Source organism: Tsuneonella sp. HG222 (assembly GCF_053819185.1).
Map to the genome: position 1 here is coordinate 660,001 of NZ_JBSOQZ010000001.1, position 56,197 is coordinate 716,197.

The window sequence follows — 56,197 nt, forward strand, 5'->3', positions numbered from 1 at the left end:
GACAGATCTGCACCGGCACACCGGCTGCGCGGCAGGCGGCGAGTTCCTCGCCTGCTCGGCCGAAAATAGTCGGATCTCCGCCCTTGAGCCGGACGACCCTTTCTCCTGCCAGCGCGGCGTCAACGATCATGCGGTCGATCGTGGGCTGAGTTTTGGAATGCCGCCCCGAACGCTTGCCGACTGGGACGAGGCGCGCGCTTCGCGGAGCCAGTCCAAGCACACCCGATCCGACAAGCGCGTCGTAAAAGATGATGCTTGCCTCGAGTATGAGGCGCTCGGCTTTGCGAGTGAGCAAGTCGGGATTGCCGGGACCCGCACCGACCAGCCATACCGTGCCTCTTTCGAAACTCTCAGCCATTTGCCGCTTCCCCGGGGGCGCCTAGCAGGCGTTGAATCGCTGGCCTGCAAGAGCCGCAGTTGGAGCCCGCGCTCAGCGCTTCGCCGACAGCTTCAACACTCAACAGGCGTTCGCTGGCGATAGCCTGAAGGATCGTGTTCATTCCTACGTTGAAGCAAGCGCAGATGATCGAACCGAGGTCCGGTTGCGCAGCCGCCGAGCGGCCCGCGAGCAATTCGACGGATGAACATTGCGCTGCAGTGAGCTGGTTGATCAGCCACTCGCGGTCGGGCAGTTTCCCGCTGCGAGTTACGTATAAAGCAGCGCTCAGCCGACCCTCCTCCAGCACCGCGATACGCATTCCGCCGCGCGACTTATCCAGGATTTCCACCCGCTTGCCTGTGGGCAGCAGGAGGTTGGCCAGATCGGCCGGATTGCGCGTTCCGGCCAGCTCGACAAGCCACCCCTGTCCGACGCGGACCTTGGCGAAGTAGGCTGCGGGAATGCGCCGGGGCACCTCACGCGAAATCAAGAAGCCGCGCCATTCTACCGCCAGCTTCTCGACGCGTGCGGGGGTCGCCTTGAAGCCGGGCTGGCCGGAGTGTGGATCGACCAATGGCTGCGGCAGCAGGCCAGTGCGTCCGCCGTTCGAATGACTGTCGGTCCAGTGGATCGGCACAAAAACTTCACCCCGGCGTTGGCCACTACTGACCTGAGCGCGAAAAACGCTTTCGCCTTGCGGCGTGATTACGCGGATTAAATCGCGCTCTTCAATGCCATGCATCCCGGCGTCCAGCGGGTGGAGCTCGGCCATCGGCTCCCGACAATGTTGTGACAGCTTCGGCGAAAGGCCGGTGCGGGTCATCGTGTGCCAGTGATCGCGGTACCGCCCCGTGTTGAGGGTCATCGGCCATTTGGCCAACGCCGAGCTCATTTCCCGCTGCGCCACCGGAACCAGCCGGGCCTTGCCATCAGGCGTGGGAAAGCGGCCGTCGGCAAACGGTTGGCCGCCCCAGCGCACCGGCTGCAGCGCATCGTACTGTGCGTTGCTCAACGCCGCATGGCTGCCGATGTCGAACAGGCGCTTTCCCTCATTACGGTAGGCCGATAGCCGGGCGTGCTCGCGATAGATGTCAGCCGGGCGGTCATAGCAGAAGGCGTCGCGCCAGCCCATTGCACGGGCAACTTGGGTCACGATCCACCAGTCGGGCTTGGCCTCGGCGGGCGGCGGCAGTAGTGCGCGCTGGCGGCTGATCGTGCGCTCGGAATTGGTGACCGTGCCGTCCTTCTCGCCCCAGCCAAGTGCGGGCAACTTGACGTGCGCAATACGTGAGGTGTCGGTCTCTGCAATGCAGTCGGAGACGACAACGAAGGGGCATGCGGCAAGAGCCTCGCGCACTCGCGACGCATCGGGCAATGAGACCGCCGGATTGGTCGCCATGATCCAGAGAGCCTTGACGCGCCCCTCGCCGATCGAGCGGAACAGATCAACGGCCTTCAGGCCAGGCTTCTCGGCCATTCGCGGCGCGGCCCAGAAACGCTTAATCTCGGCGATGTCGTCCGGCGTGAAGCCTCGATGCGCGGCGAGTGTGGTCGCAAGTCCGCCGACTTCACGCCCGCCCATTGCGTTGGGCTGTCCCGTGATCGAGAACGGCGCCGCACCGGGCTTGCCAATGCGCCCGGTCGCGAGATGGACGTTGAGAATGGCATTGACCTGGTCGGTGCCGCGGATCGACTGGTTGATCCCTTGGCTGAACAGCGTGATCGTGCGCGGAGTACGCGCGAAAAGTTCATAGAAGGCGCGCAAATCGGCTGGTGGGAGGTCGCAAGTCGCGGCCGTGGTCCAGAGGTCGGTGCCCTCGGCAAGCGCGTCCCAAAGGCCCGCGGGCGTATGAACGTGTTCGTCGAGGAACGCTTTATCGAGCGCCCCTGCCTCGCGGCAATGCGCCAGCAGGCCGTTCATTAGCGCCACGTCGCTCCCCGGGCGCAGTGCGAGGTGTATGTCGGCCTCGTCGCAGGTCTCGGTCCGGCGCGGGTCGATGACCACCACCTTCGTGCCGCGTTCCGCTCTGGCGGCCATGATCCGCTGATAGACGACAGGGTGACACCAAGCGGTGTTCGAGCCGACAAGGACTATGAGGTCGGCCGCCTCCAAGTCGTCGTAGGCTGCCGGGACAACGTCCTCGCCGAACGCCCGCATATTCCCGGCAACTGCGCTCGACATGCACAGGCGCGAGTTGGTGTCGATATTGCCGCTGCCGATGAAGCCCTTCATCAGCTTGTTGGCGACGTAATAGTCTTCGGTAAGCAGCTGACCCGAAACGTAGAACGCCACGCTGTCAGGCCCGTGGCGGCGAATCGTGTCGGAGAACTTGCGCGCGACGTGGCGGATCGCCTCGTCCCAGCTTGCCCGCTTGCCCTCAACTTCCGGATGAAGGAGCCGTCCTTCGAGCCCAAGTGTCTCGCCCAAATGAGTGCCCTTCGAGCAAAGCCGACCGCGGTTGGCCGGGTGCTCCGGATCACCGGCGATCGCGACCGACCGCTCGTGTATTACGGTCGCGGAAATGCCGCAGCCGACGCCGCAGTAGGCGCAGGTCGTGCGTACCGCCGCCATTAGGCCGCCTTCGGCCTCTGCGCGGGCTGGGGCACGACCGCCTCGCGCAGGAGGTAGATGCGCCCGGCATCGATCTTGAGGGGGATAGTCGGAACGCACGCTCCCCGTTCATCCGGGTCATCGCCCAGCGCTTGTCCGCTGCGCAGCGAGATGCGCCAGTTGTGCAGCGGGCAGGTGACGCTGTCGCCGTGGACGATGCCCTGGCTGAGCGGCCCGGCCTTGTGCGGGCACTTGTTGACCAGCGCGTAAAACTCACCGCGCATGGTATGGAAAACGGCGATCTCGTCACTTCCTTCGACTGGAAGCGTCGCCGCCATGCCAGGCTCGATCTGGGTGATCGGGCCGATGTCGAGCCATTTGGCTTCCCTCATCACACGTACTCCGGCGCCGGTCGGACGGTTCCGATGTGGCGGTGCAGGTCTGCCCGATCGCCTGCCACGCGCTGAGCCCAGGGATCGTCTTGCATGAAAGCCTGCGAGTGGCGGAACCGCGCGGCCAGACGCCGCACCGCATCGGGATCTCCGAACAGCTGCGCTTTCAGCCAGTCGAGTCCCTTGCGCTCGACCCACCGCGCGGTGCGTTCGAGGTACCACGCATCCTCGCGGTAGAGCTGGATGAAGGCGACGCAGTGCTCCATCGCCTCTTCCTCGGTGGCGACTTTGCACAGCAGGTCGGTGACGCGGACCTTGATCCCGCCGTTGCCCCCGACGTGCAGCTCGTAGCCGCTGTCGACGCAGATCACGCCGAAGTCCTTGATAGTCGCCTCGGCGCAATTTCGTGGGCAACCGCTGACGGCGATCTTGAACTTGTGCGGCATCCAGCTGCCCCAGGTCATCCGCTCGATCTTGACGCCGAGCCCCGTCGAATCCTGCGTGCCGAAGCGGCACCATTCGCTACCTACGCAGGTTTTTACCGTGCGAAGGCTCTTGCCGTAAGCATGGCCGGAGACCATCCCAGCGGCATTGAGATCGGCCCAGACCGCGGGGAGGTCCTCCTTCTTGATCCCGAAGATGTCGAGCCGCTGCCCGCCGGTTACCTTGACCATCGGCGCGTCGTATTTCTCAACCACGTCGGCAATGGCGCGAAGCTCGCGCGGGTTGGTCAGTCCGCCCCACATCCGCGGCACGACCGAATAGGTGCCGTCCTTCTGAATATTGGCGTGGAGCCGCTCGTTGACGAAGCGACTTTTCTGATCGTCCTGGTACTCGCCGGGCCAAGCGCACAGCAGGTAGTAGTTGAGCGCGGGACGGCAAGACGCACAGCCGTCCGGGGTGGTCCAGTGCAGCTCCTGCATAACCTGCGGGATTGCGCGCAACTCCTTCTCGAGGATCAGGCGGCGCACGTCGTCGTGGCCGAAGCTGGTGCACTTACAGAGCGTCTTCACCCCCGCCTGGACGTCGTCGCCGAGGGTTAGCGCGAGCAGGCTCTCGACCAGTCCGGTGCAACTGCCGCAGCTGGCGCTGGCCTTGCACTGCGAACGAACCGCATCGAGGCTGCAGGCCCCGGCCTGGACGGTCGCTACCACCTTGCCCTTGGACACGCCGTTGCAGCCGCAGATCTCTGCGTCGTCCGAAAGTGCTGCAACGGCGGCGTTAGGGTCCGCGAAAGCGTCTCCCCCGAGGGCGAATGCCTGGCCGAAGATCAGCCCGTCGCGGAATTCGGCGACGTCCTCCTCCTTTCGCAAGAGGTCGAAATACCACGAGCCGTCGGAGGTATCGCCGTAGAGCACCGCACCGACGAGCTTGTCGCCGCGAATGACCAGCCGCTTGTAAATCCCGCGCGCAGCGTCGCGCATGACGATGTCCTCGGCATCGTCGCCGCCAGTAAAGTCGCCGGCAGAAAACACATCAATCCCCGAAACCTTCAGCTTGGTCGACGTGACGGAACCGGTGTAGCCCGTCGGGGCGTTGACCAAGTGGTCGGCCAGCGACCTGCACATATCCCACAACGGAGCTACCAGCCCGTAGCATTCGCCGCGATGCTGGACGCATTCACCGACAGCGACGATTGAGGGATCCGAGGTCACCATGTGGTCGTCGACCACGATCCCGCGCTCGCACTCGAGTCCCGCGGCTTTGGCCAGCATCACCGATGGCCGGATGCCGACCGCCATGACGACAATGTCAGCGGGAATTTCGGTCCCGTCCTTGAGCCGGACGCCCCCGACATGGCCGTCCTTCTCGACGATCTCCTGCGTATCAGCGCCGGTAAGGATCGTCTGCCCCCGCCGCTCGAGCTCGCTCTTGAGCAGCCATCCGGCCGCTTCGTCGAGCTGGCGCTCCATCAGCGTCGGCATGAGGTGAACGACGGTTACCTTCATGCCTCGAAGCGAGAGGCCATGCGCTGCCTCCAGCCCGAGAAGGCCCCCGCCGATCACCACCGCCTCGCCCCCGCCGGCCGCAGCGGCGAGCATCTTGTCGACATCGTCGAGGTCGCGAAAGGTCACGACGCCGGGCAGGTCGCGTCCCGGCACCGGGATGATGAACGGGTCCGAACCGGTGGCAATCAGCAGCCGATCGTACGGCTCGACGCGGCCCGAACGGGCGACCACCGTCCGCCGCTCGCGATCGATGTGGTCGACGGGGTCGCCGGCGACCAGTTCGATGCCGGCCTCGGCGTACCATTCGGCGGTGTTGAGGACGATCTCGTCGAAGCTCTTCTCGCCCGCCAAGACCGGGGAGAGCATGATCCGGTTGTAATTAACTCGCGGCTCAGCGCCGAAGATCGTGATCGAGTAGCGCGCCGGATCGCGCGCGAGTAGCTCCTCGACCGCGCGGCAGCCGGCCATGCCGTTGCCGATCACGACCAGTTTGTTAGGCAGAGCCTTGGCTTGCTTGAAGCTTGTCGGTGCGTTCACGTCGTCACGACCCTTTCGGAACGCGCACGCAAAAAAGCCGCCAAGTCGAAAGACTGGCGGCGCCATTGCCACGCTGGAATGCTGTCAGGGCGGGTCGGGCCTTGCTCGTCCGCCATTGGACGGGCCCTTGCGCTTGCCGCTTGGTAACCGATTCGGGCGTGATGATGCAAGCAATATTGCAGTGCAGCATGGACCTTAGAACCCGAATTCGGCCTGGAGCCAGAATTTCTCCGTATCGACCGCGAAGCCATCTGCCTCGTAATCGGCATATTTCGCCAAAAGCGTCACCCGCCCGAGCTTCAGACCAAGCGAGGCGTCCCACTCGGTGCCGTAGTCAAGGCCGCCGAAATCGCTGTCGAATTCGTGGTATGTCACGTCCGCTTTGAGGCCGGGCAGGAATGGCACCCGGATCGAACGGCCGACAGTGGCGTAATAATCACGCAGTCCGTTAGCCGGGGTGGTAAGGAACAGGTCGGCCCAACCGTTGAACGCGTGCAGCGTGGCGAGCGGCGTCTGGAATGCGGCCACCCCCCGGTCGCTGCCGAGTTCTTCGTAGCCGGCGGCCAGCGTGAAACCGAACAGGCCGAGGCCGAACTGGGCGTTTAGATACTCTGCATCGTAGGAAACGGGGTTCTCCCCGTAATCGCTCTGCCGGGCATAGCTCGCCAACGCATTCAACTTGCCGATCGCAGGCAGGTCGAACGCGGCCGTCGCAAGCACGCCGTAGGTCTGGCTCGAAAAGGCCGGGCGCGTGTCGTAATCTATCAGGTAAGCAAAGGCTTTGGCGTCGATTACCGACCCGTCGATCCCGCCGTTCAGCAGGATCAGGTCGCCGTCGAAATGCTCGTTCGGGCTGTCGACACCGAACACCGTGCGCTGCGAGATCGAATAGGTCGCGTCGAGCGCCACCGCGCCGAACGTCGCCTGGCCGCGCACGGCGTCGAAAGTCTGTTCGTTCTGCCGCCAGCCGACGTTGCCGACGAAGCGTGCGTTGTCGAGCACGATGCGCTGGCGGCCGAGCGTCACGCCGGTGCCATCCTTTAAGTACGACACCTGCAGGCGGTTGAGTTCGATATTATCCGGGTCGGCGACGACAGGGAACGGCTCGACGCCGTTGCCTGGAAGCGTGTCATTGTAGTCGCTCGCGAAGGCCCGGGTCATCTCGGCCTCACCGAGGAACGAGAGGCCCGAAACCTTGATCTCGCTGCCGAGGCGCAGGCGCAGCGTCCAGGCCTCGGCGTCGTCCGGCAGGTTGGCCTGTTCGACCGCCTCGTGCCGCAGCCGGGCATTGAGGGTGTGGTCGAGCGTCACCTCCTCGCCGATCGCGACCGGGTCGCTGTCGTTGGCAAGGGCAGGACTGACGGCGAACGCCGCGGGCATAGCGAACCACGCGACAGCGAAACGACCTATTCTCATGGGTGTCCTCCGGTTGTGCGATGAACCCCCGGACATCCTCCGCGCCCCGCTATTGCGGCGACGTTGGGGAAGCGCGGCTGGCGCGCTTCCCCGTTCAATCAGATACGAGCGCCGCTATCCCCGGCCCAAGTCGAGCGCCAGCGCCCCTTGACCACGTTGAGCCCGAGCAAGGCGACTACCGCGAGCCCAGAGAAGATCAGGAACCCCGCTGACGAGCTACCGGTGTACTTCTGAGCAAAGCCGAGCGAGGACGCGAGATAGAACCCGCCAACCCCACCGGCAAAGCCCACCAGCCCGGTCATCACCCCGATCTCGCTTCGGAAGCGCTGCGGTACCAGCTGGAAGACCGCGCCATTGCCGATACCCAGCGTGCCCATCACGACGATGAAAAGCGCGAGTGCTATCGGCAGGGCGGCCGGGCCCATGCTGATGGCCGCGAGTACGACTGCGGCGACGAGGTAGACCACGGTCAGCGTGCGCGTGCCGCCGAACCTGTCGGCCAGTGCGCCGCCGATCGGGCGGACCAGCGAGCCAATGAAGACACAGGCGGCCGTGCAGTAACCGGCAATTACCGGACTTAACGCGAAGTTGTCTGTGAACCAGATCGACAGAGAGCTCGACAGGCCGACGAAGCCGCCGAATGTGACGCCGTAGAACAGCATGAACCACCAGGCGTCTTCGACCTTGAGCACATCGGCATAGGCCGAGATCGACTTGGACGCGGGCTGGTCGGGGCTGTCCTTGGCAAGGATCTGGTAGGCAACGAATACCGCGGCGAGCGGAATAACGGCGAGTCCGAGGACCGCGTTCCATCCGAATATCTTGGCGAGGACTGGCGCAAACAGCGCGGCGAAAACCGTGCCCGAGTTGCCCATTCCGGCAAGGCCCATCGCCTTGCCCTGGTGCTCCGCCGGATACCAGCGGCTGGCGAGGGGCAGCGCAACCGCGAAGCTTGCCCCGGCGAAGCCAAGAACCACTCCCAGCGCAATTGTGCCCTCGAAGCTGTCGACCCTGAACCACCAGCCAGATAGCAGGCCAGCCATGACGATGACCTGGTTGAGCGAGCCGGTCAGCTTGGGACCGATGCTGTCGACCAGCACCCCGTTCACCAGCCTCAGCAGCGCCCCGGCGAGCGTGGGTACCGCGACCATCAGTCCTCTTTGGGCAGGATCGAGCCCGAGTTCGGCTGAGATGATCGGGGCGAGCGGCCCGAGCATGACCCAGACCATGAACGAGACGTCGAAATAGAGAAACGCCGCGAGCAGGGTCGGGTTGTTGCCCGCTTGCCAGAAGCTCTTCGCTCCCGTTCCGGCGGCTGGCGAAGCTGTCAGGGGCTGGGTCATAGGCGCGTTACCTCTTCGCTGGCGGACAACGCAAAAAAGCCGCCTCGACTTGGCCAAAAGGCCAGATCGGGCGGCGTCGTTGCCACGCATGATTTCGGTTAGTGGAGGCTGTACCGCTCCCTCCAGTGGGAGCGCCTCGTGAGCTACGACTAACCGATTCGCGGGCGGCGGGTAAAGCGTTTTTTGCAGTGCAGCACGAGTTGTGCTCAATCGAAGGAGGCAAGATAGCCTTCGATGTCGTCCGGATCGAACGAGCGACCATCGAAGAAGGTGTTGTTTTCCAACACCATCGATCCCTGCTGCGTTGAGATACCGGTGGTAAAGGCCAGGCTTCCCTCAACCTTCGAACTTGCCCCGGGCAACGGAGCCAGGGTTCCGGCTAGCGCACTTCGGTAAACGTCAGGCCGGAATACCCGCGCCGCCGCTGCCGCATCTGTCGGTGAGTAGTCGAGCCGTTCCCATCGCAAGAGCTGCGTGTAGAGCCATTCAGCCTGACTGACCCACGGGAAATTGGCCGCCTCGCGGTATTGGAACATGAAGTCGGGATAGGGCACAGGCTCTGCGCCTCGCACAAGCACGAGCCGATCGGAAATCGCGCCGAGGATCAGCTGGCGATCGGCGCCGATGTATTGCGGCCGCGAGAGAATTTCGGCGTTGGCGTCCCAGTTGGCCGGATCGACGAACTGCGCCCCCGCCTTCCTCATGGCGCGGATCAGCGCCTCGACTGCCGGGCGCCGCGCTTCCAGCACAGGGGTCCGCAGGGCGAGCACCTTCTCCACGCCGCGGCGCCAGATCTGCGCGGTCGCGAGCACGATGACCCCGACACCGCGCGCCACCGCCGCGCTGTTCCACGGCTCACCGACGCAGGCGCCGTCGATTTCGCCCGATTCCATTGCGTCAGCGACGAAAGGCGGCGCCACAGTCGCGATCTCGACGTCCTCGTCTGGCCTGATTCCGCAACCGGCCAGCCAGTAACGCAGCATGTAGTTGTGACTCGAATGGCGATGCACCACGCCGAAGCGAAGTTTCCTGCCGGCAGCCTTCCTTGCCCAAGCCTCTTCCGCCAGGGCCGCACCCAGCCTGATCGGATCAGACAGCTTTCCAGGCTCGGCCACCTTGGCGGCCAGGTCGAGGCTCATCGTGATGGCGTTGCCGTTGAGGCCGAGCACGAACGGGCACGACAGGGGCTGCGCCGGACGGCCGCGGCCCAGCGTCGTGGCAATCGCCAGCGGGGCGATAAGATGCGCGGCGTCGCTATGGCCATAGAGCAACCGGTCGAGCACTGTTGCCCAGCTGACGTCGCGCTGGAAAGTAAGGGCGAGCCCCTCCTCCTCGGCGAATCCATGCTCGTGGGCAAGGATCGGCAGGCACGCGTCGACCAGTGGCAGAAAGCCGATTGCCAGGTGCTCGGTCATGATCCCTCCAACAGCTCGTGCGCCGTGACAAGCGCCTCGGCAATTTCGGCAATACGCCGGCTCGAGCTCATCGCCTTGCGGCGCAGCTCGGCGTAAGCCTCCGGCTCGCCCACGCCCCTTTTTTGCATTAGAATACGCTTTGCCTTGTCGACGATCTCGCGCTCGGCCAGCTTGCCCCTGGCCTCGACCAAATCGGCTTGCAGCCGGTTGAAGGCAGCGAAACGGCGCACCGTCAGATCGAGCAGCGGCCGTATCCTCTGTGCGGACAGGCCATTGACCACATACGCTGAAACCCCCGCATCGATAGAGGCTGCGATCGCCTCCTCGTCGGAGTCGTCGACAAACATGGCGATCGGCCGCGCCAGCGCCCGGCTCACGACGAAGTATTCCTCAAGCACGTCGCGCGAGGGATTGCCGAGATCAATCAGAACGATGTCGGGGCCGATTTCCTCGATGCGGGCGATGAGACCCTGCCGCTCTGTCAGTACGAACAACTCGCTGTCGGGAAGTGCTGCCAACCCTTCACGGATGATCGTTGCCCGGCTGGCGCTTTCATCGACGATGGCGATCTTCATGCAAAGGCATATTGCACTGCAGCAAGGGAAATTCGCAAGTGCGGCGAGGGAGAAAAATGGCCCGCATCTTCGGCTTCGGCAAGATCGTGGGTTGCACAACGGCTCTGAGCGTTCGCGTCAAGGGTGTGTATCCTGACAGCGGCCGGTCCTTGAAAGTCCCAATACGTCTGGTCGGCTAAGCGGCAACCTTCGGCCGTTCGCAGCATCGGGTTGGTTGCGTAATAGCTGCTATCCGACCGAGCTATGCAATTTAGCCGCAGGTTCCGATTTCGCGATTGCGAATTTGAAGATTAGAGCCCGCGCCTCGTATTCGACTGGATGATCGCAACGATAATGAGGCTGAAGGCCAGCAAGCGAATCAAGAATAGGGGACTCCGCTCCTCTGCAGGAATGTTTGTTAGCGCCAGCCATGTGTAATTGATCGCAAGCAGGAAGAAGCTTGCAGAGAAGATCAGAAACAACCTTTGCCGTGTGCGCCGCCAGTATGACAGAAACAACAGCGCGGCGACGGCGAATCCCATGACGATCGCGCCGGATAGAAATTGGTCGAGCATTACTGTTCGCCTTCCGCTTCCCAGATGAACCCAAACAACAACACCGCAACAGCAATCAGGGTCAGGAGCAGGCGAGGCGTGCGAAATGTCGTCTCGGTCAGGACGAGCTGATCTACCACCACGATCAGGTTGGACAGCGCCAGGAACACGAAACAGACCGCGCTCCACAATAGCACCGGAGTCCGCGATTTTGCGTAGCGACGTACGAGCAGGATCGCGCACAGTGCGCTGGCGAGAAAGCAGAGCAAGTAAACGAGATCGGGCAAGGTCATGCTCAGTCCTTTCTCCAGCGAAAAGCGTCGGCAAAGGCATCGAGCGCAGGGTTTAGCCGCGCCACGATTAGGCGCCGTGTACGCCCTGGAAATCGCGCGTAGAATTCGCACGCAGCGCGGGCGAGCTCGCCAATCGCCTCGTCGCTCGGCTGGTACCGGATGCGGTTGCCGTCTTCGATGACCGCAATCCCTGCCGCGTTCAGCGCCGCAGAACCATGCATGACCACAAGTTCGCTCGCTCGCATCCGCTCGACAAGTTCAGTGGCCGCGAACGATATCGACGGCTCCGCGAGCAATTCTCGAAGCAATTCCAGATCCCAGATCGACGCGAAGCAATCGCGAATAAAGTCTTCGATTTCCCGGTCGGTTGCCATGCCGCCGCCTTGATCCCCGAGCCATTGTTGAGTTCCGCGGACTAGGACGCGCTGCCCCCAAAGGCAAATGACTACGGTGCGGAACTTTCTCGGTGCGAACGAATTTGTCCCTTGGGGTCGTCTGCTTGCCGAAACCGTTACAGATTCTGTTCGCAACGGATCCTCGCCGGATGGAGCGGCCGATCACTCCAGGGAGATTGGGAAGTGGGGTCATCGCAAGAAGTCGATAGTTGTGCGCATTTGCGTAAGAACCTCATCGCGGCTTTAACACGGTTGCGCGAAGGCGATTTCACTGTCCGTCTCGGGCTGGACTCTAACGATCCGCGCGATGCCGAAATCGCTGTCCTTTTCAATGAGGTCGTGGGCCTGAACGAGACAATAGCCGACGAGTTCAATCGCGTCGCCAAGGTTGTCGGCAAAGAGGGTGAGATCACTCAACGCGCCAAGGTCAAAGGCGCGGCCGGCGGTTGGCAGATGAAGCTCAACGCCATGAACGAACTCGTCGACGACATGGTACAACCCACTACCGAAGTCGCCCGCGTAATCGGCGCGGTGGCCGAAGGCGATCTGTCGCAGCACATGTCGGTCGAGATAGACGGCCGCGGCCTCAAGGGAGAATTCCTGCGCATCGGCAAGGTCGTGAACACCATGGTCGATCAGCTCGGCTCCTTTGCCTCGGAAGTGACCCGCGTGGCGCGCGAGGTGGGTACCGAAGGCAAGCTCGGCGGGCAGGCACGAGTGAAGGGCGTGGCCGGTACCTGGCGCGACTTGACCGAAAATGTGAACCTAATGGCCGAGAACCTCACGGGTCAGGTTCGCAATATTGCGGAAGTCACCACCGCGGTGGCTCGCGGCGATCTTTCAAAGAAGATCACTGTCGACGTGAAGGGCGAAATCCTCGAGTTGAAAGTGACCGTCAATACGATGGTCGACCAGCTTAACGCCTTTGCCAGCGAGGTGACGCGAGTTGCGCGCGAAGTGGGTACCGAGGGCAAGCTGGGTGGCCAGGCCGAAGTGCCCGGTGTCGCGGGCACCTGGGCCGATTTGACCGACAACGTAAACCTGATGGCGGCGAACCTGACCGGACAGGTGCGCAACATCGCTGAAGTGACGACCGCTGTGGCACGTGGCGACCTGTCCAAAAAGATCACCGTGGAGGTGCGGGGCGAAATCGCCGAGCTCAAGAACACGATCAACACCATGGTCGACCAGCTCAACTCGTTCGCGTCCGAAGTTACTCGCGTTGCGCGCGAAGTCGGCACCGAAGGCAGGCTGGGCGGTCAGGCACGAGTGGAGGGCGTCGGCGGTACGTGGAAGGATCTTACCGACAACGTGAACGAACTCGCCGCAAACCTGACCGGCCAGGTGCGCAACATCGCCGAAGTTACCACCGCGGTGGCGCTGGGAGACCTGTCTAAGAAAATCACCGTCGATGTGAAGGGCGAAATCGCAGAGCTCAAGAACACGATCAACACGATGGTCGACCAGCTCAATTCGTTTGCCTCCGAAGTGACCCGCGTGGCGCGCGAAGTTGGCTCGGAAGGCAAGCTCGGCGGGCAGGCGGAAGTGCCGGGTGTTGCGGGCACTTGGGCTGACTTGACCAACAATGTGAACGAACTCGCCGCGAACCTGACCGGCCAAGTCCGCAACATCGCCGAGGTAACCACTGCGGTTGCGCGCGGCGACTTGTCAAAGAAGATCACGGTCGACGTGAAGGGCGAGATCCTCGAGCTGAAGGGCACCATCAACACAATGGTGGACCAGCTAAACTCGTTCGCTTCCGAAGTGACCCGCGTGGCGCGCGAGGTCGGCACAGAGGGCAAGCTCGGCGGACAGGCGGCTGTGCCTGGCGTCGGCGGCACCTGGAAAGATCTCACCGAGAACGTCAACCTGATGGCTGATAACCTGACCGGCCAGGTCCGTAACATCGCCGAAGTGACGACCGCCGTGGCGCGCGGTGACCTGTCAAAGAAGATCACCGTTGACGTGAAGGGCGAGATCCTTGAGCTCAAGAACACCGTCAACGTGATGGTGGATCAGCTGAATTCGTTCGCGTCCGAAGTGACCCGCGTGGCGCGCGAGGTCGGTACCGAGGGCAAGCTCGGTGGTCAGGCCGAAGTGCCGGGTGTCGGAGGTACATGGAAGGACCTGACCGACAACGTAAACCTGATGGCGACCAACCTGACCAACCAGGTGCGCGGTATCGCCGACGTCGTGACCGCGGTGGCGCAGGGCAACCTAAAGCGCAAGTTGACCGTCGACGCGAAAGGCGAGATCGCTGCGCTCGCCGAGACCATCAACGGCATGATCGAGACGCTTTCTACCTTCGGCGACCAGGTAACCAACATGGCGCGCGAGGTGGGTGTAGAAGGCCGCCTTGGTGGGCAGGCACGCGTACCTGGTGCCGCGGGTTTGTGGCGCGACCTCACAGATAACGTGAACCAACTTGCGGCCAACCTTACCAACCAGGTCCGGTCGATCGCCGAGGTGGCGACTGCCGTGACCAAGGGCGACCTTACGCGCTCGATCTCGGTGGAGGCATCGGGCGAGATGGCGTCGCTCAAGGACACGATCAACGAGATGATCGTAAACCTCAAGGACCAGACGCTCAAAAACGCCGAGCAGGACTGGCTCAAGACCAACCTCGCTCGATTCAGCCGCATGCTGCAGGGCGAGCGCGACCTTGCGACGATTTCCAATCTTATCATGAGCGAGCTCGCGCCACTCGTGAACGCACAATACGGCGTATTCTACGTAGCCAAGGACACCGATGGCCCGAGTGGTTCGCTGGATCTTGTCGCCAGTTACGGCGCTGGCGATCCGGAAAAAATGAAGCCACGATTTTCCCTACGGGAAGGTCTGATAGGACAGGCGGCGGCAGACAAGCGGCCTATGCGCCTCGATAACGTGCCAGGCGATTACATCCGCATCGGTTCTGGCCTTGGCGAGGGCCGCCCGGCCCACGTCAACATCCTGCCCGCCCTGTTCGAGGACGAGGTCAAAGCGGTGATCGAGCTCGCCAGCTTCGAGAAGTTCAACGAGACCCACCACAGTTTTCTGACTCAGCTCATGGAAACCGTCGGCATCGTGCTCAACACGATTGCGGCAACCATGCGGACCGAGGAACTGCTCAAGGAGTCGCAGCTGCTCACCACGGAACTGCAGACCCGCCAATCGGAACTCACGATCAAGCAGGAAGAACTGCACAACACCAACGAGGAGCTACAGGAAAAGGCGCAACTGCTCGAGAACGAGAAGAAGCAGGTCGAAGCGAAGAATTTTGAGATCGAGATGGCGCGCCGCGCGGTCGAGGAAAAGGCCGAGCAGCTTGCGCTGACCTCCAAATACAAGAGCGAATTCCTCGCCAACATGAGTCACGAATTGCGTACGCCGCTCAATTCGCTCCTCATCCTGTCAAAGCTGCTGGCCGACAACCAAGGGGGAAACCTCAACGAAAAGCAAACCGAGTTCGCGCGCACGATCCACGGCGCGGGTACCGATCTGCTCAACCTCATCAACGACATCCTCGACTTGTCGAAGATCGAATCCGGCACCGTTTCAATCGAACTCGGCGACATGCCGCTTGCCGCGCTGCAACAGCACATGGAGCGCACGTTCCGTCAGTTGGCCTCGGAAAAGGGCCTGGCCTTCGACGTCAACTTCTCGACCGAATTGCCCCAATCGATCCACACGGATGAAAAGCGGCTTCAGCAGGTCGTACTCAACCTCCTGTCCAATGCGTTCAAGTTCACAGCGCATGGAAAGGTTGAACTCGATGTCGGGATCGCCGCGTCGGGCTGGAACACCACTCATCCCGTCCTTCGTGACGTGACTGAAGCACTGGCAATTTCCGTGAGCGACACCGGGATTGGCATTCCATCCGACAAGCAGAAGCTCATTTTCGAAGCATTCCAGCAGGCCGACGGCACCACCAGCCGCAAGTACGGCGGCACCGGGCTCGGCTTGTCGATAAGTCGTGAGATTGCCGGCCTTCTGGGCGGAGAGCTTCAGGTCCGCTCGACACCTGGCGAAGGGTCGACGTTCACGCTGTTCCTGCCCTTGCGCGCCGCCAGTGCACCAGCACTATCGCATCCGGTGGCGAGTGACGCTTCGGCAATACTTCCCGTCGCGGAACCGACCGACGACCGCGGCAACCTTGGCAAAGACCCCGTTGTCCTGATCGTGGAGGACGACCCCACCTTCGCATCGATCTTGCTCGACATGGTTCATGAAGAAGGCCTCAAGGGTGTGATTTCACCCACCGGTAGCGGCACGATGGCGCTCGCCCGCAAGATCAAGCCTGCCGCCATTACGCTCGATTTGGGTCTGAGCGACATGGACGGTTTCGTCCTTCTCGACCTTCTGCGTGACGATGCCGAGACCGCCGCGATACCGGTCTATGTCATTTCTGGCGGGGAACTGGCTGAGGACGCGCGCAGCTTGGGCGCGACCGACGTAATCGAAAAGCCCGTCGAGCGAGAACGACTGACCCAGCTATTCAAAGGCGTGGCACAGCGCAAACCGCGCAAGGCTGGTGTGTCCAAGTCTCGCAGGAGGGCCGCCGCTCCGGCAAACGACCTTGTCGGCAAGCAGATACTCATCGTCGACGACGACATCCGCAACATCTATTCGTTGACCAGTGTGCTTGAAGCACATGGTGCGGCGGTCTTGCACGCGGAGCGCGGGCAGGAAGCGATCGATCTGCTTGAAAGCCATCCCGGCATCGATGTCGCCTTGGTCGACATCATGATGCCCGAAATGGACGGGTACGAAACGATTCGGCGCATCAGAGCCAAACCGCGCATCGCCGAAATTCCACTCGTCGCGGTAACTGCCAAGGCCATGGTCGGCGACCGCCAAAAATGTCTGGACGCCGGCGCCGACGACTATGTCGCCAAACCGGTCGATGTCGACGTGCTGATGGCACTCTTGCGGGTGACGTTCGAGAGAGCTGCGCTCGAGCGACCTGATGGTCGCCGCGCGAAAAAGGCAGCTGCATGAACCAAGCCGTGATCAGCGACAGCCCTGCGAAGATCCTGATCGTTGACGATGACGACCGCAACCTGCTCGCCCTGTCGGAAGTCCTCGCGCCGATTGCCGAAGTTGTCTGCACCAGCTCCGGCCGTGATGCCCTGCGCCAATTGCTGCGCGAGGAATTCGCGGTCATCCTTCTTGATGTTTTCATGCCAGATCTCGACGGGTACGAGACTGCCGCGCTGATCCGCCAGCGCGACCAGACCGCGCGGACACCGATCATCTTCTTGTCAGCCGTGAATAAGGAAACCGAGCACCTGATGCGCGGTTACGAGATGGGCGCTGTCGACTACGTGTTTAAACCGGTGGATCCGGTGGTCATTAAATCGAAGGTCGCCGTATTCGTTGACCTGTTTCGCACTCGGCGCCAGCTCGAAACCAGCGAAAAGCGGCAAGCATCGATCCTGCGCGCGCTGCCCATGGCGATCTACGAGATCACCGACCGCAACGGCGAAATGGTCCGCCAGTTTCGCGGCGGCGACCTTGCCCACTTCCTCGGCGATGAAGCGGAGTCGGTGCTGCGTGGGGATCGTGAATGGCAGGAATGGGTCCATCCTGATGATCGCCTGCGCTTGTTGCAGGAGACTGACCTCAGCGACAGCGTGGTGGTCGAATACCGCTGGATCAGTCCCCAAGGATCGCGCCACCATATCCTCGACCAGCGGGTGCGCACAGGCAGTGGGGCTGCACGTGGTTGGGCAGGGTCGATGCTCGACATCACCGAGCGCAAGGAACTGGAGGCCCGGCTGGTCCATGCCGGGAAGCTCGATGCGTTGGGCCAACTCACCGGAGGGGTCGCTCACGATTTCAACAACCTCCTCGCCGCCATGCTCGGTGGGATCAACATCCTCGAGCGAAGACTAAAACTGGGCGATCGTGAACAGCTCGTCGTCGATCAGATGCGCCACGCGGCAACGCAAGGGACCGAATTGGTTCGGCGCATGATGGCCTTCGCCCGCCAGCAGGAATTGACCCCCACAAGTGTCGACCCGACGAGCCTGTGCGAAGCGGTGGCCGGGCTCGTGAAACATACTCTCGGCGGCAAGGTCGAGGTCGTCTGGGACTGCGCCGACGCAGGCCACAACCTGTTTGTCGATCGCGGCCAACTGGAACTGGCGGTGATGAATCTCATCATCAACGCTCGCGATGCGATGCCCGACGGCGGCACCATCCATGTCTCGATTTCCGAGGGAAAAACAGGCGACCCCAACAAGCCGATGCTGAGCATCATCGTCGCGGACACCGGGTCGGGCATACCCGACGACATCCTCGCCAAGGTCATCGAACCGTTCTTTACCACCAAGGAAGTGGGCAAGGGGACCGGCCTCGGACTGTCGATGGTGTCGGGCTTCGCGCACCAGTCCGGCGGGGAAATCCGAATCAACAGCAAAGTCGGCAAGGGCACTCGGATCGAGCTTATCCTGCCCGCGACTCGGTCCGAAGCAAGCGAAGTCAGTCTTGCCCTCGATCCCGACGAAGACTTGGACTGGATTAGGGGTAAGACGTTCGTTCTGGTCGACGATGACGATGCGGTCCGTGTCGTACTCGGCGAACAGTTACGCGATGCTGGCGGTACCGTGCGCGATTTTGCCAGCGGCAATGCGGCTATAGCGGGCATCGAACGCGATAGGGATTTTGTCGACTTCGTACTGAGTGACTTCGCGATGCCCGGCCTTGATGGGATCAAGACGTTACAGAAAATCGGCGAACTCATCCCAAAGGCTCGGCGCGTCCTGATGACAGGGAATGCCGACGATCCACGTCTGACAACCGTCAAAAATATACCGGTCCTCCGCAAGCCGCTGACCCTCCAGCAGATATCGGAAATCATGACCGTGTAATCAGTAGAGCGTATTCCGACCCTGACCAACTGGCCAAAGAGTGCTGTGCGCTTCGACCACCAAAAGCCAGCAGTCGGAAATTCGCTCAATAGCTGGCGATTGGCCGGCTAACCGTGCACGACGGATCCAAATTTTCCGCGGGATCATGAGCCGGCCACTTTTTATGAATGGCATTATCGTCCTGAGTGGCTGATTTGTGCCCTAATCTGGGCCATTTTATAAGCTGCGCACTGTCGCGCTGATCAACGCAATCGCAATCCCGAAGAAAGCAACCGCGACGGGCACGATTAGTACCTGGCCGTACACTTCACGGCGGGTGAGGGATCCGAACGCGGTCTGGAGAACGGATCCGGTGCGCTCCAGCGGACTGTCGGATTGAGCCGGCCCTTGGCGCAGCAGCGCGCGCGCAGCTGCGAAGAAGATCGTTACGTAGAATGCGGAGATGGCGATTGCGAAGGAGGCATTTGCTCCGCCCGTCGCACCGAGAAGGGCAAGCAGGAAGACCACTTAGGAACCGACCATCGTGATCCACACCGCAGACGGCAACTCGAAGAGCCGCGCTTCCGGTGCAAGCAATCGAACGTTGTTGTTGGCTTCACTCTCGATGACCAACGAGGGACGCCGCGTGGCGACGCGTTGGTCTTGAACCGAGGCAGGTTGCGGCTGGCGAAGTGCTTCAGGCATGGGGCAGGTCCTTTCCTGCGCGCCCGGCGATCAATCCATCGCGGCGCATTGCGATTGCCGTCAAAAGACTGTCGGCGATCATCCGGGCGCGCCCGCCGACGAACTGGGTCGCCTCGCAACCACCTTCCGCCTGGCGTAGCGTCTCATAGAAGAGCTCTAGCCAGCGGGCGAAGTGGTGGAGTTCGAGGCCGGGGATCGCGAGGTGCTTGAGCATCGGATTGCCCGAGAACTCCCCGCTGTTGTGCAGGACCGAACGCCAGAAGGCCTTCATGCGCGCCAGATGCGGCGGCCAATCGACGATCCGCTCTGCGAAGATCGGACCGAGCAGGTCGTCCTCGCGGATCTTCTCGTAGAAATCCTCCACTAGATTATCGACGAAATCAGCATCAACTCCGACGGATTCGGCGGCTGCACGTTTTTCGGCACGCTTCACCAGGGCAATTGTGCGAGTGTCGGGCCGCTCATCTTCCGGAATCGCAGTTCGGATGGTCATGCGCCACTCCTTTCTTGGCTGGCGCCGGGTTCCCGAAGGAACCGAACGTGAAACCGCACCTCGCCCAGGGGTTCGACACGGTGCAGGATCGTGGGCTCGACAACACCGGCCTCGCCGTCGGCCACCAGGGTCTGCTCGCAGTTGGGCTGGCGGGGGTCGGTCACGAGGTAGCGGAGCTTGCCGCTCTCGACTTCGATCAGCCCCCAAACCCCGTCCTTGGTCGAGTGATCGCCCAGCAAGCCGGCGGGAACGGTCGTTTCGGTGAAGGTTGCGGTCTGCTTGTAGACCTCGAGGCCGGGGGGAAGCGCCGGTTTCATGTCATGCTGCTTTCTGACGCCCGAGCAGGGCCGATATCGCGTTGCTGAGCTCGTCGCCGAGTAAGGGTTTCTCGATTACAACTGCGCCAAGTGATGCGGCGCGTGTTCGGAACTGCGTGGCGGGGTTCGTCACGAGTACGATAGCCATGGCCGCGCATCCCGTTTCCCGCAGTCCCGCGAGGAAGCCGAGGCCGTCCCCCCGGTAGTTCTGATCGATCACCAGAATCCGCGCTGCGGAGTTACCCCTGGCGGGCCCGCCCGCGATGGTCGTCAACCCTTCGATGGCGAGCGAGAACTGCAGGGAGGAAAGGACCGGGACGTCGTCGATGAACAAGCCAATCACGTTCGAGCGATCCATGTCCGTTCCTCCTTCCTTGCGGCCCTCGATCAGGCCGCGTTCTTCCAGTTGGGTTCCAGAGCGGCGTGCGGCGGGCATTCGGCCACCTGACCAACCGGCAGGCCGGCGAGTTCGTTGGCGAAGCCGTGGTTCACGTCGCGGTGGTGAGCCTCATCGGCCCGTACCACTAGGACGACGTCGCGCAGCGTCGCATCGTCGGGCAGGCCCCAGTACCGCCTAGCGATTTCGGGAGCTGGCACGTTCGCGCTGCGACCCTCGTCGATTTCGGCGAGGTAGTGGGTATAGCTGATCACCGCTTCTTCCTCGAAGTAGCCGACCACGCGGTGCGCGGTCTTGCTGCTGACCATATAGAGTCCGAAGAAGAACACGTAGAACACCCATTGAACGCCAATGATCACCGCCCGCTCGAACAACGTAGGCTTGGAGATCTCGATGAAGGTCATCAGGTGCATGCGCTCATTTTCGGCTTCGTCCATGAGCGTCTTGATCCAGCCCTTGTCGTCGCACATGCGGCGTAGGCAGGCGAGATGGTTGATTGTCGCCCCGACCATTCCGGGTACGGCAGCTACGGTCTCCAGCACGACGGCACGGTGGCCGTAACGCTCGGCAAAGAAGGTGTCGGCGCACCAGCGAAGTGCCTTGGTGAAGCCGAACGCGATCCGGTCCGACAACCCGCGAGGGTTGTGGTGAACGCCTAGATCGATGAAGGGTGCAGTCATTGAAACTTCTCCGCTTGGCGGCACGCTGAACTGGAAGCGCCGCTGCTGGAGACGATCTAGGCTCATGGACGGAAACGCGAAATTTGGATGATCACCCTACGGAGAGCGCCCTAAGGGCCTTACCGGAGGCAGTGCCGGCCAGCTTCATGAGCCGGTTCCTGCCCCGTCTGTCGTTTGCCGCCGCGCTGTTGCTGGCGCTTGCCGCAATCTGCGCAGGTGCGGGGATGCGGCTGCTTTTTGCCGAGGAACTGGCGCAGCGCGCCACGTTCATCTTCTTCGTGCCGGGGGTGGTGGTTGCCAGCGCCTTGTCGGGGCTCCGCGCGGGTGCGGTCGCAGTGGTTGCCGGCGCCGCCGCAGGCCTGTGGTGCGACGCCATGGCAGGACCGGTGACCCAAGGCAGTTACATTGCGGCGGTCGCGTTCGTGGTCATCGGCGTTTCGGTCGCTTTCGGGGGCGAGTGGTTCCAGAGGGCAAGGGTCGAGACCGAGGCATCAGCGATGATCCTCGCACGCCGGGAAGCGCACTTGCAGTCGATCCTCGATACCGTGCCCGATGCCATGGTCGTGATCGATGAGGCGGGCGCGATCCGGGAGTTCAGCCCGACTGCCGAGCGCATGTTCGGCTGGACGGCGACCGAAGTGGCCGGTCGCAATGTCAACCTGCTGATGCCGGATCCCTATCGCAGCGCGCACGACGGCTATCTCGCACGGTACTACCGGACTGGCGTGAAAAGGATCATCGGCCAGGGCAGGGTGGTGGTGGGCTCCCGACGGGATGGTTCCACCTTTCCGATCGAACTCGCGGTCGGCGAAATGGTCGCGGACGGACAGCGCTTTTTCACCGGCTTCATCCGCGATCTGACCGAGCGGCAGCAGGCCGAGGCAAGGTTGCAGGAACTACAGACCGAGCTGGTCCATATCTCGCGGTTGACCGCCTTGGGCGAGATGGCCTCTGCGCTTGCACACGAAATCAATCAGCCGCTCTCCGCGATCGCAAACTACTTGAAAGGTACGCGAATCCTGCTGGGACGCGACGAGGTTCCGCATGAGCGCGTGGCGGAGGCGGTGGAAAGGGCGGCCACCGAAGCCTTGCGTGCCGGGGAGATTATCCGCCGGTTGCGGGATTTCGTGGCGCGCGGCGAGACCGAGCGGACCATCGAAAGCCTGCCTACGCTGGTCGAAGAAGCGAGCGCGCTCGCCCTTGTAGGGGCCAAGGAGCACGGCATTCGCGTGCGATACGATTTCAGTCCGGGGATCGATCTCGTTCTTGCCGACAGGGTGCAGATCCAGCAAGTCGTGCTCAACCTCGTGCGAAACGCGGTCGACGCGATCTCGGAATCGGACACGGATCGCCGCGACCTGACCATTGCGATCGAACCGGCTGATGAAGCGATGGCTCTTGTCAGGGTGACCGACACGGGACCGGGTATCGACCCGGAGGTGGCCGAGAAGCTTTTCCAGCCCTTCGTCACGACCAAGCGAACTGGCATGGGCGTGGGGCTCTCCATTTCCCGCACGATCGTAGAGGCGCACGGCGGGCGAATATGGGGACAGGAAGCGCCGGGTGGCGGCGCCGAATTCGGCTTTACTTTGCAGGCAGTTGCAGACGAGGAACTCTACGATGGAGAATGACGAGGCGAGGGACGCGATCGTTTACGTGATCGACGATGACGAGAGCGCGCGTCAATCGCTGGAATTCCTACTGGACGTCGCTGGAATTCGGGTTCGCTCGTTCTCGTCCGCGGACGCTTTCGTGAAATCCGACCCTCCGCTCGGAGGGGCCTGCATCGTCACCGACGTGCGGATGCCCGGCATTAGCGGGATCGAACTCGCCGCCAGGATGTCAGAGGGAGGCGGCGGTGCCCCGGTGATCGTCATCACGGGCCACGCCGATGTTCCGCTGGCGATACAGGCGATGAAGGCCGGTGCCGCCGACTTCATCGAAAAGCCCTTCGACGATGAAACGATCGTTTCGGCAATCCGCACCGCGCTGGCGCGACGGGGAGAAGAGGAGGAGGGGCAGTCGCAGCGACGCGAGGTCGTTGCCCGCATCGAAACGCTGTCTCGCAGGGAGCGCGAAGTCGTCCAAGGTCTGGTCGAAGGCAAGGCCAATAAGGTCATCGCGATCGACCTGGACATCAGTCCGCGAACGGTCGAGGTCTACCGGGCCAACGCGATGATGAAAATGCAGGCGAAGACGCTGTCTGACCTGGTGAGAATGATGACCATCGCAACGATCACCTGACGGAATGCGGATATCAGGACTCGCGTTCGGCCCTGTGCTGCCCAAAAGCGGACAGTCTGCAATCGGCCCAAACGCTGCCGCGTCGCGACTGGTGCTAAGTCCCCCAGTCCCAATTGTTCGCGGGACCGCTGGGAAAGCCGATTTTCGCATAATCGCCGTTATCATCGCGCGGCTGGCAACGGTGATTATTGATAGGTCTTCTCGACCATCAGTAACCATCAACTGTAAGCTGCTCAGGCCAAACTTCCGTATCTTAATTTCAATGCCCCGGCGGTCCCTTTGAAAAGATGGGACCGCTGGGCTTTTCGATCGCTGCCGAACTTCGTATCGATTTGGTGCGAAAGTTCTGCATCGGCCGACCGAGATCGAGCGGGTGGGTCCGTCGATTTGAATTCGCCGCCAGCCTGCTGGCTCTAAGGGTCGATTGCTCCTGCTGAGAGGTCGCCGGCGAACGCCGTGTCACGCGCACGCTTGAAGGCCACGGACGGCAAGGCCGCTGAATGCCTCGTGATGCTGAGACGCTAGTCGCCTGCCCGCGCCGGCCCCTTGTCGCCGGTCTTGTCCGGCGGTGCGAGTTGGTCGGGCGGAAGCTTGGCCATCCGCGCCGCTTCGGTCAGCACGTAGCCGCGGATCGCCTCGACCTGCGCGGCGTCGAGCCACGGCTTGAAGGCGATCATCCCGTTGTCTGCCAGAGCGCCGTCGAGCACGATCGCTCGCCAAGCCTCCGCGTCCGTTGTGACTGCGGAGCGGAAGAGGTTCGGATTGACCGGTCCCCCGTGGCAGATGTTGCAGAAGGCAAGGTACTGCGTTGCGCCCTCGGCCAACTGCCCGGCGGTGAATTTCTCGCTCGAAGTCGCAAAGGGCGGCGGGGTGAAGGCGGGCAGTGGAGGCAACTTGGCCGTGCCGCCTAGCTTGAACGCCAACAGCACGCCGTTGGGCGCCGGACGGCGCATCCACGGGCTCGGCGTCGCAACGCCCATCGATCCGCCATACCCGGCGAGCACCGCGACGTATTGCTCCCCGCGCACACGGTAGGCAATTGGTCCCGCCACGATGCCGCGCCCCCCGTTGAACTTCCACAATTCCTTCCCCGTATCGGCGGCATAGGCATGGAACCAGCCATAGGGATCGCCCTGGAACACAAGGTTGCCCCCGGTCGCCAGCGTGCCGCCGTTCCACGGCCATTCCTTCTCGATCGTCCAGGCGGCCTTCTGCTTGACCGGATCCCACGCGACGAGCGCACCGCGGTTCATTGCCGCCAGCGCTGCTCGGCGCTGCAAGGGCGTGGCGCCGGGCACAGTCCCCTCGGGCGGGGCCATGAAGGCGACCCCGGTATTCCAGCGGCCGATGTGGCGGGTGTAGTTCGCGTCGTCGGCCATCGCCATCGGCACGTGCATCATCGGCAGGTAGACCAGGCCCGTCTTGGGCGAGAAGCTCATCGGGTGCCAGGCATGCGCGCCGATGCCGGAGGGCCAGATGAGATACGGCGCGTCCTTGTACCGCACGCCGGCCTTCTCGACCGGGCGGCCCGTTGCCAGATCGATCCGTTCGGCCCAGTTCTGCGGCGCGTAAGGCTCTGCGCTGATCAGTTTGCCGTTGCTCCGGTCGATCAGGTAGAAGAACCCGTTCTTGGGCGCCTGCATCACGACCTTGCGCGGCTTGCCGTCGATTTCGAGGTCGGCCAGCGTCATCTGCTGGGTCGCAGTATAGTCCCAGCTTTCTCCCGGATTGAGCTGGTAGTGCCACTTGTACGCGCCGGTGTCCGGATCGAGCGCGAGGATCGAGGACAGGAACAGGTTGTCGCCCTTGCCGGCGCTACGCGCGCGGTGGTTCCACGGACTGCCGTTGCCCACCCCGACGAGCAGCTGGTCGAACTCCGCATCGTAGACGACCGAGTCCCACACCGTGCCGCCTCCGCCCATCTCCCACCACTTTCCCGCCCAGGTCTTGCCGGCTACCCCAGCCCACACCTCGTCCGAGGCGGCACCGTCAGGTCCGTCGGCGGGGTTGGGCGGCACGGTATAGAACCGCCAGGCGAGAGCGCCGCTGTCCGCATCGTAGGCCGAGAGGTATCCGCGCACGCCAAGCTCGGCGCCGCTGTTGCCGATGATGACCTTGCCGCGCACCACGCGCGGAGCCATCGTGATCGTGTAGGGCTTGTCCTGGTCGACCGTGACGACATCCCACAGCTTGGCCCCGGTGCCGGCATCCAGCGCGATCAGTCGCCCGTCGATCGTGCCGACGAAAACCTTGCCGCCCCACACCGCAACGCCGCGGTTGACCACGTCGCAGCAGGCATGCGCGCCCTTGTCGCCTCGCACCTGCGGATCGAACCGCCAGAGCTCCGCGCCAGTCGCGGCGTCCACGGCCATGACCTTCGACCAGGCGGTCGAAAAATACATCGTGCCGTCGACCACGATCGGCGTCGCCTCCTGCCCGCGGGCAGTATCGAGCGGCACCGAAAAGGCGAGGGCCAAGTCGCCGACATTGCCGTCGTTCACGTCCTCGAGCGGCGAGTAGCGCTGTTCGGCATAGGTCCGCCCGTGGCTCAGCCAGTTGTCGGGATCGTCTTCCGCCGCCTCTAGCCGCGCCTGGTCGATCCGCCCGAACTGGGCCTCGCTCGCGCCCGTGCCGAGATCGCCTGCCGGCATGTCGCACCCGCCGAGCAAGAGGGCCGTGGCCGCCAGAAATCGGAAATGCATGCGATCCCTCCCAGAACCTTTGGCCGGGAGTGTGCCGTGCCCGGCGGCGAAGGCAAGCGCTACGTCTTCCGGCGCACCCAGGGTTCGGCGGTCCGATCCGTCGCCATCACGTCGGGATAGGGGCGGCACAGGATGGCCGCGTCATCGGGCGCGCCGTCGAGCCAGTCGGCCCAGTCGCCAGGGCGCAGGATCACCGGCATCCTTGTATGGACGTCGGCCACGTGCTGGCACGCTTCGGTCATGACCATCGAAAAGGCCGGGCCCCATTCGGGCGTGTCGCGCCAGATCCCGGCCACGGCGAAGACGGGTTGGTCGGGCAGGGAAAACCACGTCCGAGTCATCGACCCCTTCGGTCCTTCGGCCTCGGCGAACTCGGTGACGGGGATCAGGCAGCGGCGTTCCTCGAACGAATAGCGCCACATGAAGCTGTTTAGCTTGTCGGCGCGGGTGTTGTTGACCGGCTTGGGCTTGAGCGGCTGTCCGTTCTTTCCCTTCAGCACCAGCGGGAAACCCCAGGTCATCGAACGCAGCGTGCCCTGCGCGACGACCAGACCCGGATATCCCGGATAGACCTCTGCCCCGGCATTCCCCACGCTGCCCAGTTTCGCATCGAACAGGTGCGCCACTTCGTCGGCGTTCTTCGTCATGCGATAAAGATTGCACATGATCCGGGCATAGGACGCGGAACCGCGCGCCGACAAGCGAGTCGACTCAGCAGTCGGGTTGATTGAACAGGAGGTTTGCATGGCCGCACGCGCATATTGGCAGGGCCAGATACGGCTCGCCCTCGTCTCGATCCCGGTCGAAATTTACGCCGCCGCGAAGTCGGGCGCATCGATCAGCTTCCGCCAGATCCACGAGCCGAGCGGAAAACCGATCAATTACGAGAAGGTCGTGCAGGGCATCGGCCCGATCGACACAGACGACATCGTCAAGGGGTACGAAGTGTCGAAGGGCAACTTCGTTCTACTGCAGGACGAGGAGATCGAGGCGGTGAAGATCGAAAGCCGCAAGACGCTCGACCTGGTGCAGTTCGTCGGCGTCGACGAGATCGACCCGCTCTATTTCGAGAAACCCTATTACGTGGTGCCGCAGGACGACCTGGCCGAGGAAGCCTTCATCGTCCTGCGCGAGGCGTTGCGCCAGGCCAAAAAGGTGGCGTTGGGCCAGCTTTCGGTGCGCGGGCGCGAGCAACTGGTCGCGCTCAAGCCGTGCGGCAAGGGCATTCTGATGGAAACGCTGCGCTATGCCGACGAGGTCCGCAAGGGCCAGTCGTTCTTCAACGAGATCCCCGCCAGCAAGCCGTCGAAGGACCTGCTGCAACTGGCGACCACGCTCATCGACCAGAAGACCGCCCCGTTCGATGCGAGCGAATTCCACGATCGCTACGTAGATGCGCTCAAGCAGCTCGTTGCCAAGAAGGCCAAGTCCAAGGGCAAGATGGTGCTCGAGGATGTCGACGAGCCCGCGCAGCGCGGTTCGAACGTGATCGACCTGATGGCGGCGCTGAAGAAATCGGTCGGCTCCGACGAGAAGAAGGCCGCGCCCGCCAAGAAGCCGGCGGCGAAGAAGGCCCCCGCGAAGAAGCGGGCCTGATGGAATCCTGCAATCCCCTCCGGCCACCCGCAATGAGCAAGGTGACGCCGGCGCGACTGGCCGGGCAGGGCTGTAACGTAGAAAGGGAGGTCGAATCTTGAGCAAGACCGATCCTCTTGCCGAATACAATCGCAAGCGCGATTTCAAAAAGACCGCCGAGCCTGCGGGCAAGCGCGCGAAGAGCGATGGTGGCAACCGGTTCATCGTCCAGAAGCACGATGCGACGCGCCTCCACTGGGATCTGCGGCTGGAGGCGGACGGCGTTCTGAAATCATGGGCGGTCACGAAGGGGCCGAGCCCCGACCCCGACATCAAGCGGCTGGCCGTGCGGACCGAAGACCATCCGATGGCCTACGCGGACTTCGAAGGCTCGATCCCCAAGGGCGAATATGGCGGCGGCACGGTCATGCTGTGGGACCGCGGGACCTGGACGCCGGTCGAAGGGAAGAGCTGGAAGGACATCGACAAGGGCCATCTGCACTTCACGCTCGAAGGCGAGCGCATGAACGGCGAGTGGCTGTTGATAAGGCTGAAGAAAAAGCCGGGAGAAAAGCGGGAGAACTGGCTCCTGCGCAAACTCGACGATGCGCACGCCGAGGCGGGCGACGGGTTGGTGCAGCGCGAACTGACCAGCGTATTGACCGGCCGCACGATGGCCGAGATCGCGGCCGACGAGGACGGCGAGTTCTCGCTCAAGGGCAAGAAGGGCGACGACTTCGCCGCGGTCATGACCAAGGCGGCGAAGCGCAATGCCAAGGCAAGCAAACCCGCGAAAGCAGCGCCGATGCCCAAGTTCCGCGCGCCGCAACTGGCCACGCTGGTCAGCGACGTGCCGGCCGGCAACGGCTGGCTGCACGAAATCAAATTCGACGGATATCGCGCGATCGTCGGCTGCAAGGGCGGGCAGGTGAAGGTCTGGACCCGCAGTGGCAAGGATTGGACCGACAAGTTCGGCCCGCTGGTCGAGGCGCTGGCAGCGCTCGACCTGCCGCCCTGCCTGATCGACGGCGAGATCGTGGCGCACGACAAAGCCGGCAATCCCGACTTCTCCACCCTGCAGCAGGTCCTCAAGCGCGGGCACGGCAGCCAGGGGGAGGACGACAGCCTGGCATTCCATGCCTTCGATCTGCTGGAGGTAAACGGCGAGGATCTTTCCTCGCATACCAACATCGAGCGCAAGGAACGGCTCGAGGGACTGCTGGCGCAGGCGGGGCCGCCGGTGTTCGTAGCGGATCATGTGATCGGATCGGGCGAGAAGCTGTTTCGCGCGATGTGCGATGCCGGGCAGGAAGGCATCATCTCGAAGAAGATCGAGGCGGCCTATTCCGGCCGGCGGAGCAAGGCCTGGGTCAAGGTGAAGTGCACCCGGCGGCAGGAATTCGTCCTCATTGGCTGGAAGAAGTCGACCGCCAAGGGCCGCCCGTTCTCGTCGCTTCTGCTCGCCCAGCACGAAGGCAAGAAGCTGATCTACAAGGGCAATATCGGCACCGGCTTCACGCAGGACGGGATGGCCGAGCTGACCCGCAAGATGAAGCCGCTGGAGCGTGCCACGCCCCCGGCCGAGGTGGACAAGACATCCAGCAGGGGCGTCACCTGGCTCTCCCCCAAGCTTGTCGCGGAAGTGGCCTTTGCCGAATTCACCGCCGACGGGAACGTGCGCCACGGCAGCTTCCTGGGCCTGCGCAGCGACAAGGATGCCGCCGAGGTGGTGCCCGAACGGGCAAATCAAGCGCTCGACGAGGGGGCCGAACGACCCGAATCGGTGCGGATCACCAACCGCGACCGGGTGATCTTCCCCGAAAGCGGGCAGACCAAGGGCGAGCTTGCGGATTATTACCAGGAAATCGCTGCCCTGATGCTGCCCTGGGCCGCGCGGCGCCCGATCAGCCTGGTGCGCTGCCCCCAGGGCCGGGCCAAGAAATGCTTCTTCCAGAAGCACGACAGCGGATCCTTCGGCGAACACGTCCACCACGTTCCGATCCGCGAGAAGGACGGCCAGACCGAGGACTATCTCTATGTCGAGGAAGCTGCTGGGCTGGTCGCCTGCGTGCAGATGGGCACGATCGAGTTCCACGGCTGGGGCGCGCGGTCCGACGACGTCGAGGCGCCCGACCGCATGGTGTTCGATCTCGATCCCGACGAAGGGCTCGACTTCGGCGCGGTAAAGCAGGCGGCAAAGGACATTCACGACCGGCTGGCCGATCTCGGTCTGGCGAGCTTCGCGATGCTGTCGGGCGGCAAGGGGGTCCACGTCGTGGTTCCCTTTGCCCGTGGCCATAGCTGGGAAGCGCACAAGGATTTTTCCCGCCGTTTCGCCGAGGCGCTGAGCATGGCCGAGCCCGACCGGTTCGTCGCCACGATGAGCAAGGCGAAGCGCAAGGGGAAGATCTTCATCGACTGGTTGCGCAACCAGCGCGGCAGCACCGCCGTCTTGCCGTACAGCGCAAGGGCGCGCCCCGGGGCTCCGGTCGCGGTGCCGATCGCTTGGGGCGAGTTGAAGGACATGGCCGATGCGCACCCGTTCTCGATCGCCGACACGGCACGGCTGCTCGCCCGCGCCCGGGGAAAAGGTCTCGCCGGCTGGGGGTTCTCCGAACAGAAATTGCCCGGGTTTTGATGGGTCGCTCTCTCGGAAGGGGCTCGTCAATTGCGGCGAAAAAGCGTCCGGTTGCAGGTGAAACCGTGGCAATTATGATACACTCGACTTTTCTGACGTTGCCGTGGGCACCAAATACGGTTTAGAGCGTCTTCGGTTTGTTGCTGCAGCGTTCGCTTTTCAAGGGCGGGTCGCGGGCGGCCACACCGAACCTGGCGTGGTGCACCGTCACGCCCTGTAGTGAGGGAACTGCAAAAATGAGTTTTGGACTTTCCAACCTGAGCAAGGTTGCTCTCGGCCTTTCGGTCGCGGCAGCTGCTCTCGCCACCCCGGCGCAGGCGCGGGACGGCGAGGGGTATTTCGGCGCCGATCTGGGCGTCGTGTTCCCGAAGGACACCGACATCGACATCCAGACGATCGTCGATGCCGCTTCCGTCGATAACGATCGCGGTTACGAGTACGCGTTCCAGGCCGGTTACGACTGGGGCCTGATCCGTACCGAACTCGAATTCTCGCAGAAGCGCTGGGATTTCGACACGGTCACCGCCGGCGCTCCGGGCATTCCGCCCTACACCGCGCCCGGCAACTTCCAGACCGGCTCCTACGCCGATCCTTCGGGTCGCACGCAGCTGCTCGGCGGCTGGGCCAACGCCCTGCTCGACTTCGGCGGTAACGACGGTGTCGGCTTCGCCGTCGGCGTCGGCGCCGGCCGCGCGCAGGCCAACATGGTCCTGACCCCGGGCACTGTTCCCTGGATCGACGATCATGACGCCGCCTGGGCCTGGCAGGGTATCGCGGAACTGCGCGTTCCGCTGAGCGAAGCGTTCGAGCTCGCGGCCAAGTACAAGTACATGGACACGCACGAGTTCAAGCTGACCGATTCTTACAACCGTTCGGTCAACTTCGATCAGAAGACTCACTCGTTCCTGATCGGCGTCCGCGCGAACTTCGGTGGTGCGGATGCTCCGCCGCCGCCGCCGCCTCCGCCGCCCCCGCCGCCGCCCCCGCCGCCGCCGCCGCCGCCGCCTCCGCCGGTTGCTGCTCCGGTCTGCAACAAGGGCCCGTACATCGTGTTCTTCGACTGGGATAAGTCGGACATCACGCCTGCCGCGGCGACGATCCTCGACAGCGCGGTCACGGCCTATGGCAACTGCGCCAACGTGCCGATCATGCTGGCCGGTCACACCGACCGTTCGGGTTCGACCGCCTACAACGAAGGGCTGGCCAACCGCCGCAACGCGAGCGTGACCAGCTACCTGACCGGGCGTGGCATTCCTGCCGCGCGCATCACCAGCCAGGGCTTCGGCGAGACGATGCCGCGTGTGCCCACCGCCGACGGTGTGCGCGAGCTGCAGAACCGCCGTGTGGAAATCACTTACGGTCCGGGTTCGGGCATGTAAGCGAGAGCCATCGGCTCAAACAGATCGGGGGCCGCAGGAGCAATCCTGCGGCCCCTTTTCTTTGCGCGGCAAACGTTTGCGCGCCATCCGGCATCACCTGAAATGGTAACGTCATCTCCGCACGGCATCGGGCGACCCAGGTCGATTACCGGAGTCGCAAACGATGCATGTGGGCCGCCGACAGTTCCTCGGCGCAACTGGCGCGGCATTCGCCGCACTTGCGGCGGCGCCGGGCGGAGCCGCCCGTAAAGCGGAGAGAGCGCCCGGCTACGGCGAACTGGTCGCCGATCCGGCCGGCCTTGCCGCCTTGCCTGCCGGTTTCTCCTATCGAGTGATCGCCGCGCTGGGCGATGCGATGAGCGACGGCGGCACCGTGCCCGACCGGGCCGACGGCATGGGTTGCTTCGATCTCGGCCAAGGCAAATGGGCGCTGGTCTGCAACCACGAGATCTGGCCCCAGCACGGCCCCGGCGTGGAAGCCGCGCGAGGCTTCGTCCGCCATCCTGACGGCAACTGGCTTGCCGGCGGCACGACGACGCTGGTGCTCGACGCGCGAAGCCTGACGGTCGAGCGCCAGGTGCGCACGTTGGCAGGGACGCTCGGCAACTGCGCCGGCGGGATCACGCCGTGGGGCTCCTGGCTGTCTTGCGAGGAGGCGGGCGTACAGGGGAGCAAGCTGGTTGACGGGCACGGTTGGGTGTTCGAGGTTCCTGCTACGGCCACAGGCCCCATCGAGGCCCTGCCGCTGAAGGCAATGGGGCGTTTCAATCACGAAGCGGCCTGCGTCGATCCTGCGACCGGCGTTGTCTACATGACCGAGGACCGCCCCGACGGGCTGCTCTACCGCTTTCTGCCACGCGAACCCGGTCGGCTGGTGCAGGGCGGCAGGTTGCAGGCCCTCTCAATCCGCGGGCCCGGCGACACTCGCAACTGGCAGGGGGAGGTCATGCGCCCGGGTGCCTGGCACCCATGCCGGTGGGTCGACCTCAGCGATGTCGAGGCGCCCGAGGACGACCTGCGCCAGCGCGGCGCAGCGGCAGGCGGGGCGCTGTTCGCGCGGGGCGAGGGCATCTGGATGGGCGAGGGCGAGCTCTACTTCACCTGCACCAACGGCGGGGCGGCGCAGCTTGGTCAGGTGTTCCGGCTGCGGATCGGGCGCGGCAGAGCGGACCGGCTGCAGTTGTTCTACGAAAGCCGCGATGCGGCGGTGCTGCAGAAGTGCGACAACCTGACGATTTCGCCCAAGGGCCACCTGATCGTGTGCGAGGATGGCGATTTCGCCACCGGCAATCACCTGCGCGGCATCACGCCTGCCGGGGAGGCATATACGCTGGCAAGGCTGGGGATGGATACCGAGTGGGCGGGCGCCTGCTTCTCGCCCGATGGCCGGTGGCTGTTCGTCAACGCCCAGCATCCCACGCGGACGCTGGCGATCACCGGCCCCTGGTAGGATTCAGGCGTCCGGAAAGGGCGTCCACTCCGCGCCGTCGGCGAGCGGCGCGAAGATGGCATCGAGCATCGCCGGGGTGATGCCTTCGGGCGTAGGCGGGTCCCATTGCGGTGCGTTGTCCTTGTCGACCAGCACGGCGCGGACGCCTTCCACGAAATCGGACCGCAGCATCATCCGCGCGGCGATGCGGTATTCGGCCTGCATCTCGTCGGCGAAGGTCTCGCGGTTGGCCCCTTCGGCGAATTGGCGCAGGGCCACCTTGGCGGTGGCCGGGCACTTGGCGGACACCGCCTTCAGTTCCTTCACAGCCCACTCCGACGGATCGTCGCGCAGCGCCTGGACGATCGTTTCGAGGTCGCTCGAGGCGAACAGGCGGTTGATCGCCTCCTCGTTCTTCACCACGCGCGCCGTCGGCGTTTCGGCCGGGGCGAGCGAGGCGAGGATCGCATCGATCTTGGCGGGCGCCTGGGCGATCTGCGCCTTGGCTTCGGCCAGGCGGTCGCTCGTCAGGTAATGCGTCGCGAGGCCGGCCCACAGGCATTCGGCCCCGTCGAACCGCGCGCCGGTGAGCGCGAGGAACACGCCGATCCGGCCGGGCAGGCGCGGCAGGTACCAGCCCGCGCCCACGTCGGGGAACAGACCGATCGCGCCCTCGGGCATGGCGAACAGCGAGTTCTCGGTCGCGACGCGGTATTGCGCAGGCTGCGAAATGCCCACGCCGCCGCCCATCGTGACCCCATCCATGCAGGCGACGATCGGCTTGGGGTAGGTGAACATCAGGTGGTTGAGGCGGTATTCGGCATGGAAGAATGCGCGGCCCGCAGCGCCGCCGTCCTCCAGTGCGGAATTGCGCACCAGCTGCACATCGCCCCCGGCGCAGAACCCTCGGCCCTCGGCATGATCGAGGATGATCGCCTCGATAGCATCGTTGCCGCGCCAGGCGAGCAGTTGCCGGGCCATGGCCTCGCACATGCCCTGCGTCAGCGCGTGCAGCGCCCTGGGCCGGTTGAGCGAGATATGGCCGACCGCGCCGTGGGTGTGGAAATGGACCTCGTCGCTCATTGCCGCAGCAGGTCCCGGCCAACGATCATCCGCATGACCTGGTTGGTGCCTTCGAGGATCGAGTGGACGCGCAGATCGCGCCAGAAGCGTTCGATCGGATAGTCCTGCAGGTAGCCGTAGCCGCCATGCAGTTGCAGCGCGCGGTCGACGATCGCGCTGCCGTTGTCGGTTGCGAGGCGCTTGGCCATCGCGGCGAAGCGGGTCTTGTCGGGCGCGTTCTCGCTCACCTTGGCAGCCGCCAGATAGAGCAGGGCGCGCGCTGCCTCGAGATCGGTCGCCATGTCGGCCAGGGTGAACTGGGTGTTCTGGAAATCGGCGATCGGGCGGCCGAACTGCTGGCGCTCCTTGGTGTAGCGCACCGCCTCGTCGAGACAGCGCTGCGCGCCGCCGAGCGAGCAGGCGCCGATGTTGAGGCGCCCGCCGTCGAGACCCATCATCGCGATGCGGAAACCTTCGCCCTCGCCGCCGACCAAATTCTCCGCCGGGACGCGGACCTGGTCGAGGTTCAGCGCGGCGGTGGGCTGCGAGTGCCAGCCGAGCTTGCGCTCCTGCGCACCGAAGCTGACGCCGGGCATGTCCTTCTCGATTACCAGGCACGAGATGCCGCCGGGGCCGTCCTCGCCGGTGCGGACCATGGTGACGTAGACCTCGTTCTCGCCGCCGCCGGAGATGAATTGCTTCGTTCCGGAGACGACGAATTCATCGCCATCGCGTGTCGCCTTCGTCTTCAGCGCGGCGGCGTCGGACCCGCTGCTCGGCTCGGTCAGGCAGTAGCTGGCGATGCGCTCCATCCCGACGAGGCTGGGCAGGTATTTGTCCTTGACCGCCTGGCCGCCGAACCGGTCGATCATCCAGCTGGCCATGTTGTGGATCGAAATGAACGCGCTGGTCGACGGACAGCCGTAGGCCATCGCCTCCATGATCAGCGCCGCCTCGAGCCGGCCGAGGCCGATCCCGCCGCTCTCTTCGCTGACATAGATCGATCCGAAGCCGAGTTCGGCCGCCTGGCGGATCGTGTCGCGCGGGAAGATGTGCTTCTCGTCCCACTCGGCGGCGTGGGGCGTGATCGCGTCGGCGGTGAAACGCTGCGCCATCTCCTGGATGGCGAGCTGGTCGTCGGTAAGCGCGAACTGTCCGGTCATGCCGGCGCCTTGGCGCGGTTTGGTTGCAGATGCAACCGGCCCGAGCGCAGCCGCTGCCTCAGCCGCACTTCACGGCGGTCACGACCATGGCGTCGTCGTATTCGACGTTCAGGCGGTTGGCGTTGAAATCCATCGTCACCGCGGAACGCGGCGGAACCCAGCGCAGCGTCTGCGCCCCGGCTGCGGCCTGGATCTTCCAGCCCAGCTCGGCCGTGGCGGTCTGGCCGATGAAGCGCGAGGCCGGCTCCACCCGGCACGCGCCGCGTTCGCCGTAATCGCCGGTCGTGGCGCAGGCGCCGAGGGTGAGGGCGGGGACCAGGGCAACGAGGGGAAACAGGCGCATCAATCGTCTCCTATCACGGCTTCGGCCTCGATCTCGACCTTCCAGCCCGGTTGGTAGAGCGCGGCAACCGCCACCAGGGTTCCCGTCGGCCGCACATGGCCGATCGCGCGGGTAAAAGCGGCGGTGATCGCATCGGCATCGGCGATGTCGGTGGCGAACATCCGCACCCGCACCAGGTCCTCCATCCGCCCGCCGAGCCGCTCGACGTTCTGCGCGATCAGGGCGAAGCAGCGGTCGGCCTGCGCCCCGGCATCAGGGGCGACCGAGCCATCGTCCTCCACCCCAACCGTGCCGGACAGGATTATCCGGTTGCCGGTGCGCAGGCCGCGGGTGAACCCGGCCTGTTCCTCGAACGGCGACAGGGGCGGGATGCGGGTGCGTTCGCTCATGCGCAGCGGGTATAGGTGAAAGCTTCGGGCGATGCACCCTCGCCGAATTCGCGCCGCACCAGGACCTTGCCGTTGTCGCGCAGGTCCATCACGACCTGGCGCTCCCACTCCATGCCCTCCCCGGTGAAGGCGAAGTCGCCCTTGATGCGGCCCACGGTGGCATCCGTCAGCGCCGTCAGGGTGCCGACCGATTCGTAGAACTTGAGCTTGTCGCCGCTCACTTCGAGCAGGCCCTTGGCATCGCCCATCGTGCTGGTGCAGTCGGCCGCGACGAGGCCGAAGCGGCCCTGGAAGGCAGTCGGAATGGTGGTCGGCAGGGCAGTCTCGCTCGCGCTGGGCACGGGGGTGGGGGAAGCCGCATCGCCGGTCTCGGCGGCGACCACCGCGGTCTCGGTGGCGGCAGGCTCCGGCGCGGAGGAATCGCAGGCGGCAAGGGTCATGGCAGCGGCACCGGCAAGCAAAAGGGTAAGACGCATTTGAAACTCCGTGGATGTTTCGCATCCCAACACGCGAATTCGGAAAACTTTCCGCCTCGCCCAAAAAATCGCTAGGGCACCGGCCGAAGGAGACGATGCATGGCCGGACTGTGGCTCGACGAGTTTTCGGTGGGGCAGGTGTTCGATCACCCGCTGCGCCGCACGGTGACCGAAACCGACAATCTGCTGATGAGCGCCCTGACCCACAACCCGGCGCCGCTGCATCTCGATGCCGAGTATATGAAGGGCACCGAGTACGGGAAAATCCTCGTCAACTCGTGCTTCACGCTGGGGCTGATGGTCGGCATTTCGGTCAACGACACCACGCAAGGCACGGCGGTCGCCAACCTGGGGTGGGACGAGGTGCGCTTCCCCGTGCCGATCTTCGTTGGCGACACCCTGCGGATCGAGACCGAGGTGACCGACGTGCGCGAAAGCAGGTCGCGGCCCGATCAGGGGATCGTCAGCTTCATCCATCGCGCCTACAATCATGACGGCGTCCTCGTGGCGCATTGCCGCCGGGCAAGCTTGCAAAGGAAGCGCCCGGCTGGTAAATAATTAGCAAGCTAATAAACTCCGGAGAGATCGCCGTGGCCACCCTGACCGTCGAACCCATCCTGCCGCGCTTCGGTGCCTACTGTTCGGGTCTGGACCTGACGCGCAAACTTTCGCCCGAGGAGGTGAAGCAGGTCACCGACGCGATGGACCAGTGGGGCGTGACCGTTTGGCGCGACACGCACATGTCCGACGAGAACCATGTCGAGTTCAGCCGCAACTTCGGGTATCTCGAGCAGGTTCCAGCGCGCGAAGGCATGAAATATCGCCTGCCGTTCCGTGAGCTGTTCGACGCGAGCAACCTCAATCCCGAAGGCGAGATCACGACCGATCCGGCGGCGATCCAGTACCGCAAGGGCGACCGGCTGTGGCACACCGACAGCGCCTTCATGTCGAAGCGCACCAGCTATTCGCTGCTGCTCGCCCACTCGGTCCCGCCCGAGGGCGGCGAGACGTGGTTCGCCGACACGCGCAGCGCCTATGACGACCTGCCGCAGGACATGAAGGACTTCCTCGCCGACAAGGTCGGCGTGAACTCCCTGTGGTGGAGCCGCAAGCTGGCCGGCGCGGACATTCCGGACGAGGAAATCGAGGCGCGGTTCAAGGCCCGTCACCCGCTGGTCCATGTCCACAAGGGTTCGGGCCGGAAGGCGCTGTTCATCGCCGCCCACACGATGGACGTCGAAGGAATGCCGCCGGAAGAAGGCCGCAAGCTCATCCGCGACCTGATCGAGCACTGCACCCAGCCGCAGTACGTGTTCAGCCACAGCTGGCAGGTCGGAGACATGGTCATCTGGGACAACCTGTGCTCGATGCATCGCGGCGGCGAATACGCCTACGACACCTACAAGCGCGACATGCGCCGCACGACCGTGCGCGAAGGTACCGAGCCCCACACCCAGGGCCTCGACGACCAGTTCAGCGTGCTGTTTGCCGACAGCCCCAAGGTGGTTGACATCCAGGCTTCGCGCGCGGCGGGCAGGTAGGCAGCGTAGGTTCGCAGTAATCGTGGGCGAGGCCTGTTGCATATCGCCCTTCGACAAGCTCAGGACGACCGGCGCTTAGCAGAAGCCGGGCTGAACTACCGTTCGCGGTGAGCTTGTCGAACCGCGGATTCGAGCGACGTCAGCGCCCTTGGCGGTTTCGCGCCAGCAAGGACAGCAGCACCCAGTCATTTGCGATCAATGCCTCCTTCTTCGCACGGCTCCAGCCTTTGATCTGGCGCTCGGCCGAGAGGGCTTCGTAGCGCGAAGGGAAATTCGCTTCCCAGACCAGCGAAACTGGGCGGCGACTGAAGGTGTATCCGCGAAAGCGACCGGCATTGTGATCGGCGATCCGCACGGCCAAGTCTTCGGTGTGGCCGCAGTAGTAAGAGCCGTCGGCGCAGCGCACGAGGTAAGTGTGAAACGCCATTGTCCCAGCGTAACGCCAATTCGCCCTTCGACAAGCTCAGGGCGAACGGATTTTCGATCAACGCGTACCGCGAAACTCCGTTCGTGGTGAGCTTGTCGAACCACGAATTCGCGGCGTCGGCTACCGCCTTGCGCCATTCGACTGGCTCAGAAAGAGCGCGGCCAAGAGGCCCCTTTCTTCCAATCGCTAGAACGCCTCCACCGGCAGGTCCATCGTGCTCGCCTTGCCGCGCTTGATCACCAGCACCAGCGCGCTGACGGGCGGGAGCAGGCGGTCGAAGAAGAAGCGGCCGGTCACGATCTTGGCCTTGTAGAAGTCGGCCTCGCCGGTGCCTTCGGCCAATCTGCCGTGGGCCAGGACCATCGCCTTGCCGAAGGTGTAGCCCATCGCCACGAAACCCAGCAGGCGCAGGTATTCGGTGGCGGCCGCGCCGGCTTCCTCGGGATCGGCCAGGCCCTTCTGGGCGATCGTGCCGGTGGCGAGCTGCAGCGCCTGGAAGGCCTTTTCCAGCGCCTCGCCCTGCTTGGCGAACTCCTCGTGCGCCTTCAGTTCGTCTACGAAACGGGCGACCGGATGGAAGAAGCTGCGCAGGTAGCGCCCGTTGTGCGCGCCCATCTTGCGCCCGACCAGGTCGAGCGCCTGGATGCCGTTCGTCCCTTCGTAGATCTGCGCGATGCGCGCGTCGCGCACGTATTGCTCCACGCCGCTTTCGCGGATGTAGCCGTGCCCGCCATAGACCTGCACTGCCAGGTTCGCGGTCTCGAAGCCGAGGTCGGTGAACAACGCCTTCACCACCGGGGTCATAAGGGCGATGAAATCCTCGGCGCGCCGCTTGGCCTCCGGCTCGGTGCCCTTTTCCGCGGTCTCGATCGCCCGGGCGACCCAGCCGCAGACCGCGCGGCACCCTTCGTTGTAGGCGCGCATCGTCATCAGCATGCGCCGCACGTCGGGATGGACGATGATCGGATCGGCCGGCTTGTCGGGATACTTGGCGCCCGACAGGCTGCGTCCCTGCAGCCGGTCCTTGGCGTACCAGACGGCGGCCTGGTAGGCGGCTTCGCCGAGGCCCAGGCCTTGGACGCCCACGGCCACGCGCTCGTTGTTCATCATGCGGAACATGGCCTGCATGCCGCGGTGCTTTTCGCCCACGAGCCAGCCGGTGCTCTCGTCGAAGTTGAGCTGGCACGTGGCCGACGCCTTGAGCCCCATCTTGTGCTCGATCGCGGCGACCGAGACGGCGTTGGGCCGGCTCGGCTGGCCGCTGTCGTCGAGCAGCAGCTTGGGGACGAGGAACATCGAGATGCCCTTGATCCCCGGGGGTGCATCGGGCAGCCGCGCGAGCACGAGGTGGACGATGTTCTCCGACAGGTCGTGGTCGCCGGCCGAGATGAAGATCTTGCCGCCGGTCACCTTGTAGCTGCCGTCGTCCTGCGGGACCGCCTTGGTGCGCAGCAGGCCCAGGTCGGTGCCGCAATGCGCTTCGGTCAGGCACATCGTGCCGGTCCAGGTGCCGGCCACCATGTTCGGCAGCCAGGTGTTCTTCAGGTCCTCGCTGGCGAAATCGACCATCGCGGTGGTTGCACCGTGGGTCAGGCCGGGATAGAGCCCGAAGCTGACGTTGGAGGCGCTGATCATCTCCTCGACCAGCTTGTTGACGGTTTCCGGCAGGCCCTGGCCGCCCCAGGCGGGATCGGCGGCGAGCGACGTCCAGCCGCCTTCGCGGAACTGGTCGTAAGCGTCCTTGAAGCCCTTCGGCGTGCGGACGACTCCGTTTTCGAGATGACAGCCTTCCTCGTCGCCGCTGCGGTTGAGCGGCAGCAGCACGCCCGTGGCCAGCTTGTTGGCTTCCTCGAGGATCGCGTCGAGCAGGTCGGCGTCGAACTCGTCGTTCGCCTCCACCTTGCCGAACGGTTCCTCGGCATAGAGTTCGTGCAGGACGAAGCGCATGTCGCGCAGCGGGGCTTCATAGACTTGCATGTCGCGTCTCCTCGGGTGCGCGCTTAGTTTCGCAGGGGCTTGCCGGTTTCGAGCATGTGCTCGATCCGGGCGAGAGTGCGATCATCGTGCAGGCGGGCCATGAATTCCCTGCGCTCGATCGCCAGGAGTTCGTTCTCGGTCACCGGCTGGACGGGATCGCCGTCGTCGCCGCCGGTCAGCACCGTGGTGAGCGCTTCGGACACGACGACGTCGTAGTCGGTCGCCAGGCCGCGGTTGTGGAAGCCGTCCACCGCGAGCATCAGTGCCGCCTTGCCGCCGGGGCCGGGCAGAGTGAACTCGGGCGGCTGGGGCGCGGCGTAGCCGTCGACCATGGCCAGCGCCTTCTCCTTGGCGTCGTGCAGCAGGCGGTCGAAGTTCATCGTCACGCCGTCGGACGGGCGCAGGTAGCCCAGCTCTTTGGCGTTGGCGGCGGACTTCGAGACGGTCGCGGTGCTGACGGTCTCGAATACCTTGGCGACCGCGGGCATCGGGCCCTTGGGCATTTTCGGCATCGAGCGCCAGCGGTCGAGCATCTCGCCGTTGCCGCCCCAGCCGGGGATCAGCCCCACGCCGACCTCGACCAGGCCGGTGTAGAGTTCGGCATGGGTCTGGATCGCGTCGCAATGGAGCAGGATCTCGCACCCACCGCCCAGCGCCATGCCGTGCGGCGCGCCGACGACGGGGAAGGGGGCGTACTTGAGACCCTTGAGCGCCATCTGCCCGCCGGCGACCAGTTGCTCGATCTGGCTGAAGGCGCCGATGTTGTAGGCGAACAGCGCGAGGCCAAGGTTGGCACCGGCCGAGAAGTGCGCACCTTCGTTATAGATCACCAGCGCCTTCATGGTCTTGGCGACATGGCCGATCGCCTGGCCGACCAGGGTCATGACCTGGTCGTCGAGCGCGTTCATCTTGCCGGTGAATTCGAGGCAGGCGACCCCGTCGCCCAGGTCCCACAGCGCGGCGCTGCCGTTCTTCATGATCGGCTTGCCGGCCAGCTTGACGTCCGCCAGCAGCAGCACGCCTTCGGGGCGCACGATGTCGTGGTATTCGCCGTCGGTGCCGAGGTACTGCCGCTTGCCGCCCTCGACACGGTAGAAGGTGCGGCCCGAGGCCAGCCTGAGCAGTTCGGGGACGGGCTTGCCGTCCTTCTCCAGCCGCTGCGCGACGTAGTCGGCGCCGAGCTGGTCGATCCACTCGAAGGGCCCGTACTTCCAGTTGTAGCCCAGCTTCATCGCGTCATCGACGCCCACGATGCTGTCGGCGATCTCGGGCACCAGTCCGGCGGCATAGGCCACCGTGTTGCCCAGCACCGCCCAGGCGTATTCGCCCAGCTTGCCGGGCATCTCGACCAGTTGCTTCAGGTTGCCCCGGGGCAGCGAGACCGACTTGGCGACATCGTAGTGGCCGGTGGTCAGGTTAATGGCCTCGAGCGTGCGCTTGCCGCCGTCCTTGGTCATGCGGAAGAACCCGCCCTTGCCCTTGCGGCCGGTCAGCCCGTCGGCGATCATCTTCTCGATCAACGGCTCGCTGCGGGCGATCGCCTGGTACGGGTCGTCCTTGGGCAGGGTGGACTGCAGGCTGGCCATCAGGTGAGGCTGGAGATCGATGCCGACGAGGTCGACCAGGCCGAAGATGCCGGTCTTGGGAACGCCCATCGGCTTGCCGACGACGGCGTCGGCTTCCTCGACGGAAACGCCGCGGTCGAACGCCTCGTTCACGCCGGTCTGGATCCAGAAGGTGCCGATGCGGTTGGCGATGAAGCCGGGGGTGTCCTTGGCCCAGACCACGCTCTTGCCCAGCGTGCGGTCGACGAAATTCATCACCCTTTTCGTCACGTCATTCGACGTTTTCTCGCCCGCGACGAGTTCGATCAGCTTCATGTAGCGCGGCGGGTTGAAAAAGTGCGTGATCATGAACGAGCTGGCGAAGTCGTCGCTGCGCCCCTCGGTCAGCATGGCCAGCGGGATCGACGAGGTGTTGGACGAGACCGGCGTGCCCGGCCTGCGGTGCTCCTCGATCTTCGCGTAGAGGCCCTGCTTCACGTCCAGCCGCTCGAGCACCGCCTCGACGATCCAGTCGCACTCGGCGACCTTGCCCAGGTGGTCCTCGATGTTGCCGGTCTCGACCAGCTTCGCCGCGCCCTTCGACATGAACGGCGCGGGCTCGGTCTTGAGCATCCTGGCCACCGCGCCTTCGGCCACGGCGTTGCGGTTGTCGCCTTCCCTGGGGACGATATCGAGCAGCAGCACGGGAACGCCGGCATTGGCGACCTGTGCCGCGATGCCCGAGCCCATCACGCCCGAGCCGATGACGCAGACTTTCCTGATCGGGCCGGAAGCGCTTGAATCGGCCATCATGCGGCCTCCAGCACGGTCGCGATGCCCTGGCCGCCGCCGATGCACTGGGTGGCGATCGCATAGCGCCCGCCCTCGCGCTTGAGCAGGCTGGCGGCCTTGCCCACGATCCGCGCGCCGGTGGCGCCCAGCGGGTGGCCCACGGCGATCGCGCCGCCGTCGATATTGACCTTGCTCTCGTCGAACTTGAGGTCGGCCAGGCACGCCATCGCCTGGCTGGCGAAGGCTTCGTTGAGCTCGACCACGTCAACCTGGTCGGCGGTGATCCCGGCGCGCTCCATCGCCTTCTGGCTGGAGAGGACCGGACCGATGCCCATGATCTCGGGCGCGCAACCGCTGATCGCGACCGACCTGATCCTGGCGAGCACCGTGAGCCCGTTGGCCCGGGCGAAATCGGCCGAGCAGACCAGCACCGCGGCCGCGCCGTCGGTCAGCGGCGAGGACGTGCCCGCGGTCACCGTGCCGTCGGCCTGGAAGGCGGGCTTGAGCCCGGCAAGGCCCTCCGCCGTGGTGTCGGGGCGGGGCGTGCCGTCCTCGGAAATGGTGGTGTCGCCGTGGACGATGGGGACGATCTCGTCGGCCAGCTTGCCGGCTTGCGCGGCGGCGGCGGCCTTCTGCTGGCTCTTCACCGCGAAGGCTTCCTGTGCGGAACGGTCGATCGAATACTTGGTCGCCAGGTTCTCGGCGGTGTCGCCCATCGAGATGTAGGCTTCGCTCGCTTTCGCGAGGTTGGGGTTGGGCATCGGGTTGAACCCGCCCATCGGCACCCGGCTCATCGATTCCACCCCGGCGGCGATGAAGCATTCGCCCGCGCCGAGCTGGATCTGCCCGGCGGCATAGTGGATCGCGCTCATCGAGCTGCCGCAGAAGCGGTTCATCGTGATCCCGCCGATCGAGTTGGGCAGCCCGGCGTTGAGCACCACCAGCCGCGCCATGTTGAAGCCCTGTTCGCCTTCGGGAAAGGCGCAGCCCAGCACCAGATCCTCGATCTTCGACGGATCGACGCCGCTGCGATCGACCAGCGCCTTGATCACCTGCGCCGCGATATCGTCGGGCCGAACGCGCGCCAGGGCGCCCTTGCTGGCGAGCGTGAAGGGGGAGCGGGCGTAGCCGGCGATCACGACGTCAATCGGCATGGTGGGCATCGAAACGAACCTTCCTTTTGGCGCGGCGAGAATCGAGTCCGCCACGTTCGGTCAAGATGTTCCCTATAGGTGCGTGAATTGACCTATACGTCAAGCAAATTTTGCGGCATGATGCGATTCGTCCGGCGCCGTGGGCCGGGTTTTGCGGAGGTACGGGTGACGGCGATGCCGGCGGGTGGCGAGATGTACGAGGGCGAGGATCGGCTGGCGCTGCGCCCGCGCACGATCCCGCAGCTGCTCGACCGTGCGGCCGCGCTCTATCCCGATAACGTCGCGCTCGATTTCCTCGGCCGCGAGTGGACCTACGGCGCGCTCGATGCCGAGGTTCGCCGCGCCTCGCGCGGGCTCGAACAGCTCGGCCTCAAGGCGGGCGACCGGTTCGGCCTGTGCCTGCCCAATACGCCCTATTACGTCGTGCTCTACTTCGCCGTGCTCCGGCTCGGGGCGATCGTGGTCAATCTCAACCCGCTCTATTCGGGCGAGGAGCTGGACCACCTGCTGCGCGATTCCGGCACAAGGTTCGTGGCCGTGCCCGACGTGCGCGAGATTGCCGCGAAGGTCGCCCGCGTGGCGCCCGGCGCCGGGGTCGAGGCGATCGTGCTGTGCCCGCTGGCCGATGCGATGCCGCGGCTCACCGGGCTGGCCTATCGCCTGTTCAAGCGCAGCCAGATCGCCCGCCTGGGCGACGATCCGCTCTATCGCCCCTATGCCTCCCTCCTGGGGAGCGACGAGCCGGCCGGCGCCGTGGCGATCGACCCCGACGACGTCGCCGTGCTGCAATACACCGGCGGCACCACGGGCACGCCCAAGGGCGCGATGCTGACGCACGGCAACCTGACCGCCAACGCGCGGCAGATGCTGATCCACGCCTATCCCGAACGGCCGCTGCAGGAACGGACCACGGCGGTGCTGCCGATGTTCCACGTCTTCGCGCTGACCACGGTGCTCAACTACTCGATCGAGATCGCGGGCGAGATGGTCCTGCTGCCCCGGTTCGAGATGAAGGCCTTCCGCAAGAGCGTGAAGCGCAAGCCGCCGACCCAGTTCTTCGGGGTGCCGACGCTGTGGATCGCGCTCAATGGCCTGAGCGATGCCGACTTCCCCGACTTTTCCGCCATTCGCGCCTTTGTGTCGGGCGGCGCGCCCTTGCCGCTCGAGGTGCGCGAGGAGTTCGAGCGGCGCACCGGCAAGCGCCTGGTCGAAGGCTACGGCCTGACCGAGGCGAGCCCGATCATCACCTGCAACCCGCTGTTCGCCGGCGAGATCAAGACCAACTCCTGCGGGCCCGCCTTTCCGGGCACGACGATCGAGATCCGCGACCTCGAGGACCCGACCAAGGTGCTGCCGCAAGGCGAACGCGGCGAGGTGTCGGCGCGCGGCCCGCAGGTCATGAAGGGCTACTGGAACCGGCTCGACGCGACCGAGGCCACCTTCGCCGACGGCGCGCTGCGCACCGGCGACGTGGGCTATCTGGACGAGGACGGCTACCTGTTCCTGGTCGACCGCATCAAGGACCTGATCCTGTGCAGCGGCTACAACGTCTATCCGCGCATCATCGAGGATGCGGCCTACGAATTCCCCGCGGTGGGGGAGGCCATCGCCGTCGGCGTGCCCGACCGCTATCGCGGCGAGGCGCCGTGGCTGTTCGTCGCGCCGCGCCCCGGCCATTCGATCGACGTGGACGAACTGGGGGCCTTCCTCGCCCAGCACCTCAACAAGATCGAGCAGCCCGACCGGATCGAGGTGCGCGAAGCCCTGCCCAAGACCCTGGTCGGCAAGCTGAGCAAGAAGGACCTCGTGATGCAGGAAAAGTCGCTGATCGAGGGCGCGCGATGAACAAGGTGCCGCGCGCGGGAAGCGTCGCCGCCGAGGGGGCCGACGAGCTCAAGGGCATCCAGGAAGTGGCGCGCGAGCTCGGCATCACGCACCGCACCTTGCGCTTCTACGAGGACAAGGGCCTGATCAGCCCGCAGCGGATCGGCACGATGCGGATTTACTCGAAGCGCGACATGGGCCGGATGCGGCTGATCCTGCGCGGCAAGCGGCTGGGCTTCTCGATCCGCGAGATCGGCGAGTTCCTCGACATGTACGATGCCGATCCCACCCAGCACGCGCAGATGGAAGCCCTGCTGAAATCGGTGCGCGAGAAGCGGCAGGACCTGCGCCACCAGAAGAAGGCGATCGACGAGACGCTGGGCGAACTCGACCAGATCGTCCGCGATATCGAAGCCTACCTGCGCGCGACCTGACGGTTCAGGCCTTGTCGCCGTTGCAGAGGGGGGCTGGGGATGGCGGGAAGGTGTTGCTGTCGGATTTCTCTGACGGTCCGGAATTGGGGTGGGAAGCGGACAGGGGAACCGGCAACCGATCAGCGCCTTCGCGAACCTAGCTTCCATTCCCAAGAACTCCGGAAAACGCCAGGCACTGGCTTCCCCTCGTCGTCACGGGCTGGCTGGAATCGCATTTGCTTAACATGGCGGCAGGCTTCGGCGTCGAGCATCGCGTGCCCACTTGAACCCACGATCCGGCAAGCAATCGCTTGGCCGGATGCATCGACCTCGATCTCGTAATCCACCTTGCCTTCCTCACCGCGGCGGATCGAGGCGAGAGGGTATTCGAACGGCGCCTTCCCTTTTGGAACCGGCGCAGTTGCCGCTAGTGCGAAAGCAAGGATGTATGACATCCGCTTGAGCTATCACTGCGATGAAATCTCCACAATGTCGCCGGTCGCGCTGTGAGACTGAGGTCGTAAGGCGTCCGGCAGCCAACTTGCCTTCCCGCCTCGGAAGCGGACGCCATCCCCGATCCGACGCTCGGGTTTCAGCTCACTCGCGCGCGTTGTTCGGGCATGCCCATCGCGATGAGCAGCGGGTTTTCCGCCTGCCGCGTCTTGAAGTCCTTGCGGCTGCCCATGCCGCGCCAGTTCGCCGCGATCAGCGACTGGGCGACCGCGCCGCCGAGCGTGGTGCCGGGGCCGAGGACGACGAACAGGTCGGGCGCGAACTCGCGCGCGGCGACGGTGATCGCGCGGGTGAAATCGTAGGTCTGCGTGACCTGATGGCCCAGGGTGTAGGCATGGAGCGCGGCGAGGTCGCTCGCGCCCGGCCACCAGATGGCGCCGCGTCCGTCGATCAGCGGCAGGCCGGGCTGGCCGAACGGATCGGCCGGCAGGCGCGCGCGGCCCTGTGCGGCGACCGGTTCCTGCAACCCGGTGTGGAACGCGGCGTGGTTGCCCAGCCGCATGGGGAAGCGGCCCTGCGCGGGCGGGACCGCCTTTTCGAAGGCGTCGAGCGCGGCGGTCTCTCCTGCCAGCACCAACAGGCCGCCCAGGTCGATGGACAGGGCCAGGCCGTGCTGCGCCGCCAGCGCGAGCAGCTCTGCCTTGCGTTCGGGACGGGGCACCCAGTCCTCGCCCACCCAGGGATAGACCGTCTGTCCGCCAATGAGGGCGGCCTGCATCAGCGTGCCCATCGTGTTGGCGAGAGTGAAGCCGTCCTGCGCTGAGAGTGCACCGGCGCAGGCCAGCGCGGTGTACCAGCCCATCGAATTGCCGGTGACGGCCACGATCTCGACGCCGTCGCGGTCGAGGCTGAGGAAATCGCCGAGCGAGGCGGCGTAGATCAGGCCCGAGGCGTTGTCCCCCCGGCTGTGGCGCGCTAGCGCAAACCGCTCCGCGCCGTCGAGCGCGGTCAGCGTGTCCTGCCCCGCCGCAGCGCGCTCGGCGTCGAACCGGGCGATCAGCGCGGGATCGGGAAAATGGCGCGCGAGATAGCCCAGCTCGGGCGCGTTGTAGGTCCCGCGCCCCGGGCAGACGACCACGGCGGTGGTCACCGCGCTCGCCCCGCCAGGTCGAGCGCGGCGGCCACGATCGCGTCGCGCGAGGGCATGGTCGCGGCATAGGCCGGGCCGGTCGGGATGAAGCTGTCCTCGGCGGTCAGGCGGGCGAAGGGCACGGCGACCCGCTCCGCCAGCAGCGCCATCAGCGCCTCGGCCACACCGCCGCTAAGGCGCGTCTCGTCGACGACCAGCGCCGCCGCGCAGCCTGCCAGCGCGGCGACGATGCCCTCGGCGGGCAGGGGGGACAGCCAGCGGATGTCGACGACCTGCGCGTTCACACCCTTGTCGACGAGCAGCGGCAGCGCCTGGTGCGCGAGATAAGCGCCGTTGCCAAAGGTCACGATGGCGAGGTCCGCGCCGTCGCCGCTCACGCCAACCTCGCCCAGCGGGATCGTCTCGGCCGGGCCGGGATAGGTCCGCAGCCAACCGCCGTCGCCCGCTTCGTGCAGGTCGCGCATCGGGTAGAGCGCGATCGGCTCGAGGAACACGACCAGCCGCTGCTCCTCGCGCGCCAGGCGCACGCATTCGCGCAGCATCCGCGCCGCGTCGGCTCCGTTCGAGGGGCAGGCGAGGATCAGGCCCGGGATGTCGCGCAGCACGGCGACCGAGTTGTCGTTGTGGAAGTGGCCGCCGAAGCCCTTCTGGTAGCCGAGCCCGCTGATCCGCACGACCATCGGGTTGGTGAACTGCCCAGCGGAGAAGAACGGCAGCGTCGCCGCCTCGCCGCGCAACTGGTCCTCGGCGTTGTGCAGGTAGGCGAGGAACTGGATCTCGGGGATCGGCACGAAGCCGTTGTGCGCCATGCCGATCGCCAGCCCGAGGATCGACTGCTCGTCGAGCAGGGTGTCGATCACCCGCGCATTGCCGAAGCGGGCCGAGAGGCGCTGCGTCACGCCGTAGTTGCCGCCCTTGCGGGCGATGTCCTCGCCCATCATCACGACCTCGCCGTGCGCCAGCATCAGGTCGGTCAGCGCCATGTTGATCAGCTTGCCCATCGGCTGCGGCTTGTCGATCAGCGCCATATCGCTGCCGAACACTTCGGCGCGGCGTTCGGGCGAGGGGCCGTTGGTCGGGGCGCATTCACGGGGCGGGGGAACGAGACTGGCCATGACTTCGGCGGCGTTCGAAAGGCGCGGCCGCGTCACCACCTCCGCCGCGATGCGCGCGGCGCGTTCGGCGGTGTCGCGGTAGATTGCGAGCGCTTCATCCGCGCCCAGCATGCCCGCCTCGCCGAGCTGGCGGACCATGTGCAGCAGCGGGTCATGCGCCTCCTCGGCCTCGACCTCCTCGCGCCCCAAATAGGCCATCGCCACGTCCGCCCCCGCGTGCCCGTAGAGCCGGATCGTGCGCATGTGCAGGAATGCCGGCTTGCGCCGCGAGCGGACGTAGTGCGCGGCCTCCGACGACACGCGGAAGCTCTCGAAGATGTCGAGCCCGTCGCAGGCGAAATACTCGATCCCCGGGCGGTTCTCGAACCCCGCCCGCACCCAGCCGCGCGGCGTTTTGGTCGAAATGCCGATGCCGTTGTCCTCGCACACGAAGAGCAGCGGCAACGGGACCGACTGGTAGCTGGTCCACCCCGCGGTGTTGAACGCGCCCTGCGCGGTCGAGTGATTGACTGAGGCATCGCCGAACGAGCAGACGACGAGAGAATCGTCCTGCAACTGCTTGAATTCCGGCGGTTGCCGCCGTGCCAGCCCGATCGCGTAGGCCGCGCCGACCGCCTTGGGCAGGTGGCTCGCGATGGTCGAGGTCTGCGGCGGAATGTTCAGCGCCTTGCTGCCGAGCACCTTGTGCCGCCCGCCAGAGATCGGGTCGTCGGTCGAACAGGCGTAGGACAGCAGCATGTCCCATGCCGCCGTTTGCCCCGGCACCTGCTCGGCGCGCTGCAGCTGGAACGCCGCGTCACGGTAATGGAGGAAGGCCATGTCGCTCGGCCGCAGCGCGGCGGCGACGGCCGCCATGCCTTCGTGGCCCGAAGGACCGATCGAATAATACCCCTGGCCCGCCGCCTGCATCTGCCGGCTGACCCGGTCCATCGCCCGCGTGAGGCAGGCGGTGCGGTAGATCGAGATCGCCAGTTCGGGCGTCAGCGGCCCATCGGGCGCCGACCCTTGCGGAAAGTCGCCTGCCGCCACGCGGCGCAGGAAATTGTCGTGGACGATGCCGACGCGGTCCATCGCGCCCGCTCTCAGGTGAAGGCCTGGAGCCCGGTCTGCGCGCGGCCCAGGATCAGCGCGTGGACGTCGTGCGTGCCCTCGTAGGTATTGACCGTCTCGAGGTTGATCATGTGGCGGATGACCTGGAATTCCTCCGAGATGCCGTTGCCCCCGTGCATGTCGCGCGCGGCGCGGGCGATGTCGAGCGCCTTGCCGCAGTTGTTGCGCTTTATCAGGCTGATCATCTCGGGCGCCGCCTTGCCTTCGTCGAGCAGGCGGCCGACGCGCAGCGCGGCCTGCAGGCCCAGGGCGATCTCGGTCTGCATGTCGGCCAGCTTCTTCTGGAACAGCTGGGTTCCCGCGAGCGGCTTGCCGAACTGCCTGCGGTCGAGGCCGTATTGCCGCGCGGCGTGCCAGCAGGCCTCGGCCGCGCCCATCGTGCCCCAGGCGATGCCGTAGCGCGCGCGGTTGAGGCAGCCGAACGGGCCCTTCATGCCCTCGACCCCCGGCAACAGCGCGTCCTCGCCCACTTCGACCCCGTCCATCACGATCTCGCCGGTGATCGAGGCGCGCAGCGAAAGCTTGCCGGCGATCTTGGGCGCCGAAAGACCCTTGGTGCCCTTGTCGAGCACGAAGCCGCGGATCGCCCCGCCATGCGCTTCCGATTTCGCCCAGACGACGAAGACGTCGGCGATGGGCGAATTGGAAATCCACATCTTGCTGCCGTCGAGCACGTATCCGCCCGCGGTTTTGCGGGCGACGGTGCGCATGCCGCCGGGGTCGGAACCGGCGTCGGGCTCGGTCAGGCCGAAGCAGCCGATCAGCTCGCCGCGGGCCAGGCCGGGCAGGTACTTCGCCTTCTGCGCATCCGAACCGTAGGCGTGGATGGGGTACATCACGAGGCTGGACTGCACGCTCATCATCGAGCGGTAGCCGGAGTCGACCCGCTCGATCTCGCGCGCGACCAGGCCGTAGGTCACGTATCCCGCCCCCAGGCCGCCGAATTCCTCGGGGATGGTTACGCCCAGCAGGCCAGCCTCGCCCATCAGGCGGAAGATCGCCGGATCGGTCGCCTCCTCGCGGTAAGCTTCGGTCACCCGCGGCTGCAGCGTCCCATGCGCGAACGCATGGGCGGCATCGCGCAGCATGCGTTCTTCCTCGCTCAGCTGGTCTTCCAGCAGGAAGGGATCGGACCACTCGAAGCGGGCGAGGGCGGGGCCGTGACCGTCAGACATGCCCATTCCTTTAGCTGCCCCGCCGCAGGCTTCAACAGAAGGTTTCGGATGTGACCACTTTGCGCAGCCGGGCGACGGGCCGGCTTGACCGAATCCCGCGGCCGCGCCAAATGCACAACAACAGGCGGGTATGATGTAATGGTAGCCTGTCAGCTTCCCATGCTGAACGCGCGAGTTCGATTCTCGCTACCCGCTCCAGCCTTTCCTTCCGGCCCGCGTTGCCCCAAGAGCGGGGCAGATGCCTTCGCTGTTTCTCGCCCTGATCGCTTCCGGGCTGGCGCTCGCCGGCGGCAAGAGCGCGCGGCTCGTGGCGCAACTCTCCGCGGCGCTGGGCGGCAGCTTCGGGCTGCTGCTGATCTGCTGGCTCACCGCCATCGTGGCCTCGGGCCTAGCCGCCTGGGGCGGGGGGCTGATCGAACCGACCCTCAACGCCAACGGAAAGCGGATGTTCGTCGCCATGGCGCTGGCGATGGCGGCGCTCGAACTCGCCTGGCCGCAGAGGAAGCGCAAGCCGGCGGAGCCGACCCGCTCGCTCGGGGCGGCCGCGCTCGTGCTGCTTGCCGGGCAGGTGACCGATGCGGCGCGCTTCCTCGTCCTGGCGCTATCGGTGGCGAGCGGCGTGCCCGCGCTGGCGGCGATCGGCGGGGCGATCGGCACCGGCGCGGTGCTGACGCTGGCCTGGTCGCTCGGCAGCGCGTGGGAGACCAGGCTGCCGCTGGGCGCGATCCGCCTCGCCATCGCGGCCTTGTTCGTCATCGCCGCCATGTGGTCGGCCATGTCGGCCCGCGGCATGGTGGCCTGAACGCATGACGGGATCGGTCGAGATCGTGGAGGGCGCCGACGACGCGGCCATCGCGCAGTGGCTCCACGTTCACCTGTCGCGCGCGCTGGCCGCCGCCGAAACCCCGGTGGCGATCACCGTGCCGGGCGGGTCCACCCCGTTCCCGATCCTCCAACACCTTGTCGCCATGCCGCTCGACTGGGATCGCATCTCGGTCTGGCCGGGCGACGACCGGCTGGTGCCCGAGGACCACCCGGCCAGCAACACCGGCCGAATCCGCGCCCTGGTCGAGCCGACCGGGGCGGAAGTCGCCTCGCTCAACCTGATGGAGCAGGTGCCGCACTTTGCGCTCGCCTGGCTCGGCATGGGCGGCGACGGGCATGTCGCTTCGCTGTTCCCGAATACCGACCCCCGGGCCGACGATCGCGAGGCGGTCCGGCGGATCACGCCCGATCCCCTGCCGCCCGAGGCGCCGTTCGACCGCATCACCCTGACGATCCCGGCCCTGCTCGCCAGCGACGCGCTGCTGTTCGTCATCCGCGGCGCCGAGAAGCGTGCGCTGTTCGAAGCGGCGGCGCGCGGGGAGAACGACCTGCCGGTCGCCCGCCTGCTTGCTGCCGCGCATCAGCCGGTCACATGTTTCACCTGATCCCCCCGCCGCTCCACCGGCTGGCCTTGCGGATCGCCAGCCGCGTTCGGGCGCACTACCGCCGCCGCTTCCGCCGCCCGATCAACGGCGTGGCGCTGGTCGCGCGCGACGCGGGGGGCCGCGTCCTGCTGGTGCGGCACACCTACGGCTCGCGCCGCTGGGCCCTGCCGGGCGGAGGGCGCGGCGCGCGCGAGGACCCGGCCGACTGCGTCCGGCGCGAGATGCGCGAGGAACTGGGCTGCGACCTGGTCGACCTGGCGCTGCTGCGCGTGGCGCGGCACGAACTGCAGGGCGCGCCGATCACCTCGCACATCTTTACCGCCCGCCTGTCGCGCGAGCCGAGGGTCGACGGGCGCGAGATCGAGGTGGCGCGGTGGTTCGATCCGGCCGACCTGCCGGAAGAGATCGTCCACATCAGCCGCCGCGAGATCGAGCGCGCGGAGCAGGCGGGGGCGGCGGAGCGCTAGAGCAGCGAAAGCTGCGCGGTGTCGGGCTGCCGCTCGCCGGCGGGCTCCTCCCCGTCGAGGTTCGACAGGGTCAGCCCCATCAGCCTGATGGGCATCGGCAGCGGCAGCACCTCGTCGAGGATCGCGCGGCTGATCTGCGCGAATTCCTTCGCATCGGCCACCGGGCGCGGCAGCGATCTGGCGCGGGTCATCAGCTGGAAATCGGTGAACTTGAGCTTCAGCGTCACCGTGCGCCCGCGCGATTTCTTCTCGTCGACCCGCTCCCAGACGATCTGGATGATTTCCTCCAGCTTGTCGCGCAGCGCCGGGCCGCTGGAGATGTCCTCGTTGAACGTCCGCTCGCCGCCGATCGACTTGCGGATGCGGTTGGCCCGCACCGGCCGCAGGTCGATGCCCCGCGCTGCGCGGTAGAGGTAGTCGGCGAAACTGCCGAAATGCGCGCGCAGCCAGGCGATGTCCTTTGCCGCCAGGTCCGCGCCCGTCTCGATCCCCAACCGGGCCATCTTCTCCGCCCCGCGCGGGCCGACCCCGTGGAAGCGCCGCACCGGCAGGCTTGCGACGAAGGCCGCGCCCTGGCCGGGCCGGATCACGCACAGCCCGTCGGGCTTGTTCTGGTCGCTGGCGAGCTTGGCGATGAACTTGTTGTAGCTGACCCCGGCGCTGGCGGTGAGCTGGGTTTCGGCGCGGATCTGGGCGCGGATCATCTCGGCGATCCGCGTGGCGCTGCCGATTCCGCGCAGGTCCTCGGTCACGTCGAGATAGGCCTCGTCGAGGCTCAGCGGCTCGACGTGCGGCGTGAACGAGCGGAAGATCGCCCGGATCTGCCGGCTGACCTCGCCGTAGACGTCGAACCGGCTCTTGCAGAAGATCAGCTCGGGGCACAGGCGCTTCGCGGTGACCGAGGGCATGGCGCTGCGCACCCCGAACTTGCGCGCCTCGTAGCTCGCGGCCGAGACCACGCCGCGCCCGCTCGATCCGCCGACCGCCACCGGCTTGCCGCGCAGTTCGGGATTGTCGCGCTGCTCCACGCTGGCGAAGAAGGCGTCCATGTCGACGTGGATGATCTTGCGCAGACCCTGCGCCTCGCCATCGTCCTCGGGCTCCTTCGACATGGTCATGTTCTAGCCATCCGGATGCGCCTCGTCATCCGGCAGAAAGGGCTATGCTGCATTGCAATGGAGGCGTAGGGCCTCGGCCTCCGATGACCTTGCCTTTGCCTTCCGCCGTCGACCAACCCGCCATCGGCCAGCGCGAGCTGGTGGTGCTGATCGCCATGCTGATGAGCCTCAACGCGCTGGCGATCGATGCCATGCTGCCGGCGCTCGACGACATGGCGCACGAGATGGGCGCGGCCGCCGGGAACGAGCGGCAGATGATCGTGTCGGTCTACCTCCTGGCCAACGGCATCGGCGCGCTGTTCCCCGGCGCCTTCGCCGACCGTTTCGGACGCAAGCCGGTGGTGATGCTGGCGCTGGGATCCTACGTGGTCCTCTCGCTGGTCGTCGCGATGCTGAGCGATTTCGACCTGATCTTGATCGCGCGGGGCCTCCAGGGGGTTCTCGCCGGCGGGCTGATGGTCGCGCCGACCGCGATCATCCGCGACCGCTACGAAGGCGACAAGATGGCCCGGCTGATGAGCATGGTCTCGGCCGTGTTCATCATCATGCCGGTCTTCGCGCCCAGCATCGGCCAGGCCGTGCTGCTGTTCGCCGGGTGGCGCTGGATCTTCGTCAGCCTCGCCATGCTCGCCGCGGTGACCGCGCTGTGGGCCTGGTTCCGCCTGCCCGAGACGCTGCGGCCGGAGAACGCCCAGACGATCGACCTGCCGGTGATCGCCGCCAACATGAAAGAGGCGCTGCTGACCCGCGCCAGCATCGGCTACGTCGTGGGCACGATGCTGCTGATCGGTGCGGTGTTCGGCTACGTGAACAGCGCGCAGCAGTTGATCGGCGAACACTTCCGCACCGGCGACTGGTTCCCCGTCGTCTTTGGCGGGACCGCGGCGATGATGGCGGTCTCCAACCTGGTCAACTCGCGCATCGTCACCCGCTACGGCGCGCGCCGGGTCAGCCACACCGGGGTGCTGGTGTTCATCGCGGTCAGCGCGGTGCAGGTCTGGGCCTCGATCTACCGTGACGGCGACATCTGGTGGTTCCTGCCGCTGATGGCGACCAACCTTGCCTTGCTCGGTTTCCTCGGGGCGAACTTCGGTTCGATCGCGATGCAGCCCTTCGCCCGCATCGCCGGGGCGGCCAGCAGCGTGCAGGCCTTCTTCCGCATGTTCGGCGCGGCGCTGGTCGGGATGGCGATCGGCCAGGCTTACGACGGCACCGCGCGGCCCTTCGCCTACGCCCTGCTGATCTGCTCCACGCTGGCGATGTGCCTCGTGCTCTACAGCGAGAAGGGCGTGCTGTTCCGCCGCCTCAACAAGCCCGGGGCGCCGTCCGTATTGCCGTGAGCGACGGCGCGCCCTTCGACCTGATCGTCGTGGGCGGCGGGGTCAACGGCGCGGGGATCGCCCGCGATGCGGCGGGGCGCGGGGGGCGGGTGCTTCTTCTCGAGGCGGGCGACCTGGCAAGCGGCACCTCGAGCGCATCGACCAAGCTTGTCCACGGCGGCCTGCGCTATCTGGAATACCGCGAGTTCGCGCTGGTGCGCGAGGCGCTGCGCGAGCGCGAGGTGCTGTGGACCATCGCCCCGCACATCGTCTGGCCGCTGCGTTTCGTGCTGCCGGTCACGCCTGCCACGCGGCCGCGCTGGATGCTGCGCGCGGGTCTGGCGCTCTACGACCTGCTGGCGGGCGGCGGGGGCGCCTTTCCGCGCACCCGATCGCTCGACCTGGCGAGCGATCCGGCCGGAGCGCCGCTGCGCCCGGGGCCGATGCGCGCCCTCGAATACTCCGACTGCTGGGTCGACGATGCGCGGCTGGTGGTGCTCAACGCGCTCGACGCGCGCGAGCATGGCGCGACCGTGCTGACGCGAACGCCGGTCACCGCGGCGCGACGCGCGGGCGGGCTGTGGC

At 65.4% G+C, this 56,197-nt stretch carries 50 protein-coding genes and 1 tRNA gene (2 of these 51 running past the window's edge); 18 read left to right on the plus strand and 33 right to left on the minus strand.

The window, feature by feature from the left end:
• From cobA to ACWPMZ_RS03370, 11 genes are all read right to left on the minus strand, one after another.
• On the minus strand, positions 1–358 hold the start of the coding sequence (gene cobA / locus ACWPMZ_RS03320) for a uroporphyrinogen-III C-methyltransferase (RefSeq protein ID WP_455702587.1). 428 nt of this gene lie to the left of the window's left edge; the window shows 358 of its 786 coding nt (coding positions 1–358); the start codon lies at positions 356–358; its stop codon lies off the left edge, out of view.
• The gene (locus tag ACWPMZ_RS03325) at positions 351–2,951 is read right to left on the minus strand and encodes a molybdopterin-dependent oxidoreductase (RefSeq protein WP_455702588.1); all 2,601 of its coding nucleotides are present in this window, start codon (positions 2,949–2,951) and stop codon (positions 351–353) included. Before ACWPMZ_RS03325 ends, cobA begins: the two co-directional genes overlap by 8 nt.
• A complete protein-coding gene (gene nirD, locus ACWPMZ_RS03330) occupies positions 2,951–3,322 on the minus strand; it encodes a nitrite reductase small subunit NirD (RefSeq protein WP_455702589.1) in 372 nt (123 codons plus the stop codon). The genes ACWPMZ_RS03325 and nirD overlap by 1 nt, the downstream gene beginning before the upstream one ends.
• Positions 3,322–5,808: a nitrite reductase large subunit NirB gene (nirB, locus tag ACWPMZ_RS03335; RefSeq protein ID WP_455702590.1), complete on the minus strand. Its 2,487-nt coding sequence runs from the start codon at positions 5,806–5,808 to the stop codon at positions 3,322–3,324. The genes nirD and nirB overlap by 1 nt, the downstream gene beginning before the upstream one ends.
• Before the next feature lie 195 nt (positions 5,809–6,003).
• Positions 6,004–7,224: an alginate export family protein gene (locus ACWPMZ_RS03340; RefSeq protein WP_455702591.1), complete on the minus strand. Its 1,221-nt coding sequence runs from the start codon at positions 7,222–7,224 to the stop codon at positions 6,004–6,006.
• Between the two features lie 98 nt (positions 7,225–7,322).
• Complete coding sequence (locus ACWPMZ_RS03345) at positions 7,323–8,567, minus strand: nitrate/nitrite transporter (protein ID WP_455702592.1); 1,245 nt, start codon at positions 8,565–8,567, stop codon at positions 7,323–7,325.
• Between the two features lie 206 nt (positions 8,568–8,773).
• The gene (locus ACWPMZ_RS03350) at positions 8,774–9,982 is read right to left on the minus strand and encodes an ABC transporter substrate-binding protein (RefSeq protein WP_455702593.1); all 1,209 of its coding nucleotides are present in this window, start codon (positions 9,980–9,982) and stop codon (positions 8,774–8,776) included.
• Entirely contained in the window at positions 9,979–10,557 is a 579-nt protein-coding gene (locus ACWPMZ_RS03355) for an ANTAR domain-containing response regulator (RefSeq protein WP_455702594.1), read from the minus strand. Before ACWPMZ_RS03355 ends, ACWPMZ_RS03350 begins: the two co-directional genes overlap by 4 nt.
• Before the next feature lie 290 nt (positions 10,558–10,847).
• On the minus strand, positions 10,848–11,111 hold the full coding sequence (locus tag ACWPMZ_RS03360; RefSeq protein WP_455702595.1) for a DUF5985 family protein: 264 nt from the start codon (positions 11,109–11,111) through the stop codon (positions 10,848–10,850).
• Positions 11,111–11,383, minus strand: coding sequence for a DUF5985 family protein (locus ACWPMZ_RS03365; protein WP_455702596.1), 273 nt, complete (start codon positions 11,381–11,383; stop codon positions 11,111–11,113). Before ACWPMZ_RS03365 ends, ACWPMZ_RS03360 begins: the two co-directional genes overlap by 1 nt.
• A gap of 2 nt (positions 11,384–11,385) precedes the next feature.
• Positions 11,386–11,757 carry a hypothetical protein gene (locus tag ACWPMZ_RS03370; RefSeq protein WP_455702597.1) on the minus strand — a complete coding sequence of 124 codons (372 nt, stop codon included), beginning with the start codon at positions 11,755–11,757 and terminating at the stop codon, positions 11,386–11,388.
• A 240-nt stretch (positions 11,758–11,997) separates the two neighbouring features.
• On the opposite strand from ACWPMZ_RS03370, the gene ACWPMZ_RS03375 reads away from it, so the two are divergent.
• Both ACWPMZ_RS03375 and ACWPMZ_RS03380 read left to right on the plus strand, forming a co-directional pair.
• Positions 11,998–16,758 carry a HAMP domain-containing protein gene (locus tag ACWPMZ_RS03375; RefSeq protein WP_455702598.1) on the plus strand — a complete coding sequence of 1,587 codons (4,761 nt, stop codon included), beginning with the start codon at positions 11,998–12,000 and terminating at the stop codon, positions 16,756–16,758.
• Positions 16,755–18,632 carry a response regulator gene (locus ACWPMZ_RS03380; RefSeq protein WP_455702599.1) on the plus strand — a complete coding sequence of 626 codons (1,878 nt, stop codon included), beginning with the start codon at positions 16,755–16,757 and terminating at the stop codon, positions 18,630–18,632. The genes ACWPMZ_RS03375 and ACWPMZ_RS03380 overlap by 4 nt, the downstream gene beginning before the upstream one ends.
• 216 nt (positions 18,633–18,848) lie before the next feature.
• On the opposite strand, the gene ACWPMZ_RS03385 is transcribed toward ACWPMZ_RS03380, so the two are convergent.
• Genes ACWPMZ_RS03385 through ACWPMZ_RS03410 form a run of 6 tightly spaced genes read right to left on the minus strand, consistent with a single transcriptional unit; the run spans position 18,849 to position 21,203 of the window.
• Entirely contained in the window at positions 18,849–19,139 is a 291-nt protein-coding gene (locus ACWPMZ_RS03385; protein WP_455702600.1) for a hypothetical protein, read from the minus strand.
• Positions 19,140–19,316: a hypothetical protein gene (locus ACWPMZ_RS03390; protein WP_455702601.1), complete on the minus strand. Its 177-nt coding sequence runs from the start codon at positions 19,314–19,316 to the stop codon at positions 19,140–19,142.
• On the minus strand, positions 19,309–19,809 hold the full coding sequence (locus ACWPMZ_RS03395; protein ID WP_455702602.1) for a group III truncated hemoglobin: 501 nt from the start codon (positions 19,807–19,809) through the stop codon (positions 19,309–19,311). Before ACWPMZ_RS03395 ends, ACWPMZ_RS03390 begins: the two co-directional genes overlap by 8 nt.
• The gene (locus ACWPMZ_RS03400) at positions 19,806–20,126 is read right to left on the minus strand and encodes a DUF1971 domain-containing protein (RefSeq protein ID WP_455702603.1); all 321 of its coding nucleotides are present in this window, start codon (positions 20,124–20,126) and stop codon (positions 19,806–19,808) included. The genes ACWPMZ_RS03395 and ACWPMZ_RS03400 overlap by 4 nt, the downstream gene beginning before the upstream one ends.
• Before the next feature lies 1 nt (position 20,127).
• Positions 20,128–20,562, minus strand: a complete 435-nt coding sequence (locus tag ACWPMZ_RS03405; RefSeq protein ID WP_455702604.1) for a histidine kinase — start codon at positions 20,560–20,562, stop codon at positions 20,128–20,130.
• Complete coding sequence (locus ACWPMZ_RS03410) at positions 20,514–21,203, minus strand: alternative oxidase (RefSeq protein WP_455702605.1); 690 nt, start codon at positions 21,201–21,203, stop codon at positions 20,514–20,516. The genes ACWPMZ_RS03405 and ACWPMZ_RS03410 overlap by 49 nt, the downstream gene beginning before the upstream one ends.
• A 146-nt stretch (positions 21,204–21,349) precedes the next feature.
• Between ACWPMZ_RS03410 and ACWPMZ_RS03415 the strand changes: the two genes are divergently transcribed.
• Both ACWPMZ_RS03415 and fixJ read left to right on the plus strand, forming a co-directional pair.
• The gene (locus tag ACWPMZ_RS03415) at positions 21,350–22,834 is read left to right on the plus strand and encodes a PAS domain-containing sensor histidine kinase (protein ID WP_455702606.1); all 1,485 of its coding nucleotides are present in this window, start codon (positions 21,350–21,352) and stop codon (positions 22,832–22,834) included.
• On the plus strand, positions 22,824–23,447 hold the full coding sequence (fixJ, locus tag ACWPMZ_RS03420) for a response regulator FixJ (protein ID WP_455702607.1): 624 nt from the start codon (positions 22,824–22,826) through the stop codon (positions 23,445–23,447). The genes ACWPMZ_RS03415 and fixJ overlap by 11 nt, the downstream gene beginning before the upstream one ends.
• A 521-nt stretch (positions 23,448–23,968) precedes the next feature.
• Here fixJ and ACWPMZ_RS03425 read toward each other — a convergent pair.
• The gene (locus ACWPMZ_RS03425; protein WP_455702608.1) at positions 23,969–26,149 is read right to left on the minus strand and encodes a PQQ-dependent dehydrogenase, methanol/ethanol family; all 2,181 of its coding nucleotides are present in this window, start codon (positions 26,147–26,149) and stop codon (positions 23,969–23,971) included.
• A 59-nt stretch (positions 26,150–26,208) separates the two neighbouring features.
• Positions 26,209–26,814 (minus strand): SOS response-associated peptidase, encoded by a 606-nt coding sequence (locus ACWPMZ_RS03430; protein ID WP_455702609.1) that lies wholly within the window; start codon positions 26,812–26,814, stop codon positions 26,209–26,211.
• A 79-nt stretch (positions 26,815–26,893) separates the two neighbouring features.
• On the opposite strand from ACWPMZ_RS03430, the gene ku reads away from it, so the two are divergent.
• From ku to ACWPMZ_RS03450, 4 genes are all read left to right on the plus strand, one after another.
• On the plus strand, positions 26,894–27,745 hold the full coding sequence (gene ku, locus ACWPMZ_RS03435) for a non-homologous end joining protein Ku (protein WP_455702610.1): 852 nt from the start codon (positions 26,894–26,896) through the stop codon (positions 27,743–27,745).
• Positions 27,746–27,839: 94 nt separating this feature from the next.
• Positions 27,840–30,362 carry a DNA ligase D gene (ligD, locus tag ACWPMZ_RS03440; RefSeq protein WP_455704156.1) on the plus strand — a complete coding sequence of 841 codons (2,523 nt, stop codon included), beginning with the start codon at positions 27,840–27,842 and terminating at the stop codon, positions 30,360–30,362.
• 236 nt (positions 30,363–30,598) lie between these two features.
• Entirely contained in the window at positions 30,599–31,741 is a 1,143-nt protein-coding gene (locus tag ACWPMZ_RS03445) for an OmpA family protein (RefSeq protein ID WP_455702611.1), read from the plus strand.
• Positions 31,742–31,904: 163 nt separating this feature from the next.
• Complete coding sequence (locus ACWPMZ_RS03450) at positions 31,905–33,191, plus strand: alkaline phosphatase PhoX (protein ID WP_455702612.1); 1,287 nt, start codon at positions 31,905–31,907, stop codon at positions 33,189–33,191.
• A 3-nt stretch (positions 33,192–33,194) separates the two neighbouring features.
• On the opposite strand, the gene ACWPMZ_RS03455 is transcribed toward ACWPMZ_RS03450, so the two are convergent.
• Genes ACWPMZ_RS03455 through ACWPMZ_RS03475 form a run of 5 tightly spaced genes read right to left on the minus strand, consistent with a single transcriptional unit; the run spans position 33,195 to position 36,603 of the window.
• Entirely contained in the window at positions 33,195–34,253 is a 1,059-nt protein-coding gene (locus tag ACWPMZ_RS03455) for an enoyl-CoA hydratase/isomerase family protein (protein ID WP_455702613.1), read from the minus strand.
• The gene (locus tag ACWPMZ_RS03460) at positions 34,250–35,395 is read right to left on the minus strand and encodes an acyl-CoA dehydrogenase family protein (protein WP_455702614.1); all 1,146 of its coding nucleotides are present in this window, start codon (positions 35,393–35,395) and stop codon (positions 34,250–34,252) included. Before ACWPMZ_RS03460 ends, ACWPMZ_RS03455 begins: the two co-directional genes overlap by 4 nt.
• A 58-nt stretch (positions 35,396–35,453) precedes the next feature.
• Entirely contained in the window at positions 35,454–35,738 is a 285-nt protein-coding gene (locus ACWPMZ_RS03465; protein ID WP_455702615.1) for an I78 family peptidase inhibitor, read from the minus strand.
• Positions 35,738–36,127, minus strand: a complete 390-nt coding sequence (locus tag ACWPMZ_RS03470; protein ID WP_455702616.1) for a Rid family hydrolase — start codon at positions 36,125–36,127, stop codon at positions 35,738–35,740. Before ACWPMZ_RS03470 ends, ACWPMZ_RS03465 begins: the two co-directional genes overlap by 1 nt.
• Positions 36,124–36,603, minus strand: coding sequence for a hypothetical protein (locus tag ACWPMZ_RS03475; protein ID WP_455702617.1), 480 nt, complete (start codon positions 36,601–36,603; stop codon positions 36,124–36,126). The genes ACWPMZ_RS03470 and ACWPMZ_RS03475 overlap by 4 nt, the downstream gene beginning before the upstream one ends.
• A 99-nt stretch (positions 36,604–36,702) precedes the next feature.
• Between ACWPMZ_RS03475 and ACWPMZ_RS03480 the strand changes: the two genes are divergently transcribed.
• Both ACWPMZ_RS03480 and ACWPMZ_RS03485 read left to right on the plus strand, forming a co-directional pair.
• Positions 36,703–37,161: a MaoC family dehydratase gene (locus ACWPMZ_RS03480; RefSeq protein WP_455702618.1), complete on the plus strand. Its 459-nt coding sequence runs from the start codon at positions 36,703–36,705 to the stop codon at positions 37,159–37,161.
• 32 nt (positions 37,162–37,193) lie between these two features.
• Positions 37,194–38,144, plus strand: coding sequence for a TauD/TfdA dioxygenase family protein (locus ACWPMZ_RS03485; protein ID WP_455702619.1), 951 nt, complete (start codon positions 37,194–37,196; stop codon positions 38,142–38,144).
• A 139-nt stretch (positions 38,145–38,283) separates the two neighbouring features.
• Here the strand turns inward: ACWPMZ_RS03485 and ACWPMZ_RS03490 are convergent, their stop codons facing one another.
• The 4 genes from ACWPMZ_RS03490 to ACWPMZ_RS03505 all read right to left on the minus strand — a co-directional run bounded on the left by ACWPMZ_RS03490 (position 38,284) and on the right by ACWPMZ_RS03505 (position 44,047).
• Positions 38,284–38,571 (minus strand): GIY-YIG nuclease family protein, encoded by a 288-nt coding sequence (locus ACWPMZ_RS03490; protein WP_455702620.1) that lies wholly within the window; start codon positions 38,569–38,571, stop codon positions 38,284–38,286.
• 186 nt (positions 38,572–38,757) lie between these two features.
• On the minus strand, positions 38,758–40,548 hold the full coding sequence (locus ACWPMZ_RS03495) for an acyl-CoA dehydrogenase C-terminal domain-containing protein (protein WP_455702621.1): 1,791 nt from the start codon (positions 40,546–40,548) through the stop codon (positions 38,758–38,760).
• A gap of 23 nt (positions 40,549–40,571) precedes the next feature.
• Entirely contained in the window at positions 40,572–42,902 is a 2,331-nt protein-coding gene (locus ACWPMZ_RS03500) for a 3-hydroxyacyl-CoA dehydrogenase NAD-binding domain-containing protein (RefSeq protein ID WP_455704157.1), read from the minus strand.
• Positions 42,902–44,047 (minus strand): thiolase family protein, encoded by a 1,146-nt coding sequence (locus ACWPMZ_RS03505; RefSeq protein ID WP_455702622.1) that lies wholly within the window; start codon positions 44,045–44,047, stop codon positions 42,902–42,904. Before ACWPMZ_RS03505 ends, ACWPMZ_RS03500 begins: the two co-directional genes overlap by 1 nt.
• Before the next feature lie 108 nt (positions 44,048–44,155).
• Here ACWPMZ_RS03505 and ACWPMZ_RS03510 point away from each other — a divergent pair, with 108 nt between their 5' ends.
• Entirely contained in the window at positions 44,156–45,883 is a 1,728-nt protein-coding gene (locus ACWPMZ_RS03510; protein WP_455702623.1) for a long-chain-fatty-acid--CoA ligase, read from the plus strand.
• Positions 45,880–46,296, plus strand: coding sequence for a MerR family transcriptional regulator (locus ACWPMZ_RS03515; RefSeq protein ID WP_455702624.1), 417 nt, complete (start codon positions 45,880–45,882; stop codon positions 46,294–46,296). The genes ACWPMZ_RS03510 and ACWPMZ_RS03515 overlap by 4 nt, the downstream gene beginning before the upstream one ends.
• Before the next feature lie 119 nt (positions 46,297–46,415).
• Here ACWPMZ_RS03515 and ACWPMZ_RS03520 read toward each other — a convergent pair whose 3' ends face one another.
• The 4 genes from ACWPMZ_RS03520 to ACWPMZ_RS03535 form a co-directional block, all read right to left on the minus strand.
• Positions 46,416–46,730 (minus strand): energy transducer TonB, encoded by a 315-nt coding sequence (locus ACWPMZ_RS03520; RefSeq protein ID WP_455702625.1) that lies wholly within the window; start codon positions 46,728–46,730, stop codon positions 46,416–46,418.
• Positions 46,731–46,867: 137 nt separating this feature from the next.
• Positions 46,868–47,878: an ACP S-malonyltransferase gene (locus tag ACWPMZ_RS03525; RefSeq protein WP_455702626.1), complete on the minus strand. Its 1,011-nt coding sequence runs from the start codon at positions 47,876–47,878 to the stop codon at positions 46,868–46,870.
• Entirely contained in the window at positions 47,875–50,064 is a 2,190-nt protein-coding gene (locus ACWPMZ_RS03530) for a dehydrogenase E1 component subunit alpha/beta (RefSeq protein WP_455702627.1), read from the minus strand. The genes ACWPMZ_RS03525 and ACWPMZ_RS03530 overlap by 4 nt, the downstream gene beginning before the upstream one ends.
• Positions 50,065–50,075: 11 nt before the next feature.
• Positions 50,076–51,278, minus strand: a complete 1,203-nt coding sequence (locus ACWPMZ_RS03535) for an acyl-CoA dehydrogenase (protein WP_455702628.1) — start codon at positions 51,276–51,278, stop codon at positions 50,076–50,078.
• A gap of 124 nt (positions 51,279–51,402) precedes the next feature.
• On the opposite strand from ACWPMZ_RS03535, the gene ACWPMZ_RS03540 reads away from it, so the two are divergent.
• The 4 genes from ACWPMZ_RS03540 (at position 51,403) to ACWPMZ_RS03555 (ending at position 53,175) form a co-directional block, all read left to right on the plus strand.
• Positions 51,403–51,476, plus strand: a tRNA-Gly gene (locus ACWPMZ_RS03540).
• 40 nt (positions 51,477–51,516) lie between these two features.
• A complete protein-coding gene (locus ACWPMZ_RS03545; RefSeq protein ID WP_455702629.1) occupies positions 51,517–52,080 on the plus strand; it encodes a TMEM165/GDT1 family protein in 564 nt (187 codons plus the stop codon).
• Between the two features lie 4 nt (positions 52,081–52,084).
• Positions 52,085–52,708, plus strand: a complete 624-nt coding sequence (locus tag ACWPMZ_RS03550) for a 6-phosphogluconolactonase (protein WP_455702630.1) — start codon at positions 52,085–52,087, stop codon at positions 52,706–52,708.
• Entirely contained in the window at positions 52,696–53,175 is a 480-nt protein-coding gene (locus tag ACWPMZ_RS03555) for an NUDIX hydrolase (RefSeq protein ID WP_455702631.1), read from the plus strand. Before ACWPMZ_RS03550 ends, ACWPMZ_RS03555 begins: the two co-directional genes overlap by 13 nt.
• Here the strand turns inward: ACWPMZ_RS03555 and dinB are convergent.
• Entirely contained in the window at positions 53,172–54,293 is a 1,122-nt protein-coding gene (dinB, locus tag ACWPMZ_RS03560) for a DNA polymerase IV (RefSeq protein ID WP_455702632.1), read from the minus strand. The two genes, ACWPMZ_RS03555 and dinB, sit on opposite strands and share 4 nt — an antisense overlap.
• A gap of 83 nt (positions 54,294–54,376) precedes the next feature.
• Between dinB and ACWPMZ_RS03565 the strand changes: the two genes are divergently transcribed.
• Together ACWPMZ_RS03565 and ACWPMZ_RS03570 are read left to right on the plus strand one after the other, a co-directional pair.
• Entirely contained in the window at positions 54,377–55,633 is a 1,257-nt protein-coding gene (locus ACWPMZ_RS03565; RefSeq protein WP_455702633.1) for a multidrug effflux MFS transporter, read from the plus strand.
• Positions 55,630–56,197, plus strand: the 5' end (the start) of a protein-coding gene (locus tag ACWPMZ_RS03570) for a glycerol-3-phosphate dehydrogenase (RefSeq protein WP_455702634.1). Its footprint extends 902 nt past the window's final position; the window shows 568 of its 1,470 coding nt (coding positions 1–568); its start codon is at positions 55,630–55,632; its stop codon lies beyond the right edge, outside the window. The genes ACWPMZ_RS03565 and ACWPMZ_RS03570 overlap by 4 nt, the downstream gene beginning before the upstream one ends.

Excerpts from the sequence above, each read along its gene's own strand:
- ACWPMZ_RS03345 (WP_455702592.1), bottom strand. The coding sequence starts at position 8,567 with ATGACCCAGCCCCTGACAGCTTCGCCAGCCGCCGGAACGGGAGCGAAG.
- ACWPMZ_RS03530 (WP_455702627.1), bottom strand. The coding sequence starts at position 50,064 with ATGGACCGCGTCGGCATCGTCCACGACAATTTCCTGCGCCGCGTGGCG.
- ACWPMZ_RS03355 (WP_455702594.1), bottom strand. The coding sequence starts at position 10,557 with ATGAAGATCGCCATCGTCGATGAAAGCGCCAGCCGGGCAACGATCATC.
- ACWPMZ_RS03565 (WP_455702633.1), top strand. The coding sequence starts at position 54,377 with ATGACCTTGCCTTTGCCTTCCGCCGTCGACCAACCCGCCATCGGCCAG.
- ACWPMZ_RS03360 (WP_455702595.1), bottom strand. The coding sequence starts at position 11,111 with ATGCTCGACCAATTTCTATCCGGCGCGATCGTCATGGGATTCGCCGTC.
- ACWPMZ_RS03515 (WP_455702624.1), top strand. The coding sequence starts at position 45,880 with ATGAACAAGGTGCCGCGCGCGGGAAGCGTCGCCGCCGAGGGGGCCGAC.
- ACWPMZ_RS03535 (WP_455702628.1), bottom strand. The coding sequence starts at position 51,278 with ATGTCTGACGGTCACGGCCCCGCCCTCGCCCGCTTCGAGTGGTCCGAT.
- ACWPMZ_RS03470 (WP_455702616.1), bottom strand. The coding sequence starts at position 36,127 with ATGAGCGAACGCACCCGCATCCCGCCCCTGTCGCCGTTCGAGGAACAG.
- ACWPMZ_RS03445 (WP_455702611.1), top strand. The coding sequence starts at position 30,599 with ATGAGTTTTGGACTTTCCAACCTGAGCAAGGTTGCTCTCGGCCTTTCG.
- ACWPMZ_RS03450 (WP_455702612.1), top strand. The coding sequence starts at position 31,905 with ATGCATGTGGGCCGCCGACAGTTCCTCGGCGCAACTGGCGCGGCATTC.
- ACWPMZ_RS03340 (WP_455702591.1), bottom strand. The coding sequence starts at position 7,224 with ATGAGAATAGGTCGTTTCGCTGTCGCGTGGTTCGCTATGCCCGCGGCG.
- ACWPMZ_RS03365 (WP_455702596.1), bottom strand. The coding sequence starts at position 11,383 with ATGACCTTGCCCGATCTCGTTTACTTGCTCTGCTTTCTCGCCAGCGCA.
- ACWPMZ_RS03495 (WP_455702621.1), bottom strand. The coding sequence starts at position 40,548 with ATGCAAGTCTATGAAGCCCCGCTGCGCGACATGCGCTTCGTCCTGCAC.
- ACWPMZ_RS03490 (WP_455702620.1), bottom strand. The coding sequence starts at position 38,571 with ATGGCGTTTCACACTTACCTCGTGCGCTGCGCCGACGGCTCTTACTAC.
- nirD (WP_455702589.1), bottom strand. The coding sequence starts at position 3,322 with ATGAGGGAAGCCAAATGGCTCGACATCGGCCCGATCACCCAGATCGAG.
- ACWPMZ_RS03520 (WP_455702625.1), bottom strand. The coding sequence starts at position 46,730 with ATGTCATACATCCTTGCTTTCGCACTAGCGGCAACTGCGCCGGTTCCA.
- ACWPMZ_RS03455 (WP_455702613.1), bottom strand. The coding sequence starts at position 34,253 with ATGAGCGACGAGGTCCATTTCCACACCCACGGCGCGGTCGGCCATATC.
- ACWPMZ_RS03390 (WP_455702601.1), bottom strand. The coding sequence starts at position 19,316 with ATGCCTGAAGCACTTCGCCAGCCGCAACCTGCCTCGGTTCAAGACCAA.
- ACWPMZ_RS03465 (WP_455702615.1), bottom strand. The coding sequence starts at position 35,738 with ATGCGCCTGTTTCCCCTCGTTGCCCTGGTCCCCGCCCTCACCCTCGGC.
- ACWPMZ_RS03550 (WP_455702630.1), top strand. The coding sequence starts at position 52,085 with ATGACGGGATCGGTCGAGATCGTGGAGGGCGCCGACGACGCGGCCATC.
- ACWPMZ_RS03325 (WP_455702588.1), bottom strand. The coding sequence starts at position 2,951 with ATGGCGGCGGTACGCACGACCTGCGCCTACTGCGGCGTCGGCTGCGGC.
- ACWPMZ_RS03555 (WP_455702631.1), top strand. The coding sequence starts at position 52,696 with ATGTTTCACCTGATCCCCCCGCCGCTCCACCGGCTGGCCTTGCGGATC.
- ACWPMZ_RS03500 (WP_455704157.1), bottom strand. The coding sequence starts at position 42,902 with ATGGCCGATTCAAGCGCTTCCGGCCCGATCAGGAAAGTCTGCGTCATC.
- ACWPMZ_RS03505 (WP_455702622.1), bottom strand. The coding sequence starts at position 44,047 with ATGCCCACCATGCCGATTGACGTCGTGATCGCCGGCTACGCCCGCTCC.
- ACWPMZ_RS03545 (WP_455702629.1), top strand. The coding sequence starts at position 51,517 with ATGCCTTCGCTGTTTCTCGCCCTGATCGCTTCCGGGCTGGCGCTCGCC.
- ACWPMZ_RS03400 (WP_455702603.1), bottom strand. The coding sequence starts at position 20,126 with ATGAAACCGGCGCTTCCCCCCGGCCTCGAGGTCTACAAGCAGACCGCA.
- ACWPMZ_RS03475 (WP_455702617.1), bottom strand. The coding sequence starts at position 36,603 with ATGCGTCTTACCCTTTTGCTTGCCGGTGCCGCTGCCATGACCCTTGCC.
- ACWPMZ_RS03405 (WP_455702604.1), bottom strand. The coding sequence starts at position 20,562 with ATGCCCGCCGCACGCCGCTCTGGAACCCAACTGGAAGAACGCGGCCTG.
- ku (WP_455702610.1), top strand. The coding sequence starts at position 26,894 with ATGGCCGCACGCGCATATTGGCAGGGCCAGATACGGCTCGCCCTCGTC.
- ACWPMZ_RS03370 (WP_455702597.1), bottom strand. The coding sequence starts at position 11,757 with ATGGCAACCGACCGGGAAATCGAAGACTTTATTCGCGATTGCTTCGCG.
- ACWPMZ_RS03350 (WP_455702593.1), bottom strand. The coding sequence starts at position 9,982 with ATGACCGAGCACCTGGCAATCGGCTTTCTGCCACTGGTCGACGCGTGC.
- fixJ (WP_455702607.1), top strand. The coding sequence starts at position 22,824 with ATGGAGAATGACGAGGCGAGGGACGCGATCGTTTACGTGATCGACGAT.
- ACWPMZ_RS03395 (WP_455702602.1), bottom strand. The coding sequence starts at position 19,809 with ATGACCATCCGAACTGCGATTCCGGAAGATGAGCGGCCCGACACTCGC.
- ACWPMZ_RS03510 (WP_455702623.1), top strand. The coding sequence starts at position 44,156 with ATGATGCGATTCGTCCGGCGCCGTGGGCCGGGTTTTGCGGAGGTACGG.
- ACWPMZ_RS03415 (WP_455702606.1), top strand. The coding sequence starts at position 21,350 with ATGAGCCGGTTCCTGCCCCGTCTGTCGTTTGCCGCCGCGCTGTTGCTG.
- ACWPMZ_RS03410 (WP_455702605.1), bottom strand. The coding sequence starts at position 21,203 with ATGACTGCACCCTTCATCGATCTAGGCGTTCACCACAACCCTCGCGGG.
- ACWPMZ_RS03480 (WP_455702618.1), top strand. The coding sequence starts at position 36,703 with ATGGCCGGACTGTGGCTCGACGAGTTTTCGGTGGGGCAGGTGTTCGAT.
- ACWPMZ_RS03425 (WP_455702608.1), bottom strand. The coding sequence starts at position 26,149 with ATGCATTTCCGATTTCTGGCGGCCACGGCCCTCTTGCTCGGCGGGTGC.
- ACWPMZ_RS03380 (WP_455702599.1), top strand. The coding sequence starts at position 16,755 with ATGAACCAAGCCGTGATCAGCGACAGCCCTGCGAAGATCCTGATCGTT.
- ACWPMZ_RS03460 (WP_455702614.1), bottom strand. The coding sequence starts at position 35,395 with ATGACCGGACAGTTCGCGCTTACCGACGACCAGCTCGCCATCCAGGAG.
- ACWPMZ_RS03430 (WP_455702609.1), bottom strand. The coding sequence starts at position 26,814 with ATGTGCAATCTTTATCGCATGACGAAGAACGCCGACGAAGTGGCGCAC.
- dinB (WP_455702632.1), bottom strand. The coding sequence starts at position 54,293 with ATGACCATGTCGAAGGAGCCCGAGGACGATGGCGAGGCGCAGGGTCTG.